We start from the raw sequence: 57671 nt of genomic DNA, 5'->3' as shown, positions 1-57671 counted from the left end.
GCGGACGGTTTCAATCAGTTTATCTTTGTCGAACGGTTTCAGTTTGTTTCTGAGATATCTGATATACACGTCGACCACATTCGTTTCGACCTCACTGTCGTATCCCCATATAATATCGAGGATCTGTTCACGCTTCATGACGATTCCCATATTTTTTACGAGCAGATACAGAAGCTCATGCTCGGTTTTCGTCAGCTCAATCGGCGTCCCGTCAATTGCGACAGTATACGCTGACGTATCAATCGAGATCCCGTGAAGGTCAAGCGTATCGTGATTCGCTTCCGCGGTCTTGCTGCGGCGCATAATTACTCTGAGGCGCGCGAGCAGTTCCTCAATCTCAAACGGCTTCACGATATAATCATCCGCACCGTAATCGAGACCGACGACTTTATCGTACGTATCCCCTTTGGCCGTAATAATAATAATGGGCGTATCTTTCGTTTTGCGCAGACGCCTGCACACTTCCAGACCGTTGAGCTTCGGCAGCATCAGGTCCAGCAGGATGACATCGTAATCATTCTCCGAAGCCAGATTAAAACCCTCCTGACCGTCAGCAGCGAGCGTTACATTGTAACCCTCATGGCCTAATTCCAATTCTATGAAACGGGCTAAATTCGTTTCGTCTTCAACAACTAGCACTTCCGGCATAAGCCTCACCTACTTTGTCTACATATTATCATGAAAATGCGGTGGTTTAAAAACGAAAGGCGTATGTGATGCGGAATTTTGGGGATTTGGTGACTTCAACAAAGTCCGCCGGCCGACCCTGTCCAAACACAAAAAGACCGGCAGCTCCTCTCGGGAACCGCCGGTTTTCATCAATCTCATATTATTTATATCATTAACTTACAATTGTACTTGGTGTCTCCATCATATAGCTTTGCTGTTTAATAAGCAGATTCGTTTTCACTTCGGGCCATTCATCATCGATGATTGAATAGATTATTAAATTGCGCGGGACGCCGTGGAGTGCGCGTTCTTTACGGATCACGCCTTCTTTAGTAAAGCCGATTCTTTCGATTGCTTTGTTGCTGCGTTCATTGCGTTCGTCGGCGCGTACCTGCACGCGCATGAGTTTTAACACTTCGAAGCAGTATTCAAGCAGTAAAAATTTGCTGTCTGAGTTTATGAATGTACGCTGTGCTTTTGTGCCGAACCATGACGCGCCGATTTCGCAGCTCTGGCGTTCGTAGTCGATGTGCTGAATACGTGTTGCACCGACAACTTCGCCCGTTGATTTTAATACGACAACAAACGGTATCGATTTCAGCTGGTTGCGGAGTTCGATGGCACTTTGAATCCAATCGCTCATTGCATCTTCTGTTGTTGCCTGAAAAAGCATGTAGGTCCAAATACTGTCATGATTAATAGACTGAAGTTCTGCGGCGTGGCTTAACTGCATGGGCACGAGTCGAATTCTGTCATTTTCAAGCGTAATGTTTTCATATAAATTTATTGCCATATTATCACCTGCCGTCTTAATATCACCCAAAGTAATCCCATTATAATTCCTCGGAATGCTTTAAGCAACGATAATATTTTAAGAATAAATTCTTTTAAATTATGCCTGGTTTTCTGAATTTTTTATGGAGCAGCGCACTTGTTCCAACAACGACCGCAAGACCGATTACAACACCTGCCAGCACGTCTGTCGGGTAGTGTACGCCAAGGTATACGCGGGATGATGAAATCATCAGAATAAACGTTGCGCACACCGTCATTAACAATGCTTTATTATTTAAATCTGTATGTTTAATTATCGTCCCGAGCGATCCGAAGAATATCGTCGAGCCCATCGCGTGTCCGCTCGGGAAACTGAATCCCGAAATTTCAATCAGGCGGAGCATTGACGGACGCTCGCGGTCGAATGAATTTTTTAAGACCGGAATTAAAATACTTGATGCAATCATTGAAATCAAAATAAACAATGTGTGAATTTTTAATTTGTACAGCATCAGAATCGAAATCAGAATAAGTGACATTATAATCATCGACAGTACTTCGCCGAGCTGAGTAAATCCGAGCATCAGTGCTGTTGTGATAAAACTTTCGGATGCATATATAAATTCATAAACTTCACGGTCGATCCACCGGCCGAGCCTCGATTCATGAAAGATGGCAATCACGCCGAATATTAAAGTGAAGACGAGAAATAAAGACATCTTCTTGCTTCTGCTCACTCAGACGCCTCCCCAATCAGTTTATCAACAAGTTCGCCCGGGTTAAAGCCGTGTTTAAACTGCGTCATTTTATATGTGATGTCACTGTAATTCGTGTCGATATAATCGAGCTTCTCATATAAGTTTTCAAGGTTTAAGTTTTCTTCTTTAAGGACTTCGGCATATCCCTGCTTGTTAAAGTGCTTGGCATTTTGAATCTGATCGCCGCGGCTCTGATCGAGACCGAGGGGAATTAAAACCATTGGTTTTTTCGCCAGAAGCAGTTCAAATATTGCATTCGAACCGCTGCGTGAAATGACGATATCGCTTATTGCAAGCAGATCTGCAAGTTCGTCGCCGACGAATTCAAACTGTTTGTAGCCGGCACTCTTAATTTTATTATTCGCATTGCCCTTACCTGTTAAGTGAATAACCTGATACTTTTCTGTCAGCGTATCGATATTGCCGTGAACGAACTCGTTAATTTTTTTCGCACCAAGTGAGCCGCCCATAACAATCAGTACAGGTTTGCCGGAATTAAATCCTGTTAACGCGTACCCCCGCTTGTGTTTGCCTTTCAGCAGCTCGGGACGAATGACCGGACCGAGGTATTCAGCTTTGGCATCCGTGAATTTTTCCGCCGTTGCTTCAAAAGTCGTGAATACTTTCGTTGCGAACTTGCTCGCAATGCGGTTCGCAAGTCCCGGAGTCAGATCCGACTCGTGAATGTATACCGGGACATCTTTTGCAGCTGCAGCGAGTACAACCGGTACCGAGACGAAACCGCCTTTTGAAAAGACGAATAACGGTTTCTCGCGTTTTAAAATCTTCTTCGCATCCGTGACGCCTTTAACCACTTTGAAAATATCCTTTAAATTTTCAAACGATAAATAACGGCGCAGCTTGCCGCTCGAAATTTCATGATAAGGAATATCCATTTTTGAAATGATATCTTTCTCTATACCCTTTTTCGAACCAATGTAATGCGGCTCAATATTTTTATTCTGAAATTCAGGAATTAGAAGCTTGTTCAGCATGACATGACCGACTGTTCCGCCGCCTGTCAGCATGACTTTTTTATTTTCTGAAACCATAAGCGCCCTCCATAATACTTATTGACTTTACTTTAAACTATTTACAAATTGTCTACAACAAAAAATTCCGTACAAAGATATTCTGTACGGAATTTGATGTCTTACTCTTCTTCGTTTTCTTCGTCATTGTTTAAATTCTGTTCATCTTCAATGACCGGCGGAATATGCGGTGCATTATCGCGTGCTTTCTGTTCAATTTCCTTAATTGACATGTCGCTGTTAATATAATCGATTAAATAATTCAGCTGTGCATCGTTGTCGTTAATCTGTTCGCGGATGTCGGACAGCATACCAGTCGTCGTTTCGCCTGTTACAATGCCGTCAGCTTCGAGATTTTTATCCGTCTGATAAGCCGTTACAGCCTGAGTCAGTCCGGCATCAAAGTTATCGTCGAACTTCGTAATGTCGTAGCCGAGCTCGTCGAGTGCGACTTTAATAGACAGTACTTTTTCATTCGTCTGACCTTCTGCGAAAACTTCATCTTCAGTCAGCAGCTGGATACGGTAGTAATCAGGATTGATTAATTCAATGTCCGGTGCAATACCCTCATCCTGCACCCATGTCTTATCAGGTGTCAGCCATTTAGTATTAGTGTATTTCAGCATCGAGTTGTCTTTAAACTCACTCGTACGCTGAACAACACCTTTACCGAATGACGTTGTACCTGCGATCGTAACATCTGTTAAATCATCGAGTGCACCTGCGAATACTTCAGAAGCACTTGCAGATCCTTCGTTAATTAAGATGTACACCTCGTCGAATGATTCGGTATTCGGGTTTTTCTCGCTTTCAGTTACAATTTCCTGCTGAGCGCCTGTATTATCTTCAAGATACAGTGCAGCAGTGTCCGGTTCGATAAACTGATTAATGAGTGTTACTGCTTCGTTTAGCAGGCCGCCCGGATTGTAACGGAAGTCGACGATGAGTTCTTTAACATCGTCTTCGGCAGCCTGATCGATAAACTTGCTGAACTCGTCAGTAGTACCCTGCTGGAATCTGTTGACGCTGATATGTCCGACACCGTCGACTTTTTCATATGTCACGCTGTCGATATGAATCGTATCACGTGTAATCGCAATATCAGACGGACTGCCGCCGCCGCGCTGAATTGTCAGGACGACATTAGTACCCTTTTCACCGCGGATCAGCTGTACAGCCTCCGTCGTCGTCATGCCTTCCAGTGATTCACCGTCAACTGCAAGAATCTGGTCGCCCGGCTCAATGCCCGCCTGTTCTGCAGGAGAACCTTTCATCGGACTGGAAATAATAATCTTACTGCCTTCCTGCATGACTTCGGCACCGATTCCTTCGAAGTCTCCTGTAATACTCTCTTCGAATTCACCTGTTTCGTCGATATTCATGTACTCACTGTATGGATCTTCAAGTCCTTCGACCATACCTTTAATCGAAGATTCAATCAGCGCATCAGAATCGACGTCCTCGTAGTAATTTTCAGTGAGCGTATCATACACGCTGTACAGTTTCGCAAATTCGGTACGTGTATCCGTTCCGACGTTGACTGCACGTTCCTGATTATTTGATATTGAAATTGCTGTTATTACCACACTGGCTATAATCGTCGTTAAAATAATGACGATAAACCAGAATATATTCATTTGAACGGACCGGAGTTTCGGCTGAACGTTCTTGTCATTGTTTTCTTCGCTCAAGATATGCACCCAATTTCTACCTATGTATTACTCATATATTATCAGTTTACCCGCTTAAAGAAAAGAAAAGAACAGTGAAATCACTGTTCTTCAATAATTACTGTATTATTTTCCGACAAACGGTACTGCTGCATCAAGTGCAACTTCAATCATATCGTTGAAAGTAGTCTGTCTTTCTTCTGCTGTCGTAACCTCTCCTGTAATCAGGTGGTCAGAAATTGTCAGAATAGCCAATGCACGTGCATTGTACTCTTCAGCAATTGTAAACAGGGCTGCAGATTCCATTTCAACTGCAAGCACACCGTAATCTGCAAGCTGTTTAGTATCTGTCTTCGTATCGTAGAATGAGTCAGCTGTGTAGACGTTTCCGACTTTCACATCAAGACCGCGCTTTTGTGCTTCGTTGTAGCTTGCAAGAAGCAGGTCGAAGTTCGAAGTCGGGGCATAACTCACGTTGCCGAATAATTTGTTGTTCTGGTAAGAGTCCGTAGTCGCACTTTGTGCGATAACAACGTCGCGGACTTTAACTTCTTCTTTTAACGCACCGGCAGTACCGACACGGATTAAGTTTTTAACGCCGTATTCACGCATAAGTTCGTGAATGTAAATAGAAATTGACGGCACACCCATACCAGTGCCCTGAACTGAAATTCTCTTGCCTTTATAAGTACCTGTGTAACCGAACATGTTGCGGACTTCGTTGTAGCACACAATGTCTTCCAAAAATGTTTCGGCAATGTACTTCGCACGCAGGGGATCCCCCGGCAGTAAAATAGTGTCGGCGATATCGCCCTGTTTTGCATTAATATGAATACTCATATTTTCATCTCCTCTAAGATTGTAGCCATTCTGTGTAATTTGAAAAACTTTCATCAAACGTATCTAATGATATATTAAGATACGGGTTCTTTTCAAGATAATCTGAGATTTCATCGTAATTATTTGAGTATTTAGGGAAAGACATGTCATCAGCGATATGATCTGCGAGATTGCCAATGTCTGTTTTTGTCCCGAGCTGTGTCTTCATATATTGATAATATGGACGCTCTTTCATGCTACTCCTCTGAATCCAGAATCTTGACGTATTCACCGTAACCTTCTTTTTCAAGGTCGCTTTTCGGAATAAAATCAAGAGCTGCAGAGTTAATGCAGTATCTCAGCCCGCCAAGCTCCTGCGGTCCGTCAGGGAAAACGTGACCTAAATGAGAGTCCGAATCAGCACTCCGGACTTCCGTACGGCGCATACCGAATGATGTATCCACGTGTTCTGATACATCTTCTTCCGACATGGACTTCGCAAAGCTCGGCCAGCCGCATGAAGAATCGAATTTATCTTTAGACGTAAACAGCGGCTTGCCGCTCAGTTTATCGACGTAAATCCCCTCTTCGAAATGTTTCCAGTACTCGTTTTCAAATGGTGCTTCCGTCGCGTCTTCTTTCATAACCTGTCTTTCAAGTTCTGTTAATTCACTTATATCTTTTCGTGCCATTATTTTTCACCCCATACATTTTCTACGAATCCTTTACGTCCGGATCCTTTGTAATACGCATTGTAATGTCCTGTATTCTTCTTGTAGAAGTCCTGATGCTCATCTTCTGCTTCATAGAAGTTTTTATACGGCAGTACCGGTGTGTTGATCGGTGCCGGGAAAATGTTCGCTTCGTCGAGTTCTTTAATTAAATCAAGCGCCGTCTGATGCTGCGCTTCATCGTGGTAAAACACGGCCGGCATATACTGCGGTCCGCGGTCACCGAACTGTCCGCCGATATCAGTCGGGTCGAATGTCTTGAAGAAAATTTCAAGCAGTTCGCGGTAGCTCATAACCTCTTCGTCGAATTCAATCTGCACAGCTTCGATATGTCCTGATGTTCCTGTTGAAACTTCAGCGTATGTTGGATTGGGTTTATCACCGTTCGAATAACCTGAAACGATATTTTTGACGCCGTCCCACTGGTCAAACGGTTTGATTAAACACCAGAAACATCCGCCTGCTAAAGTTGCTGTTGCCATAAATAAATTCCTCCTAGAAATTGTTGTTAACTGAAAAATACCATGCATCGTTTTCGTAGTCTATTTTATCGGCTTGAAGTGCCACGCCGAAATACTGTTCAAACAGCGACATGTCGATGACAATCGCCCGTTCACTCCCGCTCATTGCAATGCCTTCCGGCAGCTCAACAAGCTTTCTGAGCGCTGTATACAGTGCATCTTCCGACAGAGGCAGTCCGGCCAGATTCAAATCTGTTAAGTGAATAATGATGCTGTTGTCATTCACTGAAGGTTCGCCGGAAATGCTCGAGTTTATGGAAAAACCGAGCACTGTCTGCTCGATATCAACATCGATGCCTGCAGTATTAATGTTAACAGTAAACTCGTCATATGGAATATTGTCATTGATCAGTGTTTCCACCGTGCTGTTCGTTAAGATGAACTCAAGTTCCCGCGGTTTTGCAGCGGGATCGTTCCCGTCGGTCTGTTTATAAGACTGATTGAAGAACGAAGAAACAATTACGACAACCGCAATATTTACCGCAAGCAGCACAAAGAAAAGAATCATCCATACATTCTTTTTCATACGCTACAGCTCTCTTGTCAGGTGCAGGAAACGGTGCGGATAGCGGTTTTTATCGTCTATCGTGCCGTCGTCGCTTGATTCCACCGTCCACTCATTCAAATCGTAGTCCGGGAAAAATGTGTCGCCTGCAAACTGCTCGTCAATTACTGTAATATACATTTCGTCGACCAGATGCATCGTCTGATTGTAAATTGTACTCCCGCCGAAGATAAATACTTTGCCCGGGAGATCTTTAATTTCGTCAATCGAATGAATGACATCGATACCTTCAGCTGTAAAGTCTGTATTTGCCGTTAAAACGACGTTTCTGCGGTTTGGCAGCGGGCGGCCGAGCGTTTCGTAGGTCTTCCGTCCCATAACTATTGTATTCCCTGTAGTCAGCTTTTTTAATCCTTTTAAGTCGGCCGGCAGACTCCAGGGCATATCGCCGTTAAAACCGATAACGTTCTGTTTTGCGTGTGCAACTATTAATGAAACCATCATTGTCCTCCTATACTGCAATCGGTGCTTTGATTGCCGGGTGGGATTCGTAGCCTTCTATTTCAAAGTCTTCATATTCAAGTTCGAACATCGATTTGTCCGAGTTGATTTTAAGTACCGGCGGCGCATAGCCTGTACGTGAGAGCTGCGTGTTTACCGCATCGAAGTGGTTTGAGTAAATATGCGCATCACCGATCGTGTGCACAAACTCCCCTGCTTCAAGGCCGCATTCACGTGCAACGAGAGCGAGCAGCAGTGCGTAGCTTGCAATGTTAAACGGTATTCCGAGGAATATGTCTCCGCTCCGCTGGTACAGCTGCAGGCTTAATTTACCGTCTGCAACGTAAAACTGGAACAGTGTATGACACGGCGGCAGTGCCATCGTCTCAATTTCAGCAGGGTTCCATGCGCTCACGATGTGGCGCCTTGAGTCCGGTTTATTTTTAATGCCGTCGATTAAGTTTGCAATCTGGTCAATTGCTTCGCCGTCCGGTCCGATCCAGTGACGCCACTGTTTACCGTAGACGTTGCCGAGTGTGCCGTATTTTTTACTGAAATCATCGTTATTCAGCACTTTTTCTTTAAAGGCTTTCATTTCAGCTTTGTACTGTTCATTAAACTCGTCATCAGCCAGGGCGCGGTGTCCGAAGTCTGTCATATCGGGACCGGTGTAATCTTCCGATTCGATATATTTTTTAAACGCCCATTCGTTCCAAATATTGTTGTTGTATTCGAGCAGATATTTAATATTCGTATCACCGCGGAGAAACCAGATTAACTCTGTTGCAACGAGTTTAAAAGAAACCTTTTTGGTCGTTAAAAGCGGGAATCCTTCACTTAGATCAAAACGCATCTGATGACCGAAGACAGATTTCGTGCCTGTATTCGTACGGTCTGTTTTGACTGTACCTGTATCTAAGACGCGGTTCATCAGCCCGTGATAGGCATTATCAAATGAATTCATTAAAATCACCCTTTTCTTTTATTATGTAGTTCTATATAATTAGTATTAATAAGACGAGAAAATAATTGTGATCGGAGTGTTCATAATGGAAATTTTATTCACAATCGGTTTAACTTTACTTGCAGGCTACATGATTACTATGTGCATCTACGAGTAATATATATTTATGAAAAAAGGAAAGGGTGAGCCCTTTCCTTTTTTATTTTGCACAATATTCGTCAAAATCTGCTTTCAGATCCATCATAATGTCTTCAATACTTCTGTTCTCAATATTTTCGCGTGCTGTAAATGACACGAGCTTGCCGCCTTTAAATAAAGCGAATGACGGACTTGAAGGTGCAGCATCAATATATTCACGCATTGCAGCAGTCGCCGGACGTTCCTGTCCTGCGAATACAGTTGCCAGACGGTCCGGTTTCACCGGATTCTGGTTCGTTACTGTGACTGCAGCAGGTCTTGCAAGCCCCGCCGCACAGCCGCATACGCTGTTGATGACGACGAATGTCGTGTCATCTTCTTTTACATCTTTCATAAAGTCATGGACACCTTCCGGTGTCGTTAACTCTTCAAAGTCGTAATTTGTCAGTTCCTGCCTCATAGGTTCTGCAATTTCTCTCATATATGCCTGATATGCATCCATGTTATCGCTCCCTGTTCTGCATTTGTTTCCATACGCTGCCGAGTGCATCTTCGCCCTGTTCGATACGGGCAACAGCCATCTCAATCTGCAGTCGTACATCGTACTGCGGATCATTCTGATGCGCCTTCAGTACTTCGAGACTCGATTCGTCTCCGGATTCGTATATAAACATTGCTGCACGCCAGCGGACGATCGGGCTTTTATCGCCGAGTGCTTTATGCATATCCGGCAACCCTTCTTTAAAACCTAAATCGCTGTATGCATCGGCTGCTGTCCGTCTGACCGGTATTGCACGATCTTCCATCGCAATCTTTAAATACTTCAGTGTTTCCGGCACTTCAATCATGGCTAAAAGGCTGACGCTCATGCGTCTCACCTGCAGCTTATCGTCGTGAAGCGCGTATTCGAGTAACGGGTAATCGCTCTCGTCCGGTGTATCAAAATGATTCAGCATATAAAGGCGCGCTTTCCAGTCCTCTGTATTTTTGAACTCATCGATAGATACTTTAAAGTATTTCATCGGTGCTGGCTGCACGCGGTTTTTCGCTTCTTCGACGATACCGTTCAGCGTATCTTCCGGGTAAAGTGCTTCGATTTCCTCAATCACTTCCGTAAATACGTCGTCCGGTGAGCCGTAGCGGGTACTCAGCGTTTCCCATCTGCGGTCAAAAATAATATTATCTTCAGGCAGTGTTGCATCTGTAACGGCTTCAGTAAAACGCGCCGGCAGTTCGCGGCGGTGTTCCGTACCGTCATTTAACTTGACCTGATAAGGGATTCCTTTAAACATGAGCACCTGAGTGTTCACTTCACCAAAGTTTGACTCAGGTGTCAGCCTTTTTTTACTTCACCAAAATCACCGTCATTGAAAGTTGCTTCAATTTTAGGAATTAAAGTTTCCCAGTCTGTTTTAGTACTTTTATCTACAGAGATAAAGTCAAGTGCGTGGAAGACGCTTGTGACATCTTCCAGCTCAAGAACACGTGCGATGAATGCAGGTGTGTCTTCTGTCACTTCTTTATAAGTAGAAGATCTCATTTCTTCTTTTGTTTCACTTACAGTGATTTTCATAGTATTCGGGCTTGGTGTCGGTTCAATTCTTACGATATCCATAGTGGTGGTGCCTCCAGTATTATAGTTTATTGCCGTACATTTTCATTTCTATTCCAACAGAACATTCTGTAATGCAGAATGAATGTGCGCTGGATTTTGATCCCTCGGTCCTGTTCACTTCTTTTAACAGACATCCTCTGCAGTATGTGCGTTCGAGACGGTTAATTTTATCAAGGACTTTCGTATCCATTATCATACCTCATTACTTTAAATTGCAAAACAGCCAAATCGGCTAATTACTGTTTAAATTTTTGCGTTCTTTATACAAACGGTCTTTTGCCATTTTGTCGGCACCGCGGTTATTTTTTCTCGGTGTATGAGTAATTATAAACATATCGAGCGCGTTTGTTAAAGGAAGTACTCTGTTGTAGTAAGATTTAAAAACTTTATTTTTCACGTGTTGTTTATCGAATGTATCGACGATGATTTTAGAGTCTGTGTACACGATCACTGATTTGATGCCGAGCTCAGCCGCCTTATTCAGTGCAAACTCAAGTGTCGCCCACTCCGCTTCATGGTTATCCATTTCACCGAGCATAACAGACTCTTCATAATTTACAGCACCGTCTTTAATAATGACTCCGCCGCACGCAAGCTTCGGCTTTAAACCTGCTGCCGCGTCGATATATACTTTGGCCATTTACATCACCCTAAATTTAAAGTTGATAAATACTTCTCGGCGAGACGAAGGTCATGATGCTGCAGTACGCTGTTCACATGGTTAATATCGAGATTGTGCGCACTCTTGTCCATCAGGCTGTCGAGCTTGATCGGGACATCTGTAATAATTTTAGCAAGACGCTGTGACATGCGGAGAGATTCCATGTCGTTGTTAATCTTCTCCTGCATTTTTGGTGTCAGCGTATCGAGGTTGTCGAGCAGCGTTTCAACCGAACCGTGAGTCCGGATCAGTTTCAATGCTGTCTTCTCCCCGATACCGGTAACACCTGAATAGCCGTCACTGGCATCGCCCATCAATGCTTTCACATCGATAAACTGTTCCGGTGTAATACCGTACTGGTCGTTAAACGCCTGGAAATCATAGTAGTGATATTCCGTATAGCCTTTTTTAGTCAGCCAGATTCTGTTCGTCTGATTAATCAGCTGCAGGAGGTCGCGGTCTCCGCTGACAATCGTCAGGTTGTCCACGTGCTGTGCGACTGTACCAATCACATCATCCGCTTCATAGCCTGCAATGCCATCCTGATAAAAACCGATATCGTGCATGACATCTTTAATCATGTCGAACTGCGGCACCATTTCTTCAGGCGGCGCCACACGGTTCGCTTTATATCCTTCATACCATTCGTTCCGCACCGACTTCGAACCCATATCCCATGCGATAATCACATTATCCGGTTTAGTCAGTTCGAGCAGTTTGAACGTATGTCTCAGCATGCCCTGAACACCATTCGTCGGGAGTTCCCTGTTATTGTACATAAACTGATTGCTGAAACTCGTCGCGTAAAAGTGTCTGAACAGTAATGCCATGCCGTCTATTATTAAAGTATGCTGTGTCAAAAAGTTCCCTCCATTGTTATAAAGCGATGTCACTCACTGCCTTAAGCAGCGCTGCATCTTCATCGTAGTCCATACGTGATATTTCTTTAGGCTCTTCTGTCAGTGCCGCGGTAATATCATTGCGGTCCGCTTCAAGCTCGTTATCGAGGAGCGCCGTATAGTTTTCGGCAAGCTCTTCCATCCGGGCCTTTAACGCACCCTGATCAATTGAACCGACCAGTGTCCGGGACAACTCTAAAAGTGTGTCTCTGTAATTTTGAGTCTTGCTGCGGTTCTGATAAAGCATCTTATCAAACGGTTTAAGCACTGCTTCGTCTATAGTCACTTCAGGTTCCGGCGCTTTCACACTCTTAACTGACAGTGTACCCGGTGTCCCTGACAGTGCAAGACGTTCGTTAAACTGTGTAATCATCTGCAGTGTCTTCTGATCCGCCTGACGGTATACCGCGTTAAAGGCAATACTCGTCTCCAGCGTCAGGAAGTCCTCAATATTACGAACGATAATTGACAGGTTGTTCTTCATGTAGTGCTTGTCGCGCATTACAGAAACTGTCAGAAGTCCTTTTAAGTGATCGTATAACTGAAGCTCGAGACGTTTTTTCAGATATGTGAGTATAATGTCGATTTCCTGCTTCAGCGGCTCATTAATACTCTCTGCTTTAATACCGTCTATATCCGTTAACAGATTTTTTCTTAACGCAAGAAGCTTTCTGCGTTCTTCCCCATTATCTTCAAACTGGCGTATATTACTCTCCAGTGTATTAATCAGCTGATTGCGTGTTTCCTTCAGCGTCTTATACTGCACATTCCCCGACTGCTGGTCTGCAATCGTCATAATTTCGTTCTGTGCCGTATTGAAGTAATCGTCCCCTTCATCCAGTGCACGTTTACTCGATACAGGATACAGGACATGTTTAATATGCATCGTGTTCAGTGCATTTTGCATATAGTCGAGTACTTTTTCTTTATCCGCTTCAGACTTCATTAAGTCCACTGCGTTAATAATAAAAATAATCGGGAAGTCTTTTCCTTTCAGCGACTGGATATACTGCAGGAACGTTTCATCCGAACGCGAGAAGACATGGTTATAGTACGATACGTAAATAATCATATCGCTCTCTGTAATAATGTCTCTCGTCTCCGACGTATGACGGGCGTTAATCGAGTTGATCCCCGGTGAGTCGACAAGTGTATAGGAACTGGTCATATCATTATCGAGTGACACGTTCGCCTTATGAATAAATGTAGAGTCTTTATCATTACTGATCATCTCTATTAATTCATTGGTATCGATACTGACTGTCCGGCCAAGCTCATCTTTATACTTGTCGTAGTTTTCGAGTATTCCGGCAAGAAGGGGTTTATACGTCTCATCGGCTTTGGCGATGTTTTTATTAATCCACTTCTTATAACCGTCTGCCTTATCGTGAGTTTCCCCCGACAGTGTGTTAAGCGTCTCTGTTAAATCCGCTTCATCTTTATAGACGACTGTACTTGTTTCATCATTGTTGATTTCCGTAATCGTTGCCGTCGTCGGGTTCGGACTCGTCGTTAAGTACTTGTCTCCCATAAGCGCATTAATGAACGTCGTCTTCCCTGCACTGAATCCGCCGAACACACTGATATTCGCTTTGCCGTTATCAATCCGTCCGAGCTTGTCCGTAATCAGGCGTTTATAGTCCGAATAGCGCGGTGACGATCCGAGCAACTCCGCGAGTTCTCTGAACGGTGTTAAATTCATGCCGCCTTCATTGTTAACCATAAACTCGTTATGTCTACTTTCAACCGCTTCAGCATGATTGTCTTCATCGTAGGATAAAGTAATCTCTTCCAGCAGATTGAGCTTATCGATTTCGTCATCCATATGAATATAAAAATGACGGTAATTCTGTGTATCCAGTGATTCAATCAGTTCGAGCAGTTCCTTCGCTTTAATATACAGGGCCTTCTCCGCCGTGAGCGTCGTCTGTGCTTTGACTTCACCGGTATCTTCCTGTGTCAGCCCGGCCATATGCAGGACACTCAGTTCCGATACTTCTTTCGTGAGTGCCGCTTTCAGTTTGTCGAAGTAGTTTGTTATATACGTCTGGTTCAGTGACGTTATTTTCTCATCCCCGAGGAATGCATTATCCCATTCGAATTTAAACGGCTCACCGATTAAGCCGAGCGACTGAAAGAAGCTGTTAATGTTCGCATTAATCTCTGTATGTATGACAGGCTGTATTGCACTGTCCGTTGCCGAGAGCGCTTCATCGAGCATCGCCTGTTCTTTTTTCTTTTTGCCGAACAGTCCGCCTGCTTTCTTCTCGCCAGCCATGACTTTTAAATATTCCGTAATCGCATCTTTAACCTGGTGCGGGAATAAGTAGCTGTCTTTAACAAGTTTCTTCACCGATTCCTTAACGTGCGTTTTTAATTCCTCTTCGTCACTCCGGAGATGATTAATTTCCGCTTTGTTAATTTCGTTGTTTAAATATTCGATCCGTTCCTCTGCTCTTTCAATCGTCAGTGCATTATCGAGCTGCAGTCCGCCTGTCAGTTCTTCCAGTTCATCACGCAGATATTCAAGCTGTTTATCTTCTATATTTTTCGTAATACGCGCGTCGTACGAAACTTCGAGTTCTTCACGGCCTTCTTCCTTCGCCTGAATGAATGCCTTCAGCTCGTCTATACGGTTGTACGGCGACTCATAGATAGATGTTGTGAATAAATGCTCCGGATGAATGTTCCAGTTCGAGAGCGTGCGTTTAACGCGGTTTAAGAAGGTGTCCATCGTAATCTCGCGGTCATCATGCTTATCGATCTGGTTAATAATCAGGACGAGCGGAATATCGAGGCCTGCAATTTCTTTTAACAGCGTCAGGTTATGTTCGCTCTCCACGTGGTTGTACTCCACCGTAAAGAATATTAAATCACTGTTCAGTAAAAAGCGGTTGGCTGATTCTTCGTGGCTGTCCGTATTGGAATCCACTCCCGGTGTATCCTGGAAAACCGTATTGTTCTGATAGTCGTCCGACTTTATGTCCATTGTAATCGCCTGAATATCCATATCTTTTGTATTCAGCGATTTCAGTTCGTCGTAGTTATCCAGCACCGCGTACTGATACTGGTTAATGAATGCCTGAATTCCTTTTTTGTCACCGATCTGCACCGACACGGTATTGCTCGTCGTCGGTACCGGCGATGACGGCAGGATGTCCTGATTAAGCAAATAGTTAATCAGGCTCGATTTCCCCGCCGAGTAATGGCCGATAAATGAAAATACCAGCTGTTCGTTATACGTTTTCTGAATGGCATGGTCAATTTGCGATACGAGTGTATCGTTATCGGATTTAAGAATTTCTTTTTTTAATTTATACAGCGTATTAAGCGTCTGTCTGTTTTCCCCTTGTGATGACAACTATTCTTTCACTCCCCAGTATTGGTAGAACGTCGTTTCGATATAGCCGTTAAACAGCTTTCTGCGTTTCGTTGCTTTTTTGCCGACGATTTCTTCAAACTCTTTGCTCGATGTCATTAAGTAGACGTTCAGTGTCGGGTGGTCATCCATCAGCTGTCCGATTTTACCGTACATCGACTCTACTGCTTTCGCCTCACCGATACGTTCCCCGTACGGCGGGTTTGTTACTATCTGTGCATTTTTATCAAGCGCGTTTAAATCGTGCACATCGAGCGTGCTGAATTCAATATCGCTCTCAAGGCCGACTTCTTCCGCATTTTTAATCGCGATGTCGATCATGCCCGGTTCGATGTCTGTTGCATAAATTTTAACTTCTTTGTCGTAGTCTGCTGCATTCTCGCACTCTGTACGGACTTCAGTCCACAGCTCTTCCGGAATAATGTCCCATGACTCACTGTCGAATGAACGGTTTGAGCCCGGCGCGATATTACGTGCGATCATTGCCGCTTCAAGTGCAATTGTCCCGGAGCCTGTGAATGGATCATACAGTGTGTTCTCTCCTGTATAGTTCGCAAGCTTCAGCATTGCTGCAGCAAGTGTCTCTTTAATCGGTGCATCACCCTGTGCGAGTCTGTAACCGCGTTTGTGCAGTGCGTCACCACTCGTATCGACAGTAAGAATTGCTCTGTCTTTTAAAATATTAATATCGATTTTGTAGCGGGGGCCGTCTTCAGGCAGTTTCCCTGTCATGCTGAACGCATCTTTTAAATGTTCAACGATGGCTTTTTTCGTTATACGCTGTACGTCCGGCACACTGTACAGTGTCGACTTGTGGGAGCGTCCTGTTACCGGGAATTCTGCATTCGGTCCGAGTATGTCAGACAGCGGCAACGCTTTGACCGCTTCAAACAGCTCATCGAATGTCTTCACTGTAAAGTCGCCGAGAACGATTCTGATACGGTCGACTGTACGGAGTTTCAAGTTTGTTTCAACGATTGTACGTTCGTCACCTTCGAAGTAGACGCGGCCGTTTTCCAGTTCTGTTTCAAGGCCGAGCGATTTGATTTCATCCGATACGACACGTTCAAGTCCCATCGGTGTGTTGACTATAAATTTAAAGTTCATAAGTAAGAAGCTCCTAAAGTTTGATTTGTTACTATTATAGTATGAATATATACATAAAAAAAGCTCTCCATCAAAGTGGAGAGCTTTTTCTCTAGTCCGGTTTCTCTATAAGCCATGTTCTGTCCCGCTGTGCTGCTGACGTGCACTAGTATACACTCGCACATTGGTGATAATCATCTGTCTATATTAAATGAATAATATCTCTCCGCCAGTTGAATTCCTGTTGGAAAGTGCTCCTACCTAATTTGGATTGCTCACTCGAGGGGTTTACCGCGTTCCACCTTCGTCATTTCTTCAGAAGCTCGTTTCTGTGGCACTTTTAAAGCTACTCTATTCGTATGCGTAAGCACTTAGAATATTTCGCAGCCGTCAAGATATAAAATATCATTGCCCAGACTTATTGTTTCGTCTGGCACGAACACTACAATCATCTCAGACTGTGTGAGCATGGACTTTCCTCTATGCAGTCGTGCTGCATAGCGATTATCCGAGTTACCGTCTTTTTATTTTAAAAACTCTTAAAATACATATTAAATCATGTTACTGCTTTTTTGCATTGCCAAAAACCTGCTTCTCTAGACTCGACAGACGTTTTAATATATCAATCTGCTGACTCTGTCCGCTGCCGCCCTGAGTGCGTGTGTTTGTTGCCACGCGGATGCGGAGGTCTTCAACTTCCTTTTTTAAACGTGCATTTTCTTCTTCCAGCTTTTTAATGTTGTTGTTCATGTCTGCCATCTTCTGATAATCACTGATAACGTCGTCAAGAAAACTATCTACTTCTATCGGTTTAAAACCTCTTAGTGATTTTTCGAATTCTTTCTCGAATATATCTTTTGCAGACAGCTTTAGCGTATAGTCACTCATACTTACACCTCTTAACTATCATATCTGTCATTAATGAAATCATTAATATCATCAAATTGTATTCTTTCAATATTATAATGACTTTTCTCATTTAATTCAAGCATTAGGCTGTATATATATTTTAAATTTGTTTCCGTCTCACTGTCGTAGACGATCAGCCCGTAATCGGTATTGGATGTGATGAACTGATTAATGGCTTTAAACATACCGGGATCAGCGTATTCCCTGTCAAATATAAACTGATGGAAGTCGGCGTGCTCCAGTATATTGTTTAAGTTAATTTTATCGGAATCGTTATACCGGTCGTCGAACTTATGGAACGGCTTCAGGACACCGAGCTTAATATCGTACTCTTCCTTTAACCCGATTATCTCATTGGCCGCATACATCTCTATGCCCGTATAGCCCTGAATGATAAACCACTCCGCCCCTTCTTCAGCGAGACTGATAATCCGCTGGCGCAGAAAATCGCGGAGAACTTTCACTTCAGGCTGCGTATCTTTAAAGATGCCGAGTTCGTAATGGCGGTATCCTGTTATAAATACTCTCACAGCAGTCCTTCCTCCCCTGCATGATTCACCCACATATTAATATATTTGAATTTTTCATGATACAGTCTTAAACTGAAGCGGGAGACGTGACAGCTCATTAACAGTTCCATCAGCTCGTCACTCATGACTTCCCTGATTGTTTCTGTCAGCCGGTCATCGGTCGGCATATGCTGCAGCTGATCTGCAAGCACTTTATACTTATTTAAAAACGGTTCGATTTCGGTTTTAAAATCAAACTCATAACCTGCTCTTGCCTTGTCATAGCGCCTGGCGATTTCATCGAGCATTTCGCGGTAATCGCTGTACGATGCATTTCTTGACAATTTGGACACACCACCTATAATAATGAAATGTTAATCAAACTCTAATTAATATATAATAATAAGTATATATAATAAAAGTTTGGAGTGCTAATTTAATGAAGTACCCACAGGGAGTCAAAAGAAACCAGGTAAATACACCGCGTGCCGATAAAGAGATTAACTACGGTCAGCGGGGCATGACACTGGAAAAGGATCTCGATAAGACGAATCAGTTTTATCTGGATACGAAGCGGGCCATCATTCATAAGAAGCCCACACCGGTACAGATTGTCAATGTTGATTATCCGTCACGGAAAAAAGCTAAAATAACGGAAGCCTACTTTAAAGTTCCATCGACAAGTGACTATAATGGACTGTATAAAGGAAGATACATCGATTTTGAAGCGAAGGAAACACGCAATAAGACACGCTTCCCTTTTATAAACATACATGCGCACCAGGTCGAGCATATGCGCGCCTGCCATAACCAGGGCGGCATCGTCTTCATTATAGTTAAGTTTACTGTTCACGATGAAGTCTATCTTTATCCTTTTGAACATTTTGTTAAACACTGGGACGCTTATTTAGGGAATGGCAGAAAGTCCATAACCTATGCTGACATTAAGGCAGAGAGTATTTTACTACCAATCAAATACAATCCGCGTTATGATTATTTAGCTGCAGTTGACGAATTTTATTTTGAATAGGGAGAATATATATGGAATCGAATTTTAAAAGGAGTAAACAGTCTGATAAGAAACCCAAACAGAAAAAGCAGTCAAAATCCAAATCATCAATAATTAAAAAAGTGTTTTTATATGGTGCACTGCTTGCACTGGTTGGTCTTGTTATCGGTGCTGTACTGTTTGCGTATTACGCATCACAGGCGCCGGCTTTCAGTGATGAAAAGCTTAAGGACCCTGTTCCCGCTGAAATTTACGACAATAACGACGAGCTCGTGACCACCCTCTTCCAGGGGCAGAAACGGGAATATGTAAGTATCGAAGACGTACCTGAACAAATGTCCGACGCAGTACTTGCAATTGAGGATAACCGCTTTTACGATCACGGTGCGATTGACTTCTTCCGCTTAGGCGGTGCTGTCATCAGCAACTTTACAGACGGCTTTGCGTCACAGGGTGCAAGTACCATTACCCAGCAGGTCGTCAAACGTGCATTCCTTACAGAGGAACAGACAATCGAACGTAAAGCGCAGGAAGCTTATCTGTCCTACCGGTTGGAGCAGGAATATTCAAAAGACGACATTCTGGAGATGTACCTGAACAAGATTTATTACTCTGACGGTATATACGGTATCCGCACAGCAAGTCTATATTATTTTGATAAAGAACTTGCCGAGTTAAACATCGCGGAAAGTGCCTATCTCGCAGGGCTGTCGAATCTGCCGAACGTCTATAACTTATATGTAGACGCTGAAGCGGGTAAAAGCCGTACAGATACTGTGTTATACCAGATGCTCAATCACGGGAGAATTACACAGGCTGAATACGACGAAGCAATTCAGATCGATATTACGGATAACTTAGTACCGCGCGATGAAACAGAACGTGCATCGACGGAACAGGAAGATCCGGAATACGCATCCTACATTAATTACATTAAACGCGAACTGCAGAACCATGATGAGTTCCGCAACAGAGATGTATCAGAAGTATTATCCAGCGGCATTCAGATTTATACGAATATGGACTCCGGTGTCCAGTCATACTTACAAAACATGACGAACAACCGCAACTACTACTATAACGAGAAATTCCAGAGCGATGATTTCAATATCGCCTCGACAATACTCGATACAACGTCAGGCGGACTGGTAGCAATATCAGGCGGCCGCGACTATCAGGAAGTTGTCGACCAGAACTTATCACTCGTACAGCACAACGTCGGTTCTACAATGAAGCCGTTCCTCGCATACGGGCCGGCAATTGAGAACATGGAATGGGCAACGAATCAAACGATTCAGGATGAGCAGTCATACAATCCGAAAACAAGCCCGAACAACACAGTTTACAACTACGACAACCAGAGCCACGGCAACGTAACGATGCGTGACGCACTCCGTCAGAGCTTTAACGTCCCTGCAGTGAAAACATTCGAGCAGGTACAGGAAGAAGCGGGACAGAACGCACCGGAAGAATTTGCACGTGAAGTCGGACTGGACTACGCTACGAAAAACGAAGGCGACTACACACTGTCGTTTAACGACGTACTCGGCGGCGGCGAAACACGGTTCAGCCCGCTGCAGATGGCACAGGCTTATGCAACACTCGGCAACAACGGTGAATTCAATGAAGCACAGTCAATCCGTTACATCGTAACATCGGAAGGCGATAAAATTGAATTCGAAAACGAATCACACAGAGCAATGAAAGACTCAACAGCATTTATGCTGACAGATATGCTGAAAGACACATTCGAGAATCAGGGAAGCGCCGACTACATTCAGATGAACGGTCTGAACATTGCAGCGAAGACAGGGACTACTTCACTCGACACAAGCATACTTGAAGAAAACGACCTGCCGAACAACAGTGCGAAAGACGCGTGGATCGTCGGTTACACACCTGAATATACGATGAGTGTGTGGTCAGGATTCGATAACGCAACAGCAGGCTACTCGGAAGATAAAGTATTCGTCGGTACAGACGAGCACATTACACCGCAATGGTTCTTCAGAGACATCATGCAGTATATCAGCACATTCAACGGCCAAGACTTTGAACAGCCGGACAGCGTTGAACAAATCGACGGCGACGAATATGCAGTTGCCGGCGGCGGATTCTGGGGCAACGGCGGAAGCAACAACAATAACAACAGTAACAGCAACAATGAAAGCGGCGGCAGCACAGGCGGTGCCTGGAGCTGGGAATACAACGAAGACGGTGAAATAGAAACACAGGGCGACGTACCTGAAGGCGAACTGCCTGACGACGCCGACCTCGCTGAACCGGAAAGCGGCGGAGACGCAGCAGACGACAGCGACGACCCTGCACCGGAAGAAGACGCAGCTGAAGATGAGTCGTCATCATCATCTTCGGAAAGTTCATCGTCCTCCTCGTCGGAAAGTTCGAGCTTTGGAGCAGACTCCGGAAGCAGCTCGGCTGAAGATGAAGATCAGGCAGCAGACGAAGAATAATATATATGAAATTGGAACACCCCCGGTTAGTTATTGATCGGGGGTGTTTTTTTGTCTGTGGATATTGATGTACGTGTGTGGAAATTCATTTGTTGTGGGAATTGAGGCGGACTAATGTGTATTTGCGGCAATCTGTCTCATCTCAACAGGTAAAACGTGACAGATCAGATTATAACCTGCAAACTGTCTCATAATTGATATGAAAATGAGACAGTTCGTGTTAAAAGTCCGTATCCGTCTCGAAAAGCCCCTTATAATGGGACAGTTCGCAAATATATTAATCATCCGTCGCATTAATAGCTTTAAAATGAATCATGTTGTCAGGTTTTATAGGACTTATCACAGATTATGAGCAGGATCATAGATTTAAGACAGTTCTTGCACGTTTTACAGCACATTATGAGCAGGATTATAGATTTAAGACAGTTCTTGCACATTTTACAGCACATCATGAGCAGGATCATAGATTTAAGATAGTTCTTGCACGTTTTGCAGCACATTATGAGCAGGATCATAGATTTCGGGCAAATCCTGCTCATTTTCTATCTCTTTTTGTGCAAGCTTGTTATTTTAATTCGTCCCCTGTTCATTTACAGGTAATTAAGAAGCAAGGTAAAGCCGCAGAAACGAGCTTGCTCAATTCTCCTGATTAATTAAAAATAAATGGTGTTTATCAAAACGATAAAATCCTCATCGAAAGATTCTCGCATTCAATCAAAAAAACCGCACGCCCATGACAGGGAATGCGGCCAGCTATCTACATCTTAACTAATCCTTTTTTCAAGCGTTTCTGTCCTTCGCGGCATTCTGCCAATAATGGACATTCGTGACATTTCGGGTTTCGTGCCAGGCAGTGATAGCGTCCGAAGAAAATCAGCTGATGGTGTGTTTTGCTCCAGCGTTCAGCCGGAATTTTACGCATCAGCGTTTCTTCGACCTGCAGCGGCGAGTCTTTATATCGCGCAATCCCCAGCCGCTTGGATATACGTTCAACGTGAGTATCGACGGCGATTCTGGGTGTATCGAATGCTACTGACAGCACGACGTTCGCAGTCTTTCGCCCCACTCCGGCCAGCGACACCAGGTCATCGTAGTTCCCCGGAATTTCGCCGCCGTATTTATCGATTAAATCACGGCATAATTTCTGTATATTTTTAGCCTTCGTGCGGTACAATCCAATGGTTTTAATGTACTGTTCAATTTCTTCGACTTCCACTGCCAGATAGTCTTCCGGCGTTTTAAATCTCTTAAACAGGCCTTCTGTCACCCTGTTTACCCCGACGTCTGTCGTCTGTGCACTTAACAGCACGGCAATTGTCAGTTCAAACGGGTTTGTATAATTGAGTTCAGCTTCGGCGTCCGGAAACATTTCCGCGATGACGTCGATAAACTCCATCGTTTTTTTCTTACTTGTTGTCAAGTCGGCTACCTCCATCAAGCCATGATATGACAGGCAGGCCTGTCCCTTTCACCGGCTCGCTTTTCGACGTGCTGCTCAGTATACGCTCAACGTACTGCAGCGACGTAATATTGCTCTTATACGCGATATCCACCGCATCCTGAATCTGCTCCGGCTGATAGTTCGAATCGTTCATCCAGCTGTTCAGGCGCTGGTATTCGTTCGGGCTGATTGCCCTGCCGTACAGCTGCTCAATGTACTCAAACAGCTCGCGCAATGTTGATTCGTCTTTCACCGGCGCTTTTTCTTCCAGCATGATAAAATCCTCGAGCTTTGAGTAAAGCGGCTCAAAGTTATATGTTTCGGTATACTTTCCGTCGATCTCATGTGTATCGAGTTCCAGTAACCGTTCTTTTATCAGCGACTGGATTATATGCGTCAGTTCGGTCTCATTTAAAGTTGTTCCGCTCAGAAGTTCGCTGAAATCAAGGGGGGTGTTGTACGTGCGGTGACGTTCAAGCAGCTTGATTAATATAATAACCCCGCGTTCATCGAGACCGATTTCAGCGTAGTTATCCAGCAGAATTTTATTGACTGGAATAGTAATGTATTTCAAATAATCGTTAACCATATTTTTCCCTCCAACAATAGAATGGAGACATTAGGGAACCTAACATCTCCATTGTTTTTATGGGTATAAACGATTTAATAATCTTGGGAACGGTGCAGTTTCTCTGACGTGCTGAACGCCTGAGAACCATGCGACCGCGCGCTCCAGACCAAGTCCGAAACCTGAGTGCGGCACACTTCCGTATTTACGGAGGTCCAGGTACCACTCGTAAGCGTCAATGTTAAGTCCCGACTCCTCGATACGGGCTTTCAGCTCGTCGTAGTCGGAAATACGCTCACTGCCTCCGATAATCTCACCGTAGCCTTCAGGCGCGATTAAATCGGCACACAGTACTGTACGCGGATCTTCCGGGTTTGTACTCATGTAGAATGATTTAATTTCTTTCGGATAGTTAACGATAAATACCGGTTTGTCGAAGCTGTTCGCAATTTCAGTCTCGTGCGGAGAACCGAAGTCGTCGCCCCAGTTAATATCGTCGAATCCTTTTTCGTGCAGTAAATCGATTGCATCAGTGTATGAAATACGCGGGAACGGTGCTTGAATGTTTTCCAATGCAGTTGTGTCGCGACCCAGCGCTTCTAAATCAAGTTTACAGTTTTCAAGTACATTTTTAGCTAGGTACTCAACGTACTGCTCCTGTACTACAAGGCTGTCTTCGTGATTGTAAAAAGCCATTTCCGGTTCGATCATCCAGAACTCGATTAAATGACGGCGTGTTTTTGATTTCTCGGCACGGAATGTCGGTCCGAAAGTAAATACTTTACCGTGCGCCATCGCAGCTGCTTCAGCGTAAAGCTGACCGCTCTGTGAAAGGTATGCATCTTCGTCGAAGTATTTAGTATGGAATAATTCCGTTGTGCCTTCAGGTGAACTGCTTGTTAAAATCGGTGAATCAATTTTCTTAAAGCCGTTCTCGAAATAAAAGTCATACGTGCTCTTAATAATCTGGTTTCTGATGTTCATTACAGCATGTTGTTTTCTTGAACGCAGCCATAAGTGTCTGTTATCAAGAAGGAATTCAGGGCCGTGTTCTTTCGGCGTGATCGGGTATCCTTCAGCACTCTGGATAATTTCAATACCTGAAACTTCCATTTCGTAGCCGAATGAAGAACGTTCGTCTTCTTTAATAGTCCCTGTCACGTACATTGACGTTTCCTGGTGTAATCCTTTAGCAACGGTGAAAAGTTCTTCATCGTTTGCTTTAACAACGACACCCTGCATAAAACCTGTGCCGTCACGGAGCTGAAGGAACTGTAATTTCCCGCTGCCGCGTTTTTGCAGCAGCCATCCGCCGATTGTTACTTCCTGACCTGAATATTTGGGTGCCTGGTTAATAGTGATTTTCATAACTTAATACATCCTTAGATTTTAGATTTTTCTTCAATAAATTCTTTGATGCGTGATACAGCATCGTTAAATGTTGCTTCATCCAGCGAGTAGCTGATACGTGCGTATTCCGGCGTACCGAAGCCCGAGCCCGGAACGAATGCAACATGTTTTTCACGCAGTACGTCTTTGACGAATTCGTCCACCGTATCGTAGCCGCATGCTTCTGCACAGTTTTTCATATGCGGGAAAAGATAAAATGCGCCTTCCGGTTTAACACATGTGACATGCGGTAATTCCATAATTTTTGCATATGCGTTGTCGCGGCGTGCTTCAAAGATGGCACGGTACTTTTCAGTAGATTCAGGAGCCATTTCATATGCCGCAATTGCACCGTACTGTGCCGGTTCTGCAACGCTCGTTGTAGATTGTGATGTCAGTGCCGACAGCGCAGCGATAAGCTCCGGTGCGCCGCATGCGTAGCCGACTCTCCAGCCGGTCATGGCGTGCGATTTGCTTACGCCGTTGACGATAATCGTCTGTGCTTTAATTTTATCATTTAATGACGCGATGGATACTTGCGGTTCCCCGTATGTAAGGACTTCGTAAATCTCATCCACGACGATAATGATATCTGTCTCTGCAAGAACATCGGCAAGTGCCTGAAGTTCATCTTTAGAGTACACAGACCCTGTCGGGTTGTTTGGAGTATTTAACACCAGCATTTTCGTTTTTTCTGTAATGTGCGCTTTTAAAATTTCCGGTGTCAGTTTAAAGTGAGTATCCTCTGTTGTGACTGCAGTAACAGGCTCACCGCCGACCATTTTAACCTGTTCAGTGTAGCTGACCCAGTATGGTGCAGGAACGATAACTTCGTCGCCTTCATCAAGCGTTGCCAGGAAGACGTTATACAGCACCTGTTTTGCGCCGTTGCCGACGTAAATTTCATTCGGTGCGTATGTCAGATTGTTGTCGCGCGCCATTTTTTTAACGATTGTTTCCCTTAATTCCGGGAGTCCGGCAGATGCAGTATATTTGGTGTGGCCTGCTTTTGCAGCCTCGTAAACAGCATCGATAATTTCATCCGGAGTGTTAAAATCCGGTTCTCCTGCCGACAGACTGATTACATCAACGCCCTCAGCTTTTAATTGTCTTGCAGTATTAGTAATTTCTATCGTTTGGCTGGGTGTAATCGACTTTACCTTTTTTGATAATTCCATGCTGCAGGCTCCTAACAATTATGTTTACTTTATTATAGACCAAAAAGCAGTGCTTTAAAAGTTTCTCTGGTGTCATGAATCACATTTTCTTCAGGGAAATATTTTAAAAATGCATTTTTATACGGTTTTGTCATAATCCGGTCGTCAAACAGCAGTACGACGCCTTTATCTTCACTGCTCCGCTTCACGCGGCCGATGATTTGTCTGAAATGAATCACGGCTTCCGGCAGATCCGTCGTATAAAAATCTCTGAAACTGTCACCTTTCGGTACAGGGAATGGCAGTTTTGTCAGCATCAGCGCCTTATCTTTATCGCTGACGAGATTAATGCCTTCCGTGAACGTATACGTCCCGAGCAGGAGACACTGGCTCAGCTGGTTGTACTGGCCGAGCAGTTTTTCATTATTTGAGTTATGAGACTGACGGAGTACAGGGATTTCATCGAATAATTCAATGTCTTCTGTAAAACTGTACACCCTGTCCAGCAGTTCATAATTTGAAAATATCACGACGAGCTTCGAGTTCGTTTCGCTTAAATACAGCGCGATGTAATCGAGAATATCAACAATATAATCGTCGTCTTTCACATCATAGCTGCTGATATCATTCGGGATAAAGAGCTTGATGTCGCTGTACATCGCAGTGTTGTTCATAATCGTCGTCTTAAACTCGTAATCCCCGAACCAGTATTTTAAATGCTTAAAACTGCCGTGCACTTCGAGCGTGCCTGATAACAGAATCTGGCACGGAATCGAACGCAGTGCATCCGCAAGCGTATCGAGCACGTCCGTCCGGATCGTCACTTCCGACTTTTGGAAGTTTTTGCTGCTTTTAATATGATAATCATCATACGCGAGTGCATATCGCAGATTTTTCAGCGACGCATCGAAATAATGCATGTGATTATACAGCGCCTGATAGTTATCGGTACCGCGTATCGTACTCAGGAACATATCCGTAAATTTCACGAGACTGCCGAGCGTTGCGAGTGCATCGTCAATCTTTTTCCATGACAGCTGTTGGAACAAAAGATCGATATTTTTATTTAAATTAATGACGATATCTTCAAGAAGATAAAGAGATACCGCACTGTTGGTTTTACTGTAGCTTGCAAGCAGTCTGTCCTGATTGATCAGCCCCACCTGCCCGATAAAGAACTTCAGTTCCGGATAGTTAAACGTCCGGCGTTCTTTCAGATCGAGAGCCTGTTTCAGCTGATGCGCTTCATCGATAATAAGCGCCTGAATGCCTTCAAGATTATTGAGGCAGTCATTTAAGAAGTAATGATTCGTCACGATAATCGGCACTTTCTTCGCGTTGGATAATGCGCGCTTAAAGTAAAAGTGGTGTTTGCCGTCCCCTGCCTGAATCAGCATCGTTTCATAATAGGACTTCTCCGGACCGCGGAGATTTACTTCCGACAAATCCCCCGTTTCTGTTTCAACGAGCCAGACGAGCATGCGCATTTTCAAAAAACAGATTTCCGGATTCGAGTCATCGAGCTGCAGCAGTGCTGTAAATGCATTCAGGTCGATATAATTCAGTCTCCCCTTCAGGAGCGCAAACGGCGTTTCATACGACACGACTTTCCGGAGACGCATCAGCGATTCTTCAATCAGCTGGTTCTGCAGAATTTTACGCGACGTTGAGACGACGACCTGGCCGTCATAAGCCGAATAGTAGCTGAGTGCAGCAATCAGAAATGCATCGCTCTTGCCGAGCCCGGTATACGCTTCAATCGCATGATACTTGCCGTCGACCAGAGAATCATAAATTAACAGCGCAAGCCGGTACTGATCTTCCCGGTATTCGTTTCCTGTCATGCTTAAATATTTATGATAAAGATCGTGTACTGTAATTGATTCGATGTTTTTATGTGTCACTTCTGTCTCTTTAATATAAAACTGGTTGTAGCTGATAATATTGTCGTCATTATCGTTTGTATACCTGTTTAATATTGAAAAGATTAAATCGGTTAAACTGGTCCGCATCATCTTCGACAGATGATAGATCTTTATCAGCGTTTCACGGTGCATACTGATTATCTTCTTAATGACAACGATCAGTACTTCGGCTGTTGCGTATGCATCTTCATCCGCACGGTGCGCCTGCGACAGTTCAATGCCGAGATGTTCTGCCACCAGATGCAGCTGATACCCTGCCACAGACGGCAGAAAGATACGGACAAGTTCGACCGTATCGAGTGTGTGTACCGGATTATATGCCAGCCCTGCGGATTTAAATGCTGACTGGAGGAACGTCAAATCAAAGTCGACGTTATGTGCAACGAAGACCGCATCATCAAGCTGATTTTTAATATCTTTTGCAACATCTTTAAACTTCGGTGCGCCGATCAGCATGTCTGAAGAAATATTCGTCAGTTCACGGATAAACGGTGACACAGTTGTTTCATCACTTAAAAAAGTATTGTACTGTCCGGTAATTTTAAAATTACGCACGAACGTAATACTTAGTTGAATGATGTTGTCTTTTTCCAAATTATTGCCAGTCGTTTCCAAATCGACGACTGCGAATGTTTTATTTAACATTATATCACCAGGTTAAATTTCAATATCGGCACTGATTACCTTATGTATGTTGTGGTCCCTGTCCAGTATTACCAGGTAACCTTCATCAGTAATGTCGAGAGCTTTGCCTCTCAGTTTTTCTTTGACAGTCGTAATTGTGAGTTCACGGTTAAAAATAATCGCCTGCTCAAGCCAGTCTTCTTTAATTGAGCTGAATGATGTGTTTAAAAATTTATCATAGTAATACTCTATTTTCCTGAATAATACACCGGTAAACTGATTTACATCAAATTCCTCATCAAGTTCGCCTGTAATGGACGTCGCTGTTCCAAGTGACTCGGTGTCAGCTGACGGATTAATATTGAGGCCGATGCCGCAGACAATCGTTTCAACGATATTATCCGCACTGATGACTTCTGTTAAAAATCCGCACACTTTTTTATCGTTGATAAAAATATCGTTCGGCCATTTTATTCCACTTTTCAGTCCGGTTGATTCACGGATTGCATCACTGATTGCGAGCGACATGAATAAGTTGAACACAATCATTTCCTGATTGGTTATGTTCGGACGCAGTACGAGTGACATATAGAGACCGGTTTCTTCCGGTGACAGCCATTCGCGTTTAAAGCGTCCGCGTCCGTCCGTCTGATGACCGCTTACTATTACTATATTACCATCATACTGATCTAAAATCCTGAATGCGTGATTCTGTGTGGAATCGATCGTATCTTTGTAAATCAGGTCGTCGAACAGCTGTGAATGCTGTACGGTGCCGGCGAGCAGCGACTCGTTGATTCTGCCGGAAGGCTCGACGAGCCGGTAGCCTTTATTCGTGACAGCTTCAATATTGTAGCCGTCCTCTTTTAACCGCTGGATATTTTTCCACACAGCGGTGCGTGACACACCGAGCATTTCAGCGAGCTTTGCCCCTGATAAGTAATTACCTTCCATCAGTAAAGACAATATTTCCGTCTTCGTTTTTGACATGTGATTTCACCCAATTAATTATTTCTGCTTCATTGTTGATAAGATTTCCGAGCAGCACTTCCTGTTCAATCATATCGAGACACTCGCGGAGCCACGGACCGCCCCGTGCATTTAACCCGCTCATTAAGCTGTTGCCGTTAATGTCGAGGTCACTGCGGTTTTTGAGTATAAGGTCCGGCTGTGCGCTGACAGCTTTCTCCAGAAGTTCAATATGTTCTGTATCAAGCAGTTCGTTTAATCTTATTATATCATTTACGCTGTTTAAAATGTCTGTCTCAAAGCGGTAAGCGATAAGCTTTTCATTTGTCTGCTCTGTCAGTGCACCGATTACCTGTAGCGACGCTTTAATTTCAGCTTTCTGGCGGTTGGATAATTTAAGTTTACTCAAATGCTCTTTCAGACCGCTGTCTTTATAAATATGAACAGCAGCTTCCTGCCCGAGAGATTCGGCAGCTGAATTCACGTACCGGTCTCTATCGATATGTTTAAAGAACGGCATGTATTTGAGCAGTCCTGTCTGTGCAATCATCTCTTTTGCACTTTTAACATTAATACCGCGGTACAGCTTTTCAAGCTCTGCAGTAATCCGTTCAACCGCAACGTAATCAAGCGCCGCTGCATGTTCTTTAATCGCCTTCTGTGCATCCAAAGAAAGCTCAAAATCAAGCTGTGACATAAAGCGGACCGCACGCAGCATGCGGAGCGCATCTTCATCGAAACGCTCCTTTGCAATACCGACGGTGTTTATCAGTTTATTATTTAAATCTTTAATGCCGTTATGCGGATCATACAGCTCCATAGCGGAAGTCATTGCCATCGCATTAATTGTAAAATCCCTGCGGCTTAAATCTTCAGTCAGATGCTGCGTGAAATAAACATTGTCGGGTCTCCGGTGATCGGTGTACTCACCTTCAACGCGGTACGTCGTCACCTCAAATGGAATATCATCCATTAACACGATTATCGTCCCGTGCTCTTTACCGACGTCGATTGTTTTTTCGAATAAATTCTCAATCTCATCAGGAAGTGCATTCGTCGTAATATCGACATCGCTCACGTCACGCCCGAGCGTGAAATCGCGCACTGCCCCGCCGACGAAATAGCCTTCATAATTATTCTCTTCAAAGCGCTCAATAATCTTCGCGCCGGTTTTAAATAGATTCTGTTCCGTCATTATCTGCACCCGCCAAAAGCTTAGTATATAAATTTTCGTATTCAGTGACAATGCTGTCCATGTTAAAACGTTCTTTGACATCTTTCAGCATGTCCGCCTGCATTTCTTCGTACAATGCATCGTCTTTAAACAGCCCGATTAAGTGCTGGGCTGCCTGTTTGTAGTCGCCGATTTCAACGACGTATCCTGTTTCTCCGTGCTGAATTACTTCTGAAATTCCGCCAGCTGTCGACCCTATTGGAATCGCACCGCAGTACATTGCCTCAAGCATTGCAAGGCCGAAACTTTCCTTGGCACTGAGGAGCAGGAACGCGTCGCTCAATTTGTAATAAGAACTCACGTCAGACTGCTGTCCTGAGAAGTGAACGCGCTCTTCAATACCGAGCTCCTGAACAAGCTGTCTAATGGTATACATATCGGGACCGTCCCCTACCAGCACGAGATGGCAGTCGATTTCTTTTGATGTTTCGTGGAAGGTGCGTACAATGTCATCCACATTTTTTATTTTTCTGAAATTCGACGTGTGCATCAGCACTTTCGCACTATCAGGAATGTTCAGTTTTTCTTTCAGTTCTTTTTTAATATCCATTCTGCTGTCCGTGTTAAAACGCGTTTCATCGACGAAGTTGTATACCGTCTGAATGTCGCTCTCCGGTTTAATCAGCTGATACGTCTCTTCAGTCAGACTGTTGCTGACAGACGTCGCAATATCGGAATGATCGATGCCGAATTTTATCGCGCTGACCAGTGACATATCGTGGCCGAGCACAGTAATATCCGTCCCGTGCAATGTTGTGACGATGCCGACATCTTTCTTCTTCGACATCTGTTTTGCCAGGATGCCGCAAACCGCGTGCGGAATTGCGTAGTGCATATGGATAACATCTAAATCGTAACGGTCGATGACCTCTGATATTTTACTCGATAAAGTAATATCGTACGGCGGATATTTAAAAACGCTGTAATCGTTAACTTCTGTACGATGCGTGTATATATTATCATAATTATGCTCAAGCCGAAACGGTACACTCGATGAAATAAAGTGCACTTCGTGCCCGCGGCGGGCCATTTGAATCCCAAGCTCAGTTGCGATGACGCCGCTGCCGCCAACACTTGGATAACATGTAATTCCGATTTTCATAATCATGCACCTCTAATGTGAATAGTATCGTTAATTAATATTAATTATAATGAATATCCCTGTATAAGGGAAATGAATCTGTTTACAAAAACGATTAAAACCGTGAATGCGCAGGTTTTGTCAGATGATTATTGGTTGGGAGTTCTATGAGCGCTCTTCATAGGAATCCGCAACATCATCCAGCCCGATACCCCCCCGCTCATCCGACCTCAAACACCAAACATCAAACACACCCCGCCAAACATCAAAAAGCAGCCGCACCACCCGTGAGGGTAATACGGCTGCTTCATATTCAACTATTAGTTTGAGTTTCTTGCGATCATAATAAAGCGTAACAGCTCGGCTACAGCTACTGCTGTTGCAGCAACGTATGTCATTGCAGCGGCGTTCAGCACTTTCTTAGCGTGGCGGTATTCTTTACTGTTCACAATGTTGAGTTCTTCGATCTGGTTCATTGCGCGTCTTGATGCGTCAAATTCCACAGGCAGTGTTACTAACTGGAATAATACGGCGAACCCCATTAATCCGATACCTGCCCATAATAGCATTTCACCAAGTCCGCCGCCTGCAGCGCTTTGTGCTGCTGTCAGGATAATACCGGCAATAATCAGGAAGTACGAGAAGTTGCTTCCTAATTGTGCAAGCGGGAACAATGCTGATCTGAAGTTTAAGAACTTATAGCCGGTTGCATGCTGGATTGCATGGCCGACTTCGTGTGCGGCTACTGCTGTGCCTGCAACGCTCGGGTTATCGAAGTTGCCGGGAGATAGTACGATTTTTTTGTTTTTCGGATCGTAGTAGTCTGTAAGGACACCTTGACCGCGTTCAACTGTTACATCGTAAATTCCATTTTCCCGGAGGATATCTTCTGCAACCTGCTGGCCTGTAAGACCGCTTGTCGAGCGTACTTTGGAGTACTTGTTAAATGTTGATTTAACGTTCATCTGTGCAAGCATTGGTACAACCATTAAAATTACAAAATAGATTATAAGAGTCAAGTTTGTCCCTCCGTTTGGTTCATAGTACTATTTTACTAAACTGTTTTTACTTTAGTCAATTATTATGTCTACCCGCGAGCTTATAAAGCAGCACGAGCACAATAACTGTCAGCCAGAATGCAAGATAGCCGATTTCCGCTGCGTGCGGGTGCAGGTTTCCGTATTTCGGATACTGCATGTAGACGTAATCGATAAAATCATTATGAAACAGCCAGATTGCTGTGACGTAAAAGTGCCACGGTTTAATTTCAATATAAGGCAGGAACATAAATGCCATCAGCGCCATCGCAGCGTGCGATGCAATCAGCATTAAACCGATCCATGAAACAAAGCCCATGTCGATAAAGTTCCAGATGTTCATAATTACAGCCCAGACACCGTATTTTATCAGTGTCGTAAATGCGAGTGCATCGATCAGGCCGAATTTTTTATTGAACAGTATTAACAGAATCAATATGCATAAAAACAGCGTTGCTGTCGGACTGTCCGGAACGAACGGATAGAAATACCACGGTGTAATGGACAGCTGGCCGCCGTACCATATATAGCCGTAAATCGTACCGCCGATGTTGCAGACGAGCAGAAAGACAAGAAATATTCGATTAAACATCAGTTTATATAAGTTATATATCATCATTTCACCTATAAGAAGACCCTTCTGTTTCCAGAAGGGTCTTTATTGTTATTCTGCTGATTCTTCAGTGTTAGCTGCTTCATCTCTTGAAGTCAGTTCCAGGCCTGCAACATATTCAGAAATTGCTGTAATTTCTTCGTCTGTCAGCTGGCCTTCGAATGCCGGCATGTTTTCTGTACCGTTTCTAACAAATGCATCAACCATTTCCGGTGCAAGTTCAGGCTCGATTAAGTTCGGACCTGACCCTCCGGCAAGCTCACCACCGTGACAGCTCGTACAGTTAGTACGAATCAGGTCGTTAAAGACAGGGTCTTCTGCATCTAAGTTGGAGAAGACGATCTGACCTTGCTGAGCCTGCTGATCCCAGTCGTGATACGCTACTGATTCCCATGTAGTATAGAAAATAATACCAACCGCAATCAGCATCATTCCTGTAGCTACAGGACGCTTTTTCCAATGACGGTCTTTTTTGCCGTCAAGCCAAGGTGCAAGTAATAAAGCACCAAAAGCAATACCAGGAATAATCATGGCACCGACAATGTTGAACGGACCTGAAGCGTATGTGTATTTAAGAATCTGATAAAGGAAAAGGAAATACCAGTCAGGTAATGGAATATAACCTGTATCAGTTGGGTCTGCCATACGCTCTAGAGGCGCCGGATGCGCAACAGTCAAGCATAGGAAACCTATTAAGAATACCGCTCCTACCAGCCACTCTTTGAGCAGGTAATCCGGAAAGAACTCCTCTGTACGACCAGGGAATTCTGAATAGTCACGATTTAATTTTGGTTTGTCATACTTTTGAATTCGTGAGTCACCGACAAAAGTGAGACCTTTACCGCGTTTCATATAGTTACCCTCCCCTTATAGTGGTCCTGAAATACCTTGTCTACGTATTAAAATAAAGTGAATTGCCATTAATACAAATAGTGCAGCAGGCAGGAAGAATACGTGGATGGCAAAGAACCTTGTAAGTGTCTGAGCACCAATAATTGTCGAATCACCTGCGAGAAGTGTCTTAATCCATTCTCCAACGAACGGTACACTTTCTGCAATATCCAAGCCTACTTTAGTAGCGAATAATGCTTTCATGTCCCATGGCAGTAAGTAACCTGTGAATGCAAGTCCAAGCATAACTGCGAATAACAGCACACCTACGACCCAGTTTAATTCACGCGGTGACTTATAAGCACCTGTAAAGAATACTCTGAGAGTATGTAAGAACATCATAACTACTACTAAACTTGCACCCCAGTGGTGCATACCTCTGACAATAACACCCGCTGCTACATCCTGCTGAAGGAAGTATACAGAGTTCCAGGCATTAATAATGTCCGGCACATAATACATTGTTAAAAACATTCCAGATAAAATCTGAATTACTGTGATAAAGAACGTAAGTCCTCCAAAACAGTAGACGAAAGCTGAGAAGTGATAGGCAGGGTTAACATGCTCTGGCACTTCGTGATCGGCTACGTCTCTCCAGATCGGAGTGATGTCAATTCTGTCATCAATCCAATCATAAATACGATTTAGCATTTAGTTCCCTCCTATACCAATTCATTCTCGTGTATAGCACCAATTGTCAGGTAGCCGTCTGATTCTCCGACTTCGAACATATCAAGCGGTCCACGAGGTGGTGTTCCCGGTACGTTTTGACCGTTTTTTTCGTAAAGTCCGTTGTGACATGGACAGAAGAATCTATCCGGGTTAGCGGCATCTGTTGCCCACGAAACCGTACAGCCCAAGTGTTTACACACTGGTGACAATGCAATAATTTCATTGCCTTCGCGATACACCCAAGCGAAATCAGTTACTTCACTCACATACCAACCATCTGTTTGTTCGAATGTGAAGTCAACACTGACTGGTTCTTCTGTGATGGCATCAATCTTTACACTTGTAGTAATCATGTCACCTGCAGACGATTCCTGGAAAAGTGGATCGATTGCAAATCTTCCCATTGGCAGAATCATACCTGCCGCCATGAACGACCCAACACCCATTAAAGAGTAGTTCATAAACTGGCGTCTTGTTACTTTTTGCGACATTTTTATTTCCCCTCCTCAAACGCACATACTTTTACATATAATATAACTAGGACATTTCAATTTTAGCTCATTAAAACTAGGCGGTCAATATGGTTTTCAAATAATTGACACATGTTATAAACAGAAATGTGTAATTCTACTTTTAATTATTGATTCCACACTCCGATGATTTGTTTAATGACGCTTTTCACTTCATCGTTGATAATTGAAATTTTCATTTCGTTGTCCATGTCGCTGATCGGAATACTGTTCATTTTAATATTGTGCACCCCATCTGTTTCAAGTGCATCAAATGACAGGCTCACAACGTTTTTAAAGCCGTATTCCGTCAGCTGGTCTCTGTATGCTGCGAGTGATGAGCTGTCGCCGCCGACAGATGTCAGTGACGGTGTAATCATCAGACGTCCTTTCAACTGCTTTTCAAGCTGGATAGTGACCAGCTGAATCAGTTCCAGGTTGTTTGCATGATGCAGCAGATTGCCGTCGAAACCGATATTTACAAACGGCACAATTGCTGTATCGACAAATTCAATTTCATCTTTTAACATACGTAAGTCGCGATTATTATAAAGCACAAATACTAACCTCTTTTATCTTTTAATTTTTGGAGTTCATCTGTCAGCTCGTAAAACTTTTCTTTATCTTTTGTTACGAGCGCTTCATCGATTAGACTTTCGAGTTCTTTAATATCTTCCAATAGAATTTCATCGTTTTTCACAAGCTCTTCCGATTTCGCCTGATTGTAGCGCAGGTCATTTTTAGAAAAGATAAATTCGACGTACAGCTCATCGGTTTTGTTCAGATTGAGTTCGTGAAAAATCGTCTCGCCGTTCGCAGTCACCGTACCGTTTTTTTCGAACATCAGCGTTGGACGGTTCGTATTGCTTTCCGCAATGCGTAGCTTCCGGTCAAGACGTGTATTTGTAAATGAAATATTATGCGTTATCAGAGGATGGGATTTTATAAAATTTAAAATCCACACTGCTGTATGGTCTTTGAATTCATAATTATATAAGCAATAATTTATAAAATCTTTTTTAAAGCTCGTCTTCCTCACCTGCTATTCGCTCGTAATCCAGCTGCCATTCCGGATTATCGGGTTCTAGTTTCATTAATTTTTCAAGCATTTCTTTTCTCTTCGGATGACCGATTTCAATAAGGTAGTAGTAGAAATCAGCGTAAAACTCGGAAGATTCCCCGATAAGTGCTTCGGCATCTTCGTAATATTTCAGAGCTTTTTCATCGTTTTCATTTTCTGCTTCGATTTTCGCAAGAAGATAAATTGACTCCCCGCTCAGCGCGTTCAGATCAAGATGTTTCACATAGTCGTCGACCGTATCTGTCTCCCCTGTCTTCAGAATACTTTCAAACAGCATAAGATATGCGTCGTCGTAGTCTTCATCAAGCTCTGTTGCAATACTGAAGTTTTCAATCGCTTCTACCGGTTTGTTCTGTCTGAAATACAGACGTCCGATATGGAAGTAAATCAACGCGTTTTTATCGTTTTCACGCAGATAACGGAGCAGCGTTTCAAGTGCTTCATCAAGATTATGTTCAGTTTCATAGATGTTCATTAAAAGAATATAGGCATTGATAAAGTACGGCTCGTTGTCGATAACCTTATCAAGCAGAGTTTTCGCACGGTCGTATTCTTTTACGTTGTACTCGAGCAGCGCTTCTTTATAAAAGTCTTCATTTCCGTATGCTTCGTCCGGCACGTTATCGAAATAAGCGCGTGCATCGTCGAAGTTTAATAGATTTAAGTTAATATCCGCAAGACGCAGGCTTAAGTAAATGCCGTTAACTTCTTCCAGACCTTCGTTCAGCACAGTTTCGTAAAAGCGGATCGCTTCTTCGAGATCGCCTGTTGCATAGTACAGTTCGGCAAGTGCAAAGTCGATAATAATATCATCAGTCATTGTTTTTGCTTCGAACAGCAGTCTTACTGCAACGTCATTTAAGTTCATCTGCTGGAATATTTCCGATTTCAGCATCAGCACCGTCGGTGTTTCCGGACTGTTGTTAATCAGTGTCAGTGCATCGTCAAGACGTGATTCGTTAATGTACGAGTCGACGAGATAGCTGATGACATAGTCATCGTGGTCAACGTTGTCGTTTAAATGTAAAAACACCTGTCTTGCCTGATAGTCGAGTCCTGCCTGCTGCAGTGCATCACCGAGAAGGAATAGAGCTTCCAGTGATTCGTCTGAATGGAACTGCTCGAGACTGTTCAGTATATAATTTAAATCTTCTTCCGGATAAGACCCCTGACGGAGCTTATCGATTATACGGAGTATTTCTTCCTGCATATTACCGGTCCTTTCTTAAACCCTCAAGATCGCTTATGAATGAAGGAAACGATACGTCTATTGCGCTGTCGTCATCAATTTCAATATTAGTGTTTACTGCAAGAGCCATAACAATCAGCATCATAATAATGCGGTGGTCGTGATAGCCTTTAAACAGTTCATCTTCCTTAACTGTACCGTAACCCGGCGTTACTTTAAAGCCGTCTTTATACTCTTCAAATGATACGCCGAATTTCTCCAGTTCGGAAATGACTGCTGTAATGCGGTCGGTTTCTTTAAATCTTAATTCTTCGGCGCCGCGGACAGTGCTTTCACCGTTCGCAAATGCTGCCAGTACTGCAAGAATCGGAATTTCATCAATCAGGCGCGGAATAATATCGCCGCCGATATGAAACGGTTTTAAATCAGGTGTGTACTGTACTCTGATATCCCCGAACTTTTCTCCTGTTGAATCGTGTTCCGCAATTTCAATATTCCCGCCCATTTCCAGCACGACATCGATAATGCCGGCGCGCGTTTCGTTCAGCGAGACGTTTTCAATCGTAATGTCGGCATCTTTTGTAACTAATGCCAGCACGATTAAAAATGCTGCCGATGAAATATCGCCGGGAACTGTAACATCAGCCGCAGTAAGATTTCTGCCGCCGTTTAATTTTACAGTTGTACCTGAAACTGAGATGTCCGCACCGAACTGACCCATCATAATTTCAGAATGGTTGCGCGACTGGTGCGTTTCATGAACGACAGTTTCGCCTTCTGTAAATAATGCGGCAAACAGTATCGCACTTTTCACCTGAGCCGACGCAATCGGCATATCGTATTCAAGCGGTTTGATTACTGCCGGACGAATATTGACCGGCGGATACTTTTCATCTTTAAGAGTAATGTCTGCACCCATTTGTGACAGCGGTATAACGACGCGGTCCATCGGGCGTTTTGCGATTGCCGCATCACCTTCAACCGATGCGGTAATATTCTTAAGGCCTGCTAAGAGCCCGGTAATTAATCGTGTTGTTGTGCCGCTGTTACCCGTGTATAAAGTTTCCGCAGGAGATTTCAGGTTTTCATGTCCTTCTGAGACGACTGTAAAGTCCGTTCCGTCTCTCGTAATCTCTGCACCCAGCTGACGCATGTTTTCAAGCGTTCTGAGCGTGTCCGCGCTGATCAGCGGACGGTTGATGCGTGTTGTCCCTTTACTCAGTGCACCGAGCATCAGAGCGCGGTGTGTAATCGACTTATCTCCGGGCACGCGTGTCGTGCCTTTGAATGTTCCGTTAAGTAACTGCTTCATATGCGCTCCTTTAATGCTGCCAGTATTTTTTTGAGATTTTCAATTTTGATATCCATGACCTCAGGTGTATTTTGATCTTTAAACACAATATAGCTTATATAATCATTGCGGTGATTCTTTTTATCTTTCATCATCAGCTGCATCATTTCATCAATATCCATCTCTTTAAGAAGATTTACCGGATAGCCGTGACGCCGCATATAATCGATATGATTACCGATATTAAAATCAGTGCCGTTCAGTTCGTTTGAAATATACAGTGCTGCGATAATACCGAGCATAACCGCCTGGCCGTGAGGTATTTTATATTTGTACTCTACAGCATGAGCAAGTGTATGTCCGAGATTTAAAAACTTGCGGCTGCCCGATTCGTGCTCGTCTTCAATCACGATTTTCATCTTCGTTTCAATACCTTTGATGATAAACGCCGGAAGCTCGTCAACATCGATGCTGTCCGCAGTTATATTCACGAGTTCTTCGGAAAGTTCCGGACTGTTCAGCATCGCATGTTTATACACTTCTCCGAAACCGCTGAGCACTTCGGCACGGGGCAGTGAATCCAGAAACTCAAGATCGTAAATCACTGCTTTCGGACGGTAAAATGCACCGATCAGATTTTTGCCGTGTTCCGAGTTAATCGCAGTTTTCCCGCCGATAGCGGAATCGTGTGCGAGCAGTGTCGTCGGCACATGAATATAATCCACACCGCGGAGAACGATGCTTGCGATAAAACCGCCGGCATCGCCTGTCGCCCCGCCGCCGATTACGACAAGAAGCGAGTTCCGCTTAATGCCGGCTGCGAGCAGTTCTTCCATAGTGTGCATTAAAGGAGAAACGTATTTAAACGATTCTCCTTCTGTGACGACCAGCGGTGATTTTATAAATGATAATTTAGTATCTTTGTATATATCATATACATTCTCATCGATAATATAATATACAGATTCGTATTGTTCGGTATAAGTATTTAACCGGTTCTCCAAAATATTGCGGGCGACGTGAATTTTATAATTATTATCTTTATAGGCCGTCGAAATATCCATATTAATACTCGCTTAAACGTTTGTTGTAAAGTTCAAGTGAAGCTTTCAGATCGCCGAAATCATCGCTCGGGAACTTATCGAGAACAGCTTCTGCCACTTCAATTGCCACCATGTGTTCTGCAACAATTGATGCTGCCGGCACTGCACAAGGGTCACTGCGCTCGATTGTTGCAGTAAATGCTTCCTTCGTTTCGATGTCGACACTCATTAACGGTTTGTATAAAGTCGGTATCGGCTTCATTACTCCGCGGACAACAATCGGCATTCCCGTAGTCATACCGCCCTCAAATCCGCCGAGGTTGTTCGAGCTGCGGTAGAATCCGTCTTCTGAGTCGAATTTAATTTCATCCTGCACCGAAGAACCCGGTGTTTCAGCCATTTTAAAGCCCATGCCGAACTCAACACCTTTAAACGCGTTGATGCTGACGATGCTGCGTGCAATTTTAGCGTCGAGCTTGCGGTCGTAATGAACGTGCGAGCCTAAGCCGACAGGCGGGTTTTCAACGATAACTTCAACGACACCGCCGAGTGTATCGCCTGCTTTCTTCGCTGCATCAATTGCTGCTTCAGCTTCCCTGGTTGCTTCATCTGAAATCATACGGACGCTTGAGTCATTTGATTTTCCGCTTAACTCAGCGTAATCGTATGCACCGTCATCAGTAACCTGTCCGATTTTAGTTACACGTGATGTGATATTTATATCAAGAGCATGCAGCAATTCTTTACAGAGTGCGCCTACAGCGACACGTGCAGTTGTTTCACGTGCAGAAGAACGCTCGAGAATATTGCGAAGATCACGGTGATTATACTTCATGCCGCCGACGAGATCTGCGTGTCCCGGACGGGGCTTTGTAATAATACGTTTCATTTCTGCTTCTTCTTCTTTTGTAATCGGTTCGGCTCCCATAATCTTGACCCAGTGTTTAAAGTCATCGTTATTGACTTCCATCATGATCGGGCTGCCGAGCGTCTTCCCGTGGCGGACGCCTGAACCGAATTCGAAAGTATCTTTCTCAATCTGCATGCGGCGTCCGCGGCCGTAACCGCCCTGACGTTTAAATAGCTCTTCCTGCATACGTTCTTTATTAATTGGAAGATTGGAAGGGAATCCTTCCACAATAGCATTTACTTTTGGGCCGTGCGATTCTCCTGAAGTTAAAAATCTCATTGTAAGCACCTCTATCTGAATTATTTGTTTATATATTTATATGAAAAAAAGACTGAGTAATGTTATTACCCAGCCCGGTTTTTAAATTCTTAGTAAATCCAAGCGCTATTAGACAGGTTGTAATCTAATACTTCAGACTCGTCGAAGAATAAGTTAATTTCTCTTTCAGCACTTTCAGGTGAATCTGAACCGTGGATGATGTTTTTACCAACAGTTAAGCCGAAATCGCCGCGGATTGTTCCCGGAGCAGCTTCCTGAGGGTTAGTCGCACCAACTACTAGACGTGCAGTTTTAATTACGTTTTCACCTTCAAGAACCATTGCGAAAACAGGGCCTGATGTGATGAATTCCACAAGCTCGCCGAAGAAAGGTCTTTCGCTGTGTTCACCGTAGTGAGTTTTAGCAAGATCTTCAGAAACCTGCATTAATTTAGCACCAACAACCTTGAATCCTTTGTTTTCTAATCTTTCAACGATTGGTCCGATAAGATTTCTTTGGACACCGTCGGGTTTAATCATAAGAAATGTTTTTTCCATTATAATAAGCTCCTTAAATGTGTTTTCGTCTATTATTTTAGCATTTTATACAGTGTCTGTACAAACTAATTCCGTCTGTTTTTCAACATACCTGCAATTTCCGTTAAATAGTGTCTGACAGGGTCATCAATATTAACGATTTCAGCCTCGGCTTTCTCTATATGTTCCGTGCTGACTTCAAGCGCCCGGTCCACTGCATCGCTCTGTAATATACAGTCAATGAGTGCATCCGGATTTTCTTTCGTCACGGAATACTCTTCAAGCATTGCTTTAAATTCCGGATCGCTGTCACGAAGGAGCAGCACCGGCAAAGTATAATGCCCGTTTTTAATATCAGCAAAATTCGGTTTGCCCAGTGTTTTCGTGCTGCCTGTAAAATCCAGACAGTCATCGATAATCTGGAAACTCATGCCGATATGGTAACCGTATGAGCTGAGCTTTTTAATCGTTTCTGAATCGAGCTTCGCAGCATGGCCGCCAAGTTCAATGCTCAGAACGATTAAGAGTGCAGTTTTGCGGTAAATCTTTCTGAAATAATCATCCATCGTCTGAGATGCATCGAACTGCGTATCGAACTGAATGAGCTCACCCTGCACGATTTCTCTGATTCCTGCAGCATAAGTTTCATGAAACATCGGGTTATCAATTTTACTGACAACCTGCAGCGCTGACGACAGCAGGTAATTTCCTGTGTTGACGGCCTGGAAATAACCGTGTTCATAAAACACGGTCGGTTTGCCGCGGCGGAGTTCACTGTCATCGATAATATCATCGTGGACAAGCGTTGCCATATGGAGCAGTTCGAGACTCGCACCCGTTTTCAGCACATTGTCATAATGCGCCTCGTCCCCGAGCTTGCCTGCGAGAATCGTAAACATAGGACGAAGTTTCTTTCCCCCGGAGTTAAACAGCTCAAAACTCTTATCGTTAACTATCGTGCCATTTGGTTTAAGTTCCTTCTTAACGATTTTCTTAACACGGGATAATTCCCCTGCCATAAATTTCTTTAAAGATTTCACATTGCAGCCTCTAGCGGTTTATATCCGATATGAGTTGCTGCTGTACCAAATGTATGAGGGATTACTTTGATATTTATATATCCGTTTGTGTGCATCATTGATTTTAACTCAGCCTTCGATAAAAAGCTGCTCGTCGATTCATACAGCCACGTGTATTCCTGGCCGCTGCCGGCAATCTTCTGTCCTAAAAACGGCATAATTTTACCGAAATAAATATTAAATCCGAAGTTAATCAGTCCGTTCTCGGGATTCGATGTTTCAAGAATTACGAGCTGGCCGCCCGGCTTCAGCACGCGGTAGAATTCTTCAATTGCCTTATTGTAGTCGGGCAGGTTGCGGAGTCCGAATCCAATGGTAATAATATTGAATGAATTATCATCGTACGGCAGTTCTGTTGCATCGCCCTGTACGAGAGTAATATTTTCAATGTCCGCTGTTTTCTTAGCTGCGACCTTCAGCATGTTCTCACTGAAATCGAGACCTGTAATGTCTGCATCTTTGTTAGCGGCAAGCTGGATAGTCCAGTCGCCTGTACCGCAGCACAGATCGAGTACCTGATGCCCCGGTTTAACGAAGATTTCCTTGTTTGTCCGGTTGCGCCATATCGTATGCTGATTGAAGCTTATGATGTCATTCATGTGATCATAATCATCCGAAATTGAATTAAAGATTGTCTGAATTCTGTTTTCTGTTTGCATTAGCCTTCACCTTTTGTATTTATTATGTATGCCAGCTCCGAACGGTTCATGTTTTGAATAAAACAGCCGAGTACGTTATCGAGGTCAGACGTTACATACCCATTATCTATTAAATACAAAAGCGGTGCAAATAGCAGGTACTTTAGTTCGCTGTCGGAAACTTCAAGTGCATGTTCGTACTGTCTGGATTTTTTTGAAGACAGGTCTTTTGATATTTCGACCATATCGTGAACGACCTGCATTTCTCCGTGGTTGGCAAGCGCCGAGTAGAATTCGCTGAAATATGCGTCCCCCGTCAGTACGTGGCTTTCACGATTGTCAGCAGGCGGTACTGTGTCGAGCTGATTTAAAGCATATGTAAATAAAAGAACTGCGTCTGCGACGTATCTTTTATGAATAATATTTTTGCTGTCTGAAAAAAAATCAGTAATTTCATTTTGATCGAGCTTATTAATCAATTCGGCAAGTCCTGAATCGTTATAAGCTTCAACGGCTGAGTATTTCATAAATATCACCTTATAAATGAATAGACCTAACGTTTCAATGTTAGGCCTAGTTTAGATAAATTATTTAACTGCGTCTTTAAGTGCTTTACCAGCTTTAAATGCAGGTACTTTAGATGCTGGGATTTCGATTTCTTCACCAGACTGCGGGTTACGGCCTTTTCTTGCAGCACGGTCACGTACTTCAAAGTTACCGAATCCGATTAACTGTACTTTTTCACCATTTTGAAGTGAACCTTGGATTGATTCAAAAACTGCGTCTACTGCAGCTCCTGCTTCTTTTTTTGTAAGGTCAGCTTTGTCGCTGACAGCGTTGATTAAATCTGTCTTATTCATCTGATAGACCTCCTATAATCTGTATAATGATTTTATCATTATGTTTTGACTTTACCATACGGCCGTAGGGACTGCAACGGATTTAACCGTTTTTCCCTGTAAAAATTCAGCTGGAATTAACTTTTGTGCACACTCGTCATGAATATTGCTTCGTTATTTTCATCAACTGTCATCTCAGGTGCATATATCGGCACAATTGGTGTAAATTCATACAATACTTTGCGGATGTCCTCGCCTGTCTCAAATTCAAGGCCTTCATTTTCAATCATTAAATTCAGATCATCTCTGTAATCGATAACGAATTCCTGACCGCCGCTGTAATACACGTTCAGTTCACGGCCCGAATAAGGACTCGTTACTGTCGGATTGTCAGCGAGGTTATAATGGTCAAGATCCAGCTGATAAACGTTTGGACCGACCTGTTCACCGAGTTCCACATGCTCGCCCATACCGTTAAGGCGGAGATGGAGCGAACGGAGCTCTTCGATAATTGCAAGGTCTGCAATTTTTACAACCGGTTCGTCTTCTGCATCGAGTATAACATACTGGAACGTTCCGCCGTTCTCGTAAGCTGTAACCGGAATCTCACTTAAGTATTCGGGTACAACGCGCGTGAACTCCACCGGATATTTTAAATATTCCGCGGCATTTTCAGTTGTTTTAATCGGCAGTATACCGCCCTCTGACTCCTGGAAGTTGTCGACTGCATTCTGGACGTTCTGAATATCAGTCTCCGGAGGAATATTGCTTCCTGCACGCTGATCATCAGGATACATACATCCTGTTAAGACAAGAAGCGCCAACATGAAAGTTAAAAGAAAACCGGATTTACGCATGTGTGGATCCCCCGATGACTAAAATCATCAGCAGAAATGCGAGTATTAACAGTACCCATGCAATTAAAGAAATAATGACGCTGACGAAACGAATAGTAATAACAAACCTTGCCAGATAAATTAATACTGCTGCAAGTGCCATAAATCCGATAGAAACGAATGACACCCACATTAAGTCCATTCTTGAAATATCAAACATACATTTCCCTCTTACTATTTACTATTTTTTATTTGACTCTCTAGCAATTGTTTCAAGCCTTCTGATTCAGAAGTTTTTTCACGCTTCATCAGCGCGTTGAAAGCTTCATCTTCACTGATGCCGTTAAATAAGTAACCGTATAATACTTTCGTAATCGGCATATCGACATCGTACTGTTTTGCGAGTTCATAAGTTGCTCTCGTCGTATTGACACCTTCAACGACCATGCCCATCTTTTCTGTCGCTTCTTCCAGTGACATTCCGCCTGCAAGCATCTGGCCGCAGCGGTAGTTTCTCGAGTGCTGGCTCGTCGCTGTAACAATCAAATCGCCCATTCCTGTTAATCCGAGGAATGTCAGAGGGTTCGCACCGAGTTTTGTACCCAAACGTGCAATTTCGTGCAGGCCGCGTGTAATGACGGCGGCTTTCGGATTATCCCCGAAACCGTAGCCCGACAAAGCACCAACAGCAAGTGCGACGATATTTTTCAGCGCACCGCCGATTTCAACCCCGACCATATCATTATTGACGTACACTCTGAAGTAGTCCGTCATAAATGCATCCTGAATAACTTTGGCACCTTCTTCACGGATAGATGCTGTGGATACCGTTGTCGGCTGTTTCAGCGCAACTTCTTCTGCATGGCTTGGTCCGCTGAGCACGCCGATGTCTGTTACACGGTCTTCATCGAATACTTCTTCAAGCACCTGTGAAACGCGTTTGTATGTGTCCAGTTCAAGTCCTTTTGCAACGTGCACAACGAGGACCTTCTTATCTAATTTTTTTAACAGACCGTTCAGTTCCGTTGCAACAGCACGCATTGCATTTACGGGAACTGCGAGTACGAGAAGTTCAGCATGTGCTGCTGCTTCTTCAAGCGAGGCAGTCGCCTTAATACCTTCCGACAATTCGATATTTTTTAAATAACGGTCGTTTGTGTGTGACTCGTTTATTTCCAGGACAGTATCTTGATTTCTCCCGTACATCATTACCCGATTGTCATTATCATTTAAGACCATCGAGAGGCTTGTACCAAAACTGCCTGTTCCAATGACTGAGATGTTCATATTGATACCCTACTTTCTAATTTCTTTTGCGGGTGATGATATGGATCGGTGTACCTGTAAAATCAAATGCTTTACGCAGCTGATTCTCGATATACCTTCTGTAACTGAAATGCATCAGCTCCACGTCGTTCACAAACAGAACGAATGTCGGAGGTCCGACACTGACCTGTGTACCGTAATAGATGCTTAAACGGCGGCCTGTGGAGTCTGTCGGTGTCGGATTCATGCTGACGCTGTCTACGAGCACTTCGTTCAGTGTGCTCGACTTCACGCGCATATGACTCGATGCATACGCCTCTTGAATAAGCGGGAATAACGTTTTAAGACGGACTTTAGTCATTGCCGAGACGAAAGTAATCGGTGCGTAGTCCAGATACTGGAAGTTCGAACGGATTTCCAGTTCGAATTCACGCATAGTCTTTTCATCTTTTTCGACTGCATCCCATTTGTTGACGACGATAATAATCGCACGTCCGGCCTCATGGGCAAGTCCTGCAATTCTTTTATCCTGTTCACGTATGCCTTCTTCACCGTTTAACACGACGAGAACAACATCGGAACGTTCAATTGCGCGTGTCGCACGGAGCACTGAGTATTTCTCGGTTGCTTCGTATACTTTACCGCGCTTTCTCATACCTGCAGTATCGATTAATGTGAATGGCTGATCTTCGTATGTATATGCCGTATCGACCGCGTCGCGTGTCGTACCGGCTATATCGGAAACGATAACACGTTCCTCGCCGAGAATTGCGTTTACCAGGCTGGATTTACCAACATTCGGACGTCCGATTAAAGATACTTTAACCGATGGATCTTCTTCAACTTCTGTTTCCAGTGATTTAAAGTGCTGGACAACTTCATCCAGCGCATCTCCGAGTCCGAGACCGTGTGAACCTGAAACCGGCCACGGCTCTCCGAGACCAAGCTGGTAGAACTCGTATATTTCACTGCGCATTTCATAGTTATCAATTTTGTTTACTGCAAGAACAACGGGTTTCTTGGATTTCTGTAAAATACGCGCAACGAATAAATCGTCGCTCGTTACACCGTCTCTGCCGTTCACAATCATTAAAATAACATCTGCTTCAAGAATCGCAATTTCAGCCTGCATTTTAATCTGCTGCTGAAACGGTTCATCTTTAATTTCAATACCGCCGGTATCGATTAAATTAAAAGTGTAATTTAACCAGTCACCTTCGGCGTACAATCTGTCTCTTGTAACACCTGGAGAATCTTCGACAATTGCCTTTCTTTCTCCGATAATTCTGTTAAAAAGCGTGGACTTGCCGACGTTCGGCCGCCCTACTACTGCTACTGTTGGTTTATACATTGTTACCCTCCCTGTATGCACATTTATTTTAACACAAATAAAATAAAGAGCGATAGTATCATCGCTCTTTATTTATGAGTGAGTCTAATATTATAAATCCAAGTTTTTGAAACGATCTCCGAATACGTCACCTAAAGTTGGTGCGTCGTCGTCAGTATCATCTGTGTAAACTTGTGTATTTTCTTCGCGCTTAGCCTGTTTCGGCTTAGCCGGAGCTGATTCTAAAGCTTTAATTGATAATGAAATTTTCTCGTTGTCTGAATCCAGACCGATGATTTTCACTTCAATTTCCTGTTCTTCTTTCAGTACGTCTCCCGGTACGTTAACGTGTTCGTGTGCAATTTCAGAAATGTGCACAAGACCTTCAACACCAGGTTCAACTTCAACGAAAGCACCGAAATCAACTAAGCGTTTAACAGTACCTGTTAAAACATCGCCTGTGTTGTGCGCATCGATAAATTTGTTGAACGGAGATTCGCCTGCCTGTTTAACAGATAAGCTGATACGTTCCTGCTCAGGATTTACATCAAGAACTTTAACCTGAACTTTCTGTCCGATTTCAACAGCATCTTCGACGCTGTTTACACGGCTGTAACTTAATTCAGAAATGTGAGCAAGACCGTCTACGCTGCCGATGTTGATGAATGCACCGAAAGTAGTAGTGCGGACAACTTCACCTTCGATGATGCTGCCGACTTCCAGGTCTTCTAACTCAGCCTGGCGTTCTTTCGATTTCTCACCTTCAACGATACGTTTGCGGTTAAGAATTACTCTGTTTTTCTCCTGATCGATATCTTCGACTTTAACTTCCAGAGTCTGACCGTTGAATTGCTCAAGGTCTTCAATATATTCATCAGAAAGAAGTGATGCAGGAATAAATCCTCTCACGCCGACGTCCAGTACAAGGCCGGCTTTAACTGCTTCTACAACAGTACCTTCAAGCGTTGCATCAGCATCCTGTTTCTGTTTTAAATCTTCGTATGCTTTTTGTTCGTCGAGCTTGCGGATTGAAATAATAATGTTTTTAGCATCATCTTCAACTTTGATAACTGTTGCCGTGACTGCATCGTCAAGTGCAATAATATCATTCGGGTGCTCGATACGTTTGTTTGTAAGCTGACTGATTGGAATTATGCCTTCGTAATCAGAATCATCTACTTGAACTTTTACAAACTTGTCTTCGATGTTAAAAATCTTACCTGTTACTGTGTCTCCAACTGCAAACGGACTGTTTTCAGCCGTCTCAGTTTCGTTCTGTACTTCTTCGCTGTTGTCAGGTGCATCGTTTACCTGTGTTTCTTCAATGTTTGATTCTTCGTTCTTAATGTCTTCTGTCGCCATGTGCTTGCCTCCAATTACTATACAATGTATATATTTAACTTCTTACAATTCGAACCTTTTGTCAAGTGATTATTCAGAAAATAGTAAATTGTTAAGATTTTTCTCCAATTCACGTGTTAAATCTTTGCGTGTATTTCCTGCGGCAAGAAATTCTTTAGTATTAATCGGCTTGCCGTATATTATTGTAACACCCTTTTTACGATTATACTCGCCTTTAATAATAACGGGTACAATCGGTGCTTCGGATTTCGAAGCGATAAAGCTCGCGCCTTCCTGCAGATTCTGCAGTTTCGACACGTCGCCTTTGTTGCGGCTTCCTTCAGGGAAAATTAACAGACAGCGGTCTTCTTTTAATGCATTGATCGAAGTTTTAAGTGCTGATCTGTCACTTTTTCCGCGTGACACCGGAATAGCATTCAGGTTCGGGAATGCTTTACCGATGACCGGCAGCTCGAACAATTCTTTTTTCGCAAAGAACGACAGCTGACGGCGGAGTCCGAGACCGATAAGCGGCGGATCGAAATCCGACACGTGGTTGGAACAAAGCATCACCGGACCGTCCGACGGTACTCTGTCTGCGCCGATGAACGTCATTTTAAATCTAAATTTGTAATATACTTTTAATAAAAATTTCGCAAATTCATACATCATTTATTGTACCTCCAGTTTGTCTTTCACCAGCTGAATAATTTTTGCTTCGGCTTCTTCAATCGATAAATGGCTCGTATCGAGAAGCACTGCATCGTCAGCCTGTACAAGCGGTGAAATTTCTCTTGTGCTGTCAATCTCATCGCGGCGGATAATTTCCGCTGTCAGAGTTTCAAGATCGATGTCGTTGCCGCGTGCAGTTTCTTCAAGAAGTCTGCGTTCGGCTCTGACTTTCGGTGACGCCTGCATAAATATTTTAACTTCTGCATCAGGCAGCACTGTCGTGCCGATATCCCTGCCGTCCATTACGACGCTTGACGTCGTGCTGATTTCACGCTGCATATCGACCAGATAAGTTCTGACTTCGCCGATTGCCGCGACACGGCTCACGTTATTTGTAACTTCCGGTGAACGGATTTCTGCAGAGACATCTTTATCGTTTAAGTATACTTCATCGTTGATGCCGAATGTAATGTGGACATGATTACTGATATTCTGAATGATGTCGTCCCCGTGCTCCAGTACGTACAGCGTAACTGCACGGTACATTGCACCCGTATCAATATATAGATACTCTAATTTTTTTGCGACGCGTTTTGCAATTGTACTCTTGCCGGCTGCAGCCGGACCGTCAATTGCGATGCTGATATGTGACATTTAATGGCCTACTTTCATTTACGGTATTATAAGTTCCTGTCCGACAGTCAGGTTGTCCGGTGTGACACCGTTCGCTTCCATGATGCGCTGAACGTTCTCGGCACTGCCGTCGCCGTAGTACTGAATCGCAATACGGTAAAGGTTATCCTGTGCCGTTACGACGTGTGATGCATTTGCATTTTGTGTTTCTGATGAATCCGAATCAGTGTCTGTTTCAGTCTCACTCTCTGCCGAATCAGTTTCAGGTTTTGTTTCTGATGCCGATTCCGGGTCTTCTTCAGCTGAGTCAGAATCTTTATCTTCTGCTGCTTCTTTTTTTGCAGCGCTGTCTGATGCCGCATCTTCTTCATCAGAACCATCTTCCTTGCTCCGGATCGCAGCAAGTGCTGCATCTTCCAGTTCGAGAAGTTCTTCCTGTGAATAGTTTGCTTCAATATTTTTCGAGCTTAGATCTTCATTGCGGTTTTCAGCCAGGCGCCGTTCGAGCTCGGCTTTTTGAGCTTCAAGCTCTTTGTTGATTTCTTCATTCGATTCTTTATCATCTGCTGCTTCACTGTTTTCAGCTGTCTCTTCAGAAGAGTTCTCGCTGGCGAGCTGAATTTCATCGTTCAGCGACGGCCAGAAGTTGGAAAATATTAAAAATGCCAATAAGACTGTGAGCGGAAGTAAAATCAGAACAGCAAAACCCCATGGAAGCATGCGTTTCTTTTTGTTCCCGTTTTCCTTCTCAGGCTTCTTCGATGCCGCCTTCGCAGCACCGATGCTGCCAAGTTTCTCTTTCGATATCTTAAGCTCATTCTTAATCCGTTTCTGATACTTAGCTAAAGTTCCGGCAAATAATGCTTTCCCTTTCGCTGCATTCTCAGCGCTGAAATATCCTTTCAGCTTACCGGTAATGTTATTTTCTTTCTGCTGCTGTTTTTTCGGCGGCACTTTTTTATCCGGCTGTTTGTGTTCGCCGGCCTCTTTGGATTTATGTCGTGCACTGCGGCTCAGAGTTTCTTTTTTTGGTTCATTTGCCTTTTTGTTACCTGCACCTGTTTTACTAGATTTCTCATCCTGTGCACGCTTATGCTTAATATCTTTGTAAAAATCATCTTTCATAGCGCATTCTCCTAGTAACTTGATTCTTGATTTAATTATATATTGTTTGTATGGACATTTAAAGAGTTATCATACTTCCGGCGTATTGTTCACGAGTTCAATGATTGTTCATTGATAAATTTTCGATTTTCTCTTAATATTAGTTATGAACTAATCGTAAACGTTAAGAGGTGAAATATATGAGCGCAAAACAGTACACAATAGTAGACCAAGATACTTGTATCGCATGCGGCGCGTGTGGTGCAGCGGCACCAGATATATATGATTACGATGACGACGGCATAGCTTACGTCATTTTAGATGAAAACAAGGGCGTCACAGCAGTGCCAGATGACCTGCTCGAAGACATGGAAGACGCATTCGACGGCTGTCCAACAGACTCAATTAAAGTTGAGGATGCACCATTCGACGGTGATCCATTAAAATATGAATAAATTTTAACAGATAAAAGGATGAGGCCGCAGGTCTCGTCCTTTTTTTGTTATGGATGATGAAGGATTTTGTACTTTGAGCGGCTTTCGGATACGACGGTGATCCGGTGTCGTACTTTAACACGCTTTCGAATACGACGGTGATCTGACGTCGTACTTTAACACGCTTTCGGAAACGACGGTGATCCGGTGTCGTACTTTAACACGCTTTCGGATACGACGGTGATCCGGTGTCGTACTTTAACACGCTTTCGGATACGACGGTGATCCGGCGTCGTACTTTAACACGCTTTCGAATACGACGGTGATCCGGTGTCGTACTTTAACACGCTTTCGAATACGACGGTGATCTGACGTCGTACTTTAACACGCTTTCGAATACGACGTTGATCTGACGTCGTACTTTAACACGCTTTCGAATACGACGTTGATCCGGTGTCGTACTTTAACACGCTTTCGGATACGACGTTGATCCGGCGTCGTACTTTAACACGCTTTCGAATACGACGGTGATCTGACGTCGTACTTTAAAACGTCCAAATGGCTAACTTCATCCCACAGTAGTCCTCTATCCCTAAAAAAGCCGCACACGCACACATACAACCCCACCCCAAAACAAAAAGACACCCGGCACTTTCTTCAGTACCGGATGACTCTCCAATTATTATCTGTTCATCAGAACAGGGATTGCTTTTTTATAAATTACATAACATACCAGACTCAGAATAATCCCTTTAACGATATTGAACGGGATAATTCCCGCTGTGATTACCGTACGCAGGTTATTGATAACGTCTGTCTGGTCGACAATCATGCCGTATGCCGGCAGCAGCACAAAGTAGTTCAGCACTGCAAGTGCGAGTGTCAGCACAATCGTTCCTGCAACGAATCCCATAATAAGACTTTTCGCTGTTTTACGTTTGTAATAGAAAAAGTATACAGGCAGCAGGAATGAAAATGCTGCAAGCAGGTTTGCTATCGGTCCGATTGGTTCGCTGGCCATCAGTATGCTGTACAGCACGATTTTCATAATGATGATTAATGATCCGCCGATGCCTCCGAACATTATGAATCCGATAAAGGGCGGGATATCTGATAAATCAAGCATTAAGAATGGCGGCAGGAACGGCAGCGGAAATTGTATCAGCATCAGAATGAATGCCAGTGCACTTAATATACTGATGTAAATAATCTTTCTCAGGCGCTGTCTGTCCAAGTGGCTCATTCCTTTCTATTCTTTAGGTAGTTTTATTGTAAATGTCGTACCTTCTCCGAAGATGCTGTCTGCTGTAATCGTCCCGCCGTGCTTCGTGATAATGTTGCTGACGATATACAGACCAAGTCCGGTACCGTGTTTTCCTCTCGTCCGCGCCTCGTCCACTTTATAAAAGCGCTCGAATATATGCTTAATATTTTCGCGTTTTATGCCGGTTCCGGTATCGCTGACTTTAATTTCCACACAGCCTTTTTCATCTTCTGCAATATTTATTGTAATCACATCGCCCGCTTTTGTATAGCGTATTGCATTATCGATTAAATTCGTAAAGACCTGATTCAGTTTATCGTAATCGAAAGGAAACTCGACTGCTTCTTTGCCGCCGGTCACATTCAGTTCGATGCCGTTGTCTTTCAGTTTGTAATCGAAACGCTGATAAAGTTCGCCGAGCAGCGCATTAAAGTTCTGCGGTTTAATGTCGTAAAGCACATCGTCCGAGTCCATGCGTGCAATGATTAAGAGTTCGGACACGAGCTTGTTCATGCGGTCGGATTCGTCTTTAATAATCGATACCATTTCCTTCACTTCTTCAGGCTCTGTAACGATATCGTCGAGCAGTGCTTCAGAGTACCCGCTCAGCATCACCATCGGTGTTTTAAGTTCATGCGACACACTTGATATAAAGTCGGTACGCATTTTCTCCGTATTGTATTCGTCGGTAATATCACGGATCAGCACGGTGACACCGTTCTGTTCTTCCAGTGATTTAACCGGCGACATCGCAAGCTGCAGATGCAGGTCTTCGATATCCAGACGTTCAAGGTGATTATCATCTGATTCCGAGACATCCTTTATAAGGCGTTTAAAGTACTCAAATTCCTCACCGTACTGCTGGAAGAGCTCGTAGTAGCTCCGGCCCCGATCGTTCGAGTAGACAGGCTCTGCGTCCGTATTAAAGTACATAATACCATTCGACAGAGATGAGAACACTGTTTCACGGAGGTTTTTCTCGTGTGTCAGTTCTGTAATCGTGCTTTTAATGTTGTTGTTCATCTTGTTAAACGCGAGTGTCAGTTCGCCAATTTCATCGCGTGATGTTACTTTCAGCTGATTGTATTTACCGCCTGCTGTTGAGAACGATGAGTTCTTCAGCGCAATCAGCGGTTTTGTAATTCTCGATATCAGGAAGAATGCAAAGAATGTTGTAATCAGGAACAGGACGGCCGCTGTAATAATTAAAATAATTAAGACTGTCAGAAATGACTGATTCAGCGCATCGAGATCACTGTATTTAATAATCGCTGTGTCCGATTCGAAGTACTCGCTTAAGTCGGATACTTTGACCATGAACTCACGATCGTTAATATCGTGCACGATAAACGTGCTGCTCTGAAGATTGGATGTTGTAATCTCACTGTATATCTCCTCGGCAACCTGGCTGTCTCCCGCGATAAACTGCCCGTCCGAGTATATAATCAGGTTTTCTTCGGCTGCAAGGTATGAATCATTTAAATCGAGCGTATGATTACTGAGAACCACATTTTCAATCCGCGTCAGCTCTTCTGTGAGATTATCTTCTGTAGTGCTGAGCGCATAGTTTCTGAAGTAAAAGCTCAAAATGATCGATAATATAATTAAAACTGTAGTCACTATCATTAAGATAGTAAACCACAGTTTAGTTACAACGCTGGAGAAAAAACTCATTTGTCATTAACCTCGAATTTATAGCCGATACCCCAGACAGTGTGAATCATCTGGCTCGCCTCAGGTGAAACTTTATTCAGTTTCTCACGGAGACGCTTCACGTGCGTATCGACTGTTCTTAAATCGCCGTAGAAGTCATAGTTCCAGACTTCCTTCAGCAGTTCTTCGCGGTTAAATACTTTATCGGGACTCTTTGCCAGGAATAATAAGAGTTCGTATTCTTTCGGTGTTAAATTAACTTTTTTATCATCAGCGAGGACGCGGTGTGCGTCGTTGTCGATGACGAGATGTTCATACACAATCATATCTTTCGCTGATGAATCTTTTTCGATAAATGCCGTTTCAGAAGAACGGCGGAGGATTGCTTTTACTCTGAGCACGACTTCGCGCGGTGAAAAAGGCTTAACGATATAATCGTCTGCGCCGACTTCAAGACCTTCAACGCGGTCTGCTTCTTCACCTTTGGCTGTCAGCATAATGACGGGTGTTGATTTTTCCTTGCGCAATTCTTTCGCAACTTCAATCCCATCCATTTCAGGCATCATCAGATCGAGCAGAATACAATGGAAATCTTCCTGTAAAGCAAGCTCCAGTGCTTCTTTTCCGTCTCCGGCTTCAGTAATTTCGTACCCTTCTCTCGTCAGGTACAAATTAAGCAATTTACGAATACGTTCTTCATCATCTACTAAAAGTATTTTTTCTGCCATAATAACCCTCTTTTCATATTATGCGTACGAATGCAGGCCGGCTACAATTAAGTTAATCGCAATCAGGTTAAACAGAATCAGAATGAACCCGCCTACGGCTAACCATGCAGACTTCTCGCCTTCATAACCGCGGTTTAAGCGGAGGTGAAGGAAAATCGTGTAGAACATAAATGTAATGAATGCCCACGTCTCTTTCGGATCCCAGCCCCAGAATCTGCTCCATGCAATCTGAGCCCATATTGCAGCGAAGAAAATACCTCCGAGTGCAAACAGCGGGAAACCGATAATAACAGAACGGTAGCCAATTTCATCCATCAGTGCAAGATCGGCTTTTTTAGTTAACGGTTTAGTCAGTGCAAACAGACGTTTTCTAATAATCAGACGGACGATGCCGTAAGTAACCAGACCGATAATAATTGACCAGAGCACTGTATTTAAAGTGTGCGCTTTAATAACCGGCGGCAAATCAATTCCAAGGTGGAAGTGGTCAGCCGGTTCGTATTCATTGTCGCCGAGATGCGTGACCGGTATTGCATCATTGTAGTTTACAAGACTTGGGAGATGGTATTCAGCAATGACCTGCTGTCCCTGCTGATCAGTATAGTAGAACTCATCATTGTAGCCGACGATGTTCTGCATAACTACTGTTGTTACCATGTACATCACAACTGTCAGAATACCAAACATGATAGCTTCCAGCCAGCGTGCGCGCCATGAATTTTCATCTGCAGGAATAGCCTTTAATAAGTAGATAAGTCCTGCTACTGCACTCATTGACAGTATACCATAAGACAATGTCACAGTAATAACGTGAATAGCCAGCCAGCTGCTCTGCAGTGCAGGGATTAACGGCTGGACGTCTGTTGAGAACAGACTTCCGTATGCTAAAAGAAGCAGTGACACCGGAATCGCAAACAGACCGAATACTTTCGTTCTGAAATAGTGATACGTAATTAAGTATCCCCCGATCAGCATGATTGAGAACATCGCGATAAATTCATACATGTTTGAAACCGGAGCATGTCCTGTCGCCATCCAGCGCAGAATGAAGTATGCGAGTTCCAGCACGAATGCGATAATAATCATCCAGATCGCGATTTTTTCGAATTTGTGTGATTTAGATTTTGATTTAATACTTATGCTCAGCGGTATCAGTGATACCAGAAGCATAAGGAAAGCAATAAATATAAGTGTATTACTCAGTGATAAAAATGTTGCATCCATAAATTAAACACTATCCTTTCAGCTTGTCATTTTCCTCTTTTGCCTGTTTGTCGAATACTTCGTGAAGGTTGTGGGACTTAAGTACCGCGTCCATTTCCTTCTTCATGCCGAAGTAGTTTTTATTTGTGTGAGCGGCCAGATTCATCGTTCCGTCTTCTGCATTAATCCATATTCTGCGGTGATTAATGTACGAACCGATAAACAGCCCGATTAGGAAAATAACAAATCCTGTCGCAATAATCGGCATTGCCAGGTCTTTTTTCAATGTCAGTACACTCGCCATGTGCTCTTCTGCTTCGACGAATTTAATGCTGTATTCGTTCTCCGGAGTAATATCCGTTGAGTTCATGATCTGCAGGAGACTGAGTTCGTTCTTATCTCCCGCCGCAACTTCAAAGACGAATGCCGGATTAGTCGGTACCGGTGTTGCAGAAATCAGCGTACCATTCTCATCGATTTCCAGGAAGTCCGGTGAATAGGCCTTCATGTTAATCGTGATATCTTCCGTAATTTCGTAACTGTCTGCCGGATCATCGAGACTGACTTCGAAGTTTTCACCAAGGACGTTGCCTTCTGAATCTTCAAGTCTGAAC

Annotated in this window: 64 protein-coding genes and 1 other RNA gene (2 of these 65 cut by a window edge); 4 read left to right on the top strand and 61 right to left on the bottom strand. The window is 43.7% G+C overall.

The window, feature by feature from the left end:
- The 24 genes from HNR41_RS04580 to HNR41_RS04470 form a co-directional block, all read right to left on the bottom strand.
- A protein-coding gene (locus tag HNR41_RS04580) for a response regulator transcription factor (protein ID WP_184282169.1) crosses the window boundary here: on the bottom strand, positions 1 to 648 show its 5' portion. The gene continues 27 nt to the left of window position 1, outside the view; the window shows 648 of its 675 coding nt (coding positions 1-648); its start codon is at positions 646 to 648; its stop codon lies beyond the left edge, outside the window.
- A gap of 193 nt (positions 649 to 841) precedes the next feature.
- Entirely contained in the window at positions 842 to 1462 is a 621-nt protein-coding gene (locus HNR41_RS04575; RefSeq protein WP_184282167.1) for a GNAT family N-acetyltransferase, read from the bottom strand.
- A gap of 94 nt (positions 1463 to 1556) precedes the next feature.
- Positions 1557 to 2180, bottom strand: a complete 624-nt coding sequence (locus HNR41_RS04570) for a phosphatase PAP2 family protein (protein ID WP_184282164.1) — start codon at positions 2178 to 2180, stop codon at positions 1557 to 1559.
- Positions 2177 to 3253 (bottom strand): undecaprenyldiphospho-muramoylpentapeptide beta-N-acetylglucosaminyltransferase, encoded by a 1077-nt coding sequence (gene murG / locus HNR41_RS04565; protein ID WP_184282162.1) that lies wholly within the window; start codon positions 3251 to 3253, stop codon positions 2177 to 2179. Before murG ends, HNR41_RS04570 begins: the two co-directional genes overlap by 4 nt.
- Before the next feature lie 101 nt (positions 3254 to 3354).
- Complete coding sequence (locus HNR41_RS04560) at positions 3355 to 4932, bottom strand: S41 family peptidase (RefSeq protein WP_376698656.1); 1578 nt, start codon at positions 4930 to 4932, stop codon at positions 3355 to 3357.
- Between the two features lie 96 nt (positions 4933 to 5028).
- Positions 5029 to 5742 (bottom strand): purine-nucleoside phosphorylase, encoded by a 714-nt coding sequence (deoD, locus tag HNR41_RS04555; RefSeq protein ID WP_184282158.1) that lies wholly within the window; start codon positions 5740 to 5742, stop codon positions 5029 to 5031.
- A 13-nt stretch (positions 5743 to 5755) separates the two neighbouring features.
- Positions 5756 to 5977, bottom strand: a complete 222-nt coding sequence (locus HNR41_RS04550; RefSeq protein WP_184282156.1) for a YozE family protein — start codon at positions 5975 to 5977, stop codon at positions 5756 to 5758.
- A 1-nt stretch (position 5978) separates the two neighbouring features.
- Positions 5979 to 6413: a peptide-methionine (R)-S-oxide reductase MsrB gene (gene msrB, locus HNR41_RS04545; protein ID WP_184282154.1), complete on the bottom strand. Its 435-nt coding sequence runs from the start codon at positions 6411 to 6413 to the stop codon at positions 5979 to 5981.
- On the bottom strand, positions 6413 to 6934 hold the full coding sequence (gene msrA / locus HNR41_RS04540) for a peptide-methionine (S)-S-oxide reductase MsrA (protein ID WP_184282153.1): 522 nt from the start codon (positions 6932 to 6934) through the stop codon (positions 6413 to 6415). Before msrA ends, msrB begins: the two co-directional genes overlap by 1 nt.
- Positions 6935 to 6947: 13 nt before the next feature.
- The gene (locus HNR41_RS04535; RefSeq protein ID WP_184282151.1) at positions 6948 to 7499 is read right to left on the bottom strand and encodes a DUF2140 family protein; all 552 of its coding nucleotides are present in this window, start codon (positions 7497 to 7499) and stop codon (positions 6948 to 6950) included.
- Positions 7500 to 7502: 3 nt separating this feature from the next.
- Positions 7503 to 7982 carry a dihydrofolate reductase gene (locus HNR41_RS04530; protein ID WP_184282149.1) on the bottom strand — a complete coding sequence of 160 codons (480 nt, stop codon included), beginning with the start codon at positions 7980 to 7982 and terminating at the stop codon, positions 7503 to 7505.
- Positions 7983 to 7989: 7 nt separating this feature from the next.
- Positions 7990 to 8943: a thymidylate synthase gene (locus HNR41_RS04525; RefSeq protein WP_184282148.1), complete on the bottom strand. Its 954-nt coding sequence runs from the start codon at positions 8941 to 8943 to the stop codon at positions 7990 to 7992.
- A gap of 199 nt (positions 8944 to 9142) precedes the next feature.
- Positions 9143 to 9583, bottom strand: a complete 441-nt coding sequence (locus HNR41_RS04520) for a BrxA/BrxB family bacilliredoxin (protein ID WP_184282146.1) — start codon at positions 9581 to 9583, stop codon at positions 9143 to 9145.
- Between the two features lies 1 nt (position 9584).
- Positions 9585 to 10373 carry a virulence factor gene (locus tag HNR41_RS04515; protein ID WP_260399573.1) on the bottom strand — a complete coding sequence of 263 codons (789 nt, stop codon included), beginning with the start codon at positions 10371 to 10373 and terminating at the stop codon, positions 9585 to 9587.
- A 41-nt stretch (positions 10374 to 10414) separates the two neighbouring features.
- On the bottom strand, positions 10415 to 10696 hold the full coding sequence (locus tag HNR41_RS11525) for a NifU N-terminal domain-containing protein (protein WP_260399572.1): 282 nt from the start codon (positions 10694 to 10696) through the stop codon (positions 10415 to 10417).
- 19 nt (positions 10697 to 10715) lie between these two features.
- A complete protein-coding gene (locus HNR41_RS04510) occupies positions 10716 to 10886 on the bottom strand; it encodes a zinc-finger domain-containing protein (protein ID WP_184282144.1) in 171 nt (56 codons plus the stop codon).
- Between the two features lie 42 nt (positions 10887 to 10928).
- Positions 10929 to 11336, bottom strand: coding sequence for a ribonuclease HI family protein (locus HNR41_RS04505; RefSeq protein WP_184282142.1), 408 nt, complete (start codon positions 11334 to 11336; stop codon positions 10929 to 10931).
- Positions 11337 to 11341: 5 nt separating this feature from the next.
- Positions 11342 to 12217 carry a 5'-3' exonuclease gene (locus HNR41_RS04500; protein ID WP_184282140.1) on the bottom strand — a complete coding sequence of 292 codons (876 nt, stop codon included), beginning with the start codon at positions 12215 to 12217 and terminating at the stop codon, positions 11342 to 11344.
- Between the two features lie 16 nt (positions 12218 to 12233).
- Positions 12234 to 15617 carry a dynamin family protein gene (locus tag HNR41_RS04495; RefSeq protein WP_184282138.1) on the bottom strand — a complete coding sequence of 1128 codons (3384 nt, stop codon included), beginning with the start codon at positions 15615 to 15617 and terminating at the stop codon, positions 12234 to 12236.
- Positions 15618 to 16742, bottom strand: coding sequence for a THUMP domain-containing class I SAM-dependent RNA methyltransferase (locus HNR41_RS04490; RefSeq protein WP_184282136.1), 1125 nt, complete (start codon positions 16740 to 16742; stop codon positions 15618 to 15620).
- Between the two features lie 103 nt (positions 16743 to 16845).
- Positions 16846 to 17237, bottom strand: an RNA gene (gene rnpB, locus HNR41_RS04485) — RNase P RNA component class B.
- A gap of 45 nt (positions 17238 to 17282) precedes the next feature.
- Entirely contained in the window at positions 17283 to 17609 is a 327-nt protein-coding gene (gene gpsB / locus HNR41_RS04480) for a cell division regulator GpsB (RefSeq protein ID WP_184282133.1), read from the bottom strand.
- 11 nt (positions 17610 to 17620) lie between these two features.
- Positions 17621 to 18160 carry an SLOG family protein gene (locus HNR41_RS04475; protein ID WP_184282131.1) on the bottom strand — a complete coding sequence of 180 codons (540 nt, stop codon included), beginning with the start codon at positions 18158 to 18160 and terminating at the stop codon, positions 17621 to 17623.
- Positions 18157 to 18483 carry a hypothetical protein gene (locus tag HNR41_RS04470; protein WP_184282129.1) on the bottom strand — a complete coding sequence of 109 codons (327 nt, stop codon included), beginning with the start codon at positions 18481 to 18483 and terminating at the stop codon, positions 18157 to 18159. Before HNR41_RS04470 ends, HNR41_RS04475 begins: the two co-directional genes overlap by 4 nt.
- A 95-nt stretch (positions 18484 to 18578) precedes the next feature.
- Here HNR41_RS04470 and recU point away from each other — a divergent pair, with 95 nt between their 5' ends.
- From recU to HNR41_RS04455, 3 genes are all read left to right on the top strand, one after another.
- Positions 18579 to 19169, top strand: a complete 591-nt coding sequence (gene recU / locus HNR41_RS04465; RefSeq protein ID WP_184282128.1) for a Holliday junction resolvase RecU — start codon at positions 18579 to 18581, stop codon at positions 19167 to 19169.
- A gap of 11 nt (positions 19170 to 19180) precedes the next feature.
- Complete coding sequence (locus tag HNR41_RS04460) at positions 19181 to 21619, top strand: transglycosylase domain-containing protein (RefSeq protein ID WP_221432845.1); 2439 nt, start codon at positions 19181 to 19183, stop codon at positions 21617 to 21619.
- Positions 21620 to 21933: 314 nt separating this feature from the next.
- Complete coding sequence (locus HNR41_RS04455) at positions 21934 to 22272, top strand: hypothetical protein (RefSeq protein ID WP_184282125.1); 339 nt, start codon at positions 21934 to 21936, stop codon at positions 22270 to 22272.
- Between the two features lie 104 nt (positions 22273 to 22376).
- Here the strand turns inward: HNR41_RS04455 and nth are convergent, their stop codons facing one another.
- The 32 genes from nth to HNR41_RS04295 form a co-directional block, all read right to left on the bottom strand.
- Positions 22377 to 23015 (bottom strand): endonuclease III, encoded by a 639-nt coding sequence (nth, locus tag HNR41_RS04450; protein ID WP_229714949.1) that lies wholly within the window; start codon positions 23013 to 23015, stop codon positions 22377 to 22379.
- Positions 23016 to 23025: 10 nt separating this feature from the next.
- Positions 23026 to 23649, bottom strand: a complete 624-nt coding sequence (locus tag HNR41_RS04445; protein WP_184282121.1) for a DnaD domain-containing protein — start codon at positions 23647 to 23649, stop codon at positions 23026 to 23028.
- 57 nt (positions 23650 to 23706) lie between these two features.
- Positions 23707 to 24996 (bottom strand): asparagine--tRNA ligase, encoded by a 1290-nt coding sequence (gene asnS, locus HNR41_RS04440; protein WP_184282119.1) that lies wholly within the window; start codon positions 24994 to 24996, stop codon positions 23707 to 23709.
- Between the two features lie 14 nt (positions 24997 to 25010).
- The gene (locus HNR41_RS04435) at positions 25011 to 26195 is read right to left on the bottom strand and encodes a pyridoxal phosphate-dependent aminotransferase (RefSeq protein WP_184282117.1); all 1185 of its coding nucleotides are present in this window, start codon (positions 26193 to 26195) and stop codon (positions 25011 to 25013) included.
- 32 nt (positions 26196 to 26227) lie between these two features.
- A complete protein-coding gene (locus HNR41_RS04430; protein ID WP_184282115.1) occupies positions 26228 to 28744 on the bottom strand; it encodes an ATP-dependent DNA helicase DinG, 3'-5' exoribonuclease type in 2517 nt (838 codons plus the stop codon).
- A gap of 12 nt (positions 28745 to 28756) precedes the next feature.
- On the bottom strand, positions 28757 to 29713 hold the full coding sequence (locus tag HNR41_RS04425) for a biotin--[acetyl-CoA-carboxylase] ligase (RefSeq protein ID WP_184282113.1): 957 nt from the start codon (positions 29711 to 29713) through the stop codon (positions 28757 to 28759).
- Positions 29667 to 30887: a CCA tRNA nucleotidyltransferase gene (locus HNR41_RS04420; RefSeq protein ID WP_184282111.1), complete on the bottom strand. Its 1221-nt coding sequence runs from the start codon at positions 30885 to 30887 to the stop codon at positions 29667 to 29669. Before HNR41_RS04420 ends, HNR41_RS04425 begins: the two co-directional genes overlap by 47 nt.
- Positions 30865 to 32028 (bottom strand): N-acetyl-alpha-D-glucosaminyl L-malate synthase BshA, encoded by a 1164-nt coding sequence (gene bshA / locus HNR41_RS04415; protein ID WP_184282109.1) that lies wholly within the window; start codon positions 32026 to 32028, stop codon positions 30865 to 30867. Before bshA ends, HNR41_RS04420 begins: the two co-directional genes overlap by 23 nt.
- A 299-nt stretch (positions 32029 to 32327) precedes the next feature.
- Positions 32328 to 33026 carry a zinc metallopeptidase gene (locus tag HNR41_RS04410; RefSeq protein WP_260399571.1) on the bottom strand — a complete coding sequence of 233 codons (699 nt, stop codon included), beginning with the start codon at positions 33024 to 33026 and terminating at the stop codon, positions 32328 to 32330.
- 55 nt (positions 33027 to 33081) lie between these two features.
- Positions 33082 to 33636 carry a DUF1405 domain-containing protein gene (locus HNR41_RS04405; RefSeq protein WP_229714915.1) on the bottom strand — a complete coding sequence of 185 codons (555 nt, stop codon included), beginning with the start codon at positions 33634 to 33636 and terminating at the stop codon, positions 33082 to 33084.
- Positions 33637 to 33708: 72 nt separating this feature from the next.
- Positions 33709 to 34509: a menaquinol-cytochrome c reductase cytochrome b/c subunit gene (locus HNR41_RS04400; RefSeq protein ID WP_184282105.1), complete on the bottom strand. Its 801-nt coding sequence runs from the start codon at positions 34507 to 34509 to the stop codon at positions 33709 to 33711.
- 15 nt (positions 34510 to 34524) lie between these two features.
- The gene (gene qcrB, locus HNR41_RS04395; protein ID WP_184282103.1) at positions 34525 to 35199 is read right to left on the bottom strand and encodes a menaquinol-cytochrome c reductase cytochrome b subunit; all 675 of its coding nucleotides are present in this window, start codon (positions 35197 to 35199) and stop codon (positions 34525 to 34527) included.
- Positions 35200 to 35210: 11 nt separating this feature from the next.
- Positions 35211 to 35711, bottom strand: a complete 501-nt coding sequence (locus tag HNR41_RS04390) for a Rieske (2Fe-2S) protein (protein ID WP_184282101.1) — start codon at positions 35709 to 35711, stop codon at positions 35211 to 35213.
- Positions 35712 to 35857: 146 nt separating this feature from the next.
- Positions 35858 to 36286 (bottom strand): DUF2487 family protein, encoded by a 429-nt coding sequence (locus HNR41_RS04385; protein WP_184282099.1) that lies wholly within the window; start codon positions 36284 to 36286, stop codon positions 35858 to 35860.
- A gap of 5 nt (positions 36287 to 36291) precedes the next feature.
- Complete coding sequence (locus HNR41_RS11475) at positions 36292 to 36768, bottom strand: YpiB family protein (RefSeq protein ID WP_184282873.1); 477 nt, start codon at positions 36766 to 36768, stop codon at positions 36292 to 36294.
- Positions 36749 to 38020, bottom strand: coding sequence for a tetratricopeptide repeat protein (locus HNR41_RS04375; RefSeq protein ID WP_184282097.1), 1272 nt, complete (start codon positions 38018 to 38020; stop codon positions 36749 to 36751). The genes HNR41_RS11475 and HNR41_RS04375 overlap by 20 nt, the downstream gene beginning before the upstream one ends.
- Before the next feature lies 1 nt (position 38021).
- Positions 38022 to 39311: a 3-phosphoshikimate 1-carboxyvinyltransferase gene (gene aroA / locus HNR41_RS04370; RefSeq protein WP_184282095.1), complete on the bottom strand. Its 1290-nt coding sequence runs from the start codon at positions 39309 to 39311 to the stop codon at positions 38022 to 38024.
- Positions 39308 to 40354 carry a 3-dehydroquinate synthase gene (aroB, locus tag HNR41_RS04365; protein ID WP_184282093.1) on the bottom strand — a complete coding sequence of 349 codons (1047 nt, stop codon included), beginning with the start codon at positions 40352 to 40354 and terminating at the stop codon, positions 39308 to 39310. Before aroB ends, aroA begins: the two co-directional genes overlap by 4 nt.
- A gap of 1 nt (position 40355) precedes the next feature.
- Positions 40356 to 41522, bottom strand: coding sequence for a chorismate synthase (gene aroC / locus HNR41_RS04360; RefSeq protein WP_184282091.1), 1167 nt, complete (start codon positions 41520 to 41522; stop codon positions 40356 to 40358).
- A gap of 89 nt (positions 41523 to 41611) precedes the next feature.
- A complete protein-coding gene (gene ndk, locus HNR41_RS04355) occupies positions 41612 to 42058 on the bottom strand; it encodes a nucleoside-diphosphate kinase (protein ID WP_035808799.1) in 447 nt (148 codons plus the stop codon).
- Positions 42059 to 42123: 65 nt separating this feature from the next.
- Entirely contained in the window at positions 42124 to 43077 is a 954-nt protein-coding gene (locus HNR41_RS04350) for a polyprenyl synthetase family protein (protein WP_184282089.1), read from the bottom strand.
- Positions 43074 to 43775 carry a demethylmenaquinone methyltransferase gene (locus HNR41_RS04345; RefSeq protein ID WP_184282087.1) on the bottom strand — a complete coding sequence of 234 codons (702 nt, stop codon included), beginning with the start codon at positions 43773 to 43775 and terminating at the stop codon, positions 43074 to 43076. Before HNR41_RS04345 ends, HNR41_RS04350 begins: the two co-directional genes overlap by 4 nt.
- Entirely contained in the window at positions 43775 to 44281 is a 507-nt protein-coding gene (locus tag HNR41_RS04340) for a hypothetical protein (RefSeq protein WP_184282085.1), read from the bottom strand. The genes HNR41_RS04345 and HNR41_RS04340 overlap by 1 nt, the downstream gene beginning before the upstream one ends.
- Positions 44282 to 44341: 60 nt before the next feature.
- Complete coding sequence (gene hbs / locus HNR41_RS04335) at positions 44342 to 44614, bottom strand: non-specific DNA-binding protein Hbs (protein ID WP_026858074.1); 273 nt, start codon at positions 44612 to 44614, stop codon at positions 44342 to 44344.
- A 116-nt stretch (positions 44615 to 44730) separates the two neighbouring features.
- The gene (locus HNR41_RS04330; RefSeq protein ID WP_184282083.1) at positions 44731 to 45450 is read right to left on the bottom strand and encodes a YphF family lipoprotein; all 720 of its coding nucleotides are present in this window, start codon (positions 45448 to 45450) and stop codon (positions 44731 to 44733) included.
- The gene (locus tag HNR41_RS04325; protein ID WP_184282081.1) at positions 45443 to 45649 is read right to left on the bottom strand and encodes a DUF2768 family protein; all 207 of its coding nucleotides are present in this window, start codon (positions 45647 to 45649) and stop codon (positions 45443 to 45445) included. Before HNR41_RS04325 ends, HNR41_RS04330 begins: the two co-directional genes overlap by 8 nt.
- A gap of 14 nt (positions 45650 to 45663) precedes the next feature.
- Positions 45664 to 46716, bottom strand: a complete 1053-nt coding sequence (locus HNR41_RS04320; protein ID WP_184282079.1) for an NAD(P)H-dependent glycerol-3-phosphate dehydrogenase — start codon at positions 46714 to 46716, stop codon at positions 45664 to 45666.
- Positions 46717 to 46732: 16 nt separating this feature from the next.
- Complete coding sequence (der, locus tag HNR41_RS04315) at positions 46733 to 48046, bottom strand: ribosome biogenesis GTPase Der (protein WP_184282077.1); 1314 nt, start codon at positions 48044 to 48046, stop codon at positions 46733 to 46735.
- Between the two features lie 90 nt (positions 48047 to 48136).
- Positions 48137 to 49387 carry a 30S ribosomal protein S1 gene (gene rpsA / locus HNR41_RS04310; protein ID WP_184282075.1) on the bottom strand — a complete coding sequence of 417 codons (1251 nt, stop codon included), beginning with the start codon at positions 49385 to 49387 and terminating at the stop codon, positions 48137 to 48139.
- A 69-nt stretch (positions 49388 to 49456) separates the two neighbouring features.
- Positions 49457 to 50038 (bottom strand): lysophospholipid acyltransferase family protein, encoded by a 582-nt coding sequence (locus tag HNR41_RS04305; protein WP_184282073.1) that lies wholly within the window; start codon positions 50036 to 50038, stop codon positions 49457 to 49459.
- Positions 50039 to 50692: a (d)CMP kinase gene (gene cmk / locus HNR41_RS04300; RefSeq protein WP_184282071.1), complete on the bottom strand. Its 654-nt coding sequence runs from the start codon at positions 50690 to 50692 to the stop codon at positions 50039 to 50041.
- 18 nt (positions 50693 to 50710) lie between these two features.
- Positions 50711 to 51796 carry a LysM peptidoglycan-binding domain-containing protein gene (locus tag HNR41_RS04295; RefSeq protein WP_184282069.1) on the bottom strand — a complete coding sequence of 362 codons (1086 nt, stop codon included), beginning with the start codon at positions 51794 to 51796 and terminating at the stop codon, positions 50711 to 50713.
- Between the two features lie 179 nt (positions 51797 to 51975).
- On the opposite strand from HNR41_RS04295, the gene HNR41_RS04290 reads away from it, so the two are divergent.
- Positions 51976 to 52230, top strand: a complete 255-nt coding sequence (locus HNR41_RS04290) for a ferredoxin (protein WP_026858083.1) — start codon at positions 51976 to 51978, stop codon at positions 52228 to 52230.
- A gap of 661 nt (positions 52231 to 52891) precedes the next feature.
- Here HNR41_RS04290 and HNR41_RS04285 read toward each other — a convergent pair.
- The 5 genes in view from HNR41_RS04285 to HNR41_RS04265 are tightly spaced (at most 44 nt apart) and all read right to left on the bottom strand, a layout consistent with a single transcriptional unit that may run on beyond the window.
- The gene (locus HNR41_RS04285; RefSeq protein ID WP_260399570.1) at positions 52892 to 53452 is read right to left on the bottom strand and encodes an ECF transporter S component; all 561 of its coding nucleotides are present in this window, start codon (positions 53450 to 53452) and stop codon (positions 52892 to 52894) included.
- 6 nt (positions 53453 to 53458) lie between these two features.
- On the bottom strand, positions 53459 to 55099 hold the full coding sequence (locus HNR41_RS04280; protein WP_229714916.1) for a sensor histidine kinase: 1641 nt from the start codon (positions 55097 to 55099) through the stop codon (positions 53459 to 53461).
- 44 nt (positions 55100 to 55143) lie between these two features.
- Entirely contained in the window at positions 55144 to 55854 is a 711-nt protein-coding gene (locus HNR41_RS04275) for a response regulator transcription factor (protein WP_184282063.1), read from the bottom strand.
- Positions 55855 to 55872: 18 nt separating this feature from the next.
- Complete coding sequence (gene ccsB / locus HNR41_RS04270; protein ID WP_184282061.1) at positions 55873 to 57078, bottom strand: c-type cytochrome biogenesis protein CcsB; 1206 nt, start codon at positions 57076 to 57078, stop codon at positions 55873 to 55875.
- Between the two features lie 10 nt (positions 57079 to 57088).
- Positions 57089 to 57671 carry the end of a cytochrome c biogenesis protein ResB gene (locus HNR41_RS04265; protein WP_184282059.1) on the bottom strand. It continues 1055 nt past the right edge of the window, so the window shows 583 of its 1638 coding nt (coding positions 1056-1638); its start codon lies beyond the right edge, outside the window — the gene reads right to left on this strand; its stop codon occupies positions 57089 to 57091.

The organism is Jeotgalicoccus coquinae (assembly GCF_014207425.1).
GTDB classification, from domain to species: Bacteria; Bacillota; Bacilli; order Staphylococcales; family Salinicoccaceae; genus Jeotgalicoccus; species Jeotgalicoccus coquinae.
The sequence above is the reverse complement of the archived record's forward strand: the minus strand, read 5'-3'. Positions and strand labels throughout refer to the sequence as shown.

Bases quoted from the DNA above. Each gene is read 5' to 3' on its own strand.
- HNR41_RS04575 (WP_184282167.1), bottom strand. From the start codon at position 1,462: ATGGCAATAAATTTATATGAAAACATTACGCTTGAAAATGACAGAATT.
- murG (WP_184282162.1), bottom strand. From the start codon at position 3,253: ATGGTTTCAGAAAATAAAAAAGTCATGCTGACAGGCGGCGGAACAGTC.
- deoD (WP_184282158.1), bottom strand. From the start codon at position 5,742: ATGAGTATTCATATTAATGCAAAACAGGGCGATATCGCCGACACTATT.
- HNR41_RS04550 (WP_184282156.1), bottom strand. From the start codon at position 5,977: ATGAAAGAGCGTCCATATTATCAATATATGAAGACACAGCTCGGGACA.
- msrB (WP_184282154.1), bottom strand. From the start codon at position 6,413: ATGGCACGAAAAGATATAAGTGAATTAACAGAACTTGAAAGACAGGTT.
- msrA (WP_184282153.1), bottom strand. From the start codon at position 6,934: ATGGCAACAGCAACTTTAGCAGGCGGATGTTTCTGGTGTTTAATCAAA.
- HNR41_RS04535 (WP_184282151.1), bottom strand. From the start codon at position 7,499: ATGAAAAAGAATGTATGGATGATTCTTTTCTTTGTGCTGCTTGCGGTA.
- HNR41_RS04530 (WP_184282149.1), bottom strand. From the start codon at position 7,982: ATGATGGTTTCATTAATAGTTGCACACGCAAAACAGAACGTTATCGGT.
- HNR41_RS04525 (WP_184282148.1), bottom strand. From the start codon at position 8,943: ATGAATTCATTTGATAATGCCTATCACGGGCTGATGAACCGCGTCTTA.
- HNR41_RS04520 (WP_184282146.1), bottom strand. From the start codon at position 9,583: ATGGATGCATATCAGGCATATATGAGAGAAATTGCAGAACCTATGAGG.
- HNR41_RS04515 (WP_260399573.1), bottom strand. From the start codon at position 10,373: ATGTTTAAAGGAATCCCTTATCAGGTCAAGTTAAATGACGGTACGGAA.
- HNR41_RS11525 (WP_260399572.1), bottom strand. From the start codon at position 10,696: ATGGATATCGTAAGAATTGAACCGACACCAAGCCCGAATACTATGAAA.
- HNR41_RS04510 (WP_184282144.1), bottom strand. From the start codon at position 10,886: ATGGATACGAAAGTCCTTGATAAAATTAACCGTCTCGAACGCACATAC.
- HNR41_RS04505 (WP_184282142.1), bottom strand. From the start codon at position 11,336: ATGGCCAAAGTATATATCGACGCGGCAGCAGGTTTAAAGCCGAAGCTT.
- HNR41_RS04490 (WP_184282136.1), bottom strand. From the start codon at position 16,742: ATGAACTTTAAATTTATAGTCAACACACCGATGGGACTTGAACGTGTC.
- gpsB (WP_184282133.1), bottom strand. From the start codon at position 17,609: ATGAGTGACTATACGCTAAAGCTGTCTGCAAAAGATATATTCGAGAAA.
- recU (WP_184282128.1), top strand. From the start codon at position 18,579: ATGAAGTACCCACAGGGAGTCAAAAGAAACCAGGTAAATACACCGCGT.
- HNR41_RS04460 (WP_221432845.1), top strand. From the start codon at position 19,181: ATGGAATCGAATTTTAAAAGGAGTAAACAGTCTGATAAGAAACCCAAA.
- HNR41_RS04455 (WP_184282125.1), top strand. From the start codon at position 21,934: ATGTTGTCAGGTTTTATAGGACTTATCACAGATTATGAGCAGGATCAT.
- nth (WP_229714949.1), bottom strand. From the start codon at position 23,015: ATGGAGTTTATCGACGTCATCGCGGAAATGTTTCCGGACGCCGAAGCT.
- HNR41_RS04445 (WP_184282121.1), bottom strand. From the start codon at position 23,649: ATGGTTAACGATTATTTGAAATACATTACTATTCCAGTCAATAAAATT.
- asnS (WP_184282119.1), bottom strand. From the start codon at position 24,996: ATGAAAATCACTATTAACCAGGCACCCAAATATTCAGGTCAGGAAGTA.
- HNR41_RS04435 (WP_184282117.1), bottom strand. From the start codon at position 26,195: ATGGAATTATCAAAAAAGGTAAAGTCGATTACACCCAGCCAAACGATA.
- HNR41_RS04430 (WP_184282115.1), bottom strand. From the start codon at position 28,744: ATGTTAAATAAAACATTCGCAGTCGTCGATTTGGAAACGACTGGCAAT.
- HNR41_RS04425 (WP_184282113.1), bottom strand. From the start codon at position 29,713: ATGTCAAAAACGAAGACGGAAATATTGTCTTTACTGATGGAAGGTAAT.
- HNR41_RS04420 (WP_184282111.1), bottom strand. From the start codon at position 30,887: ATGACGGAACAGAATCTATTTAAAACCGGCGCGAAGATTATTGAGCGC.
- bshA (WP_184282109.1), bottom strand. From the start codon at position 32,028: ATGAAAATCGGAATTACATGTTATCCAAGTGTTGGCGGCAGCGGCGTC.
- HNR41_RS04405 (WP_229714915.1), bottom strand. From the start codon at position 33,636: ATGTTTAATCGAATATTTCTTGTCTTTCTGCTCGTCTGCAACATCGGC.
- HNR41_RS04400 (WP_184282105.1), bottom strand. From the start codon at position 34,509: ATGAAACGCGGTAAAGGTCTCACTTTTGTCGGTGACTCACGAATTCAA.
- qcrB (WP_184282103.1), bottom strand. From the start codon at position 35,199: ATGCTAAATCGTATTTATGATTGGATTGATGACAGAATTGACATCACT.
- HNR41_RS04390 (WP_184282101.1), bottom strand. From the start codon at position 35,711: ATGTCGCAAAAAGTAACAAGACGCCAGTTTATGAACTACTCTTTAATG.
- HNR41_RS04375 (WP_184282097.1), bottom strand. From the start codon at position 38,020: ATGCAGGAAGAAATACTCCGTATAATCGATAAGCTCCGTCAGGGGTCT.
- aroA (WP_184282095.1), bottom strand. From the start codon at position 39,311: ATGAAGCAGTTACTTAACGGAACATTCAAAGGCACGACACGCGTGCCC.
- aroB (WP_184282093.1), bottom strand. From the start codon at position 40,354: ATGGATATTTCGACGGCCTATAAAGATAATAATTATAAAATTCACGTC.
- aroC (WP_184282091.1), bottom strand. From the start codon at position 41,522: ATGAGATTTTTAACTTCAGGAGAATCGCACGGCCCAAAAGTAAATGCT.
- ndk (WP_035808799.1), bottom strand. From the start codon at position 42,058: ATGGAAAAAACATTTCTTATGATTAAACCCGACGGTGTCCAAAGAAAT.
- HNR41_RS04345 (WP_184282087.1), bottom strand. From the start codon at position 43,775: ATGCAAACAGAAAACAGAATTCAGACAATCTTTAATTCAATTTCGGAT.
- HNR41_RS04340 (WP_184282085.1), bottom strand. From the start codon at position 44,281: ATGAAATACTCAGCCGTTGAAGCTTATAACGATTCAGGACTTGCCGAA.
- hbs (WP_026858074.1), bottom strand. From the start codon at position 44,614: ATGAATAAGACAGATTTAATCAACGCTGTCAGCGACAAAGCTGACCTT.
- HNR41_RS04330 (WP_184282083.1), bottom strand. From the start codon at position 45,450: ATGCGTAAATCCGGTTTTCTTTTAACTTTCATGTTGGCGCTTCTTGTC.
- HNR41_RS04325 (WP_184282081.1), bottom strand. From the start codon at position 45,649: ATGTTTGATATTTCAAGAATGGACTTAATGTGGGTGTCATTCGTTTCT.
- HNR41_RS04320 (WP_184282079.1), bottom strand. From the start codon at position 46,716: ATGAACATCTCAGTCATTGGAACAGGCAGTTTTGGTACAAGCCTCTCG.
- der (WP_184282077.1), bottom strand. From the start codon at position 48,046: ATGTATAAACCAACAGTAGCAGTAGTAGGGCGGCCGAACGTCGGCAAG.
- rpsA (WP_184282075.1), bottom strand. From the start codon at position 49,387: ATGGCGACAGAAGACATTAAGAACGAAGAATCAAACATTGAAGAAACA.
- HNR41_RS04305 (WP_184282073.1), bottom strand. From the start codon at position 50,038: ATGATGTATGAATTTGCGAAATTTTTATTAAAAGTATATTACAAATTT.
- cmk (WP_184282071.1), bottom strand. From the start codon at position 50,692: ATGTCACATATCAGCATCGCAATTGACGGTCCGGCTGCAGCCGGCAAG.
- HNR41_RS04295 (WP_184282069.1), bottom strand. From the start codon at position 51,796: ATGAAAGATGATTTTTACAAAGATATTAAGCATAAGCGTGCACAGGAT.
- HNR41_RS04290 (WP_026858083.1), top strand. From the start codon at position 51,976: ATGAGCGCAAAACAGTACACAATAGTAGACCAAGATACTTGTATCGCA.
- HNR41_RS04285 (WP_260399570.1), bottom strand. From the start codon at position 53,452: ATGAGCCACTTGGACAGACAGCGCCTGAGAAAGATTATTTACATCAGT.
- HNR41_RS04280 (WP_229714916.1), bottom strand. From the start codon at position 55,099: ATGATAGTGACTACAGTTTTAATTATATTATCGATCATTTTGAGCTTT.
- HNR41_RS04275 (WP_184282063.1), bottom strand. From the start codon at position 55,854: ATGGCAGAAAAAATACTTTTAGTAGATGATGAAGAACGTATTCGTAAA.
- ccsB (WP_184282061.1), bottom strand. From the start codon at position 57,078: ATGGATGCAACATTTTTATCACTGAGTAATACACTTATATTTATTGCT.